57 protein-coding genes (2 of these 57 cut by a window edge) are annotated in these 55469 nt (G+C 61.2%); 18 read left to right on the forward strand and 39 right to left on the reverse strand.

What is annotated here, in order from left to right; genetic code table 11:
• Window positions 1-57, forward strand: partial view of a glycine/sarcosine/betaine reductase selenoprotein B family protein gene (locus tag HMPREF9695_RS09505; RefSeq protein ID WP_006020634.1) — the end only. 873 nt of this gene lie to the left of the window's left edge; the window shows 57 of its 930 coding nt (coding positions 874-930); its start codon lies beyond the left edge, outside the window; it ends in the stop codon at window positions 55-57.
• Here the strand turns inward: HMPREF9695_RS09505 and HMPREF9695_RS09510 are convergent, their stop codons facing one another.
• Window positions 58-303, reverse strand: a complete 246-nt coding sequence (locus HMPREF9695_RS09510; RefSeq protein WP_006020635.1) for a BrnA antitoxin family protein — start codon at window positions 301-303, stop codon at window positions 58-60.
• 1 nt (window position 304) lies between these two features.
• Window positions 305-1288 (reverse strand): cysteine synthase A, encoded by a 984-nt coding sequence (gene cysK / locus HMPREF9695_RS09515; protein ID WP_006020636.1) that lies wholly within the window; start codon window positions 1286-1288, stop codon window positions 305-307.
• A 228-nt stretch (window positions 1289-1516) separates the two neighbouring features.
• Here cysK and HMPREF9695_RS26935 point away from each other — a divergent pair, with 228 nt between their 5' ends.
• Window positions 1517-1738 carry a hypothetical protein gene (locus tag HMPREF9695_RS26935; RefSeq protein ID WP_083875187.1) on the forward strand — a complete coding sequence of 74 codons (222 nt, stop codon included), beginning with the start codon at window positions 1517-1519 and terminating at the stop codon, window positions 1736-1738.
• Between the two features lie 18 nt (window positions 1739-1756).
• Here the strand turns inward: HMPREF9695_RS26935 and tgt are convergent, their stop codons facing one another.
• The 5 genes from tgt to coaD form a co-directional block, all read right to left on the reverse strand.
• Window positions 1757-2890 carry a tRNA guanosine(34) transglycosylase Tgt gene (gene tgt, locus HMPREF9695_RS09520; RefSeq protein WP_006020637.1) on the reverse strand — a complete coding sequence of 378 codons (1134 nt, stop codon included), beginning with the start codon at window positions 2888-2890 and terminating at the stop codon, window positions 1757-1759.
• An 8-nt stretch (window positions 2891-2898) separates the two neighbouring features.
• The gene (gene queA, locus HMPREF9695_RS09525) at window positions 2899-3981 is read right to left on the reverse strand and encodes a tRNA preQ1(34) S-adenosylmethionine ribosyltransferase-isomerase QueA (protein WP_006020638.1); all 1083 of its coding nucleotides are present in this window, start codon (window positions 3979-3981) and stop codon (window positions 2899-2901) included.
• 67 nt (window positions 3982-4048) lie between these two features.
• Window positions 4049-4516, reverse strand: coding sequence for a peptidylprolyl isomerase (locus HMPREF9695_RS09530; protein WP_006020639.1), 468 nt, complete (start codon window positions 4514-4516; stop codon window positions 4049-4051).
• Between the two features lie 65 nt (window positions 4517-4581).
• Window positions 4582-5124: a peptidylprolyl isomerase gene (locus HMPREF9695_RS09535; protein WP_006020640.1), complete on the reverse strand. Its 543-nt coding sequence runs from the start codon at window positions 5122-5124 to the stop codon at window positions 4582-4584.
• Window positions 5125-5145: 21 nt separating this feature from the next.
• Window positions 5146-5646 carry a pantetheine-phosphate adenylyltransferase gene (coaD, locus tag HMPREF9695_RS09540; RefSeq protein WP_006020641.1) on the reverse strand — a complete coding sequence of 167 codons (501 nt, stop codon included), beginning with the start codon at window positions 5644-5646 and terminating at the stop codon, window positions 5146-5148.
• A 163-nt stretch (window positions 5647-5809) separates the two neighbouring features.
• On the opposite strand from coaD, the gene HMPREF9695_RS09545 reads away from it, so the two are divergent.
• Window positions 5810-6064 (forward strand): hypothetical protein, encoded by a 255-nt coding sequence (locus HMPREF9695_RS09545; RefSeq protein WP_041711597.1) that lies wholly within the window; start codon window positions 5810-5812, stop codon window positions 6062-6064.
• A 200-nt stretch (window positions 6065-6264) separates the two neighbouring features.
• Window positions 6265-8130 (forward strand): potassium transporter Kup, encoded by a 1866-nt coding sequence (locus HMPREF9695_RS09550; protein WP_006020643.1) that lies wholly within the window; start codon window positions 6265-6267, stop codon window positions 8128-8130.
• Window positions 8131-8140: 10 nt separating this feature from the next.
• Here the strand turns inward: HMPREF9695_RS09550 and gyrA are convergent, their stop codons facing one another.
• From gyrA to HMPREF9695_RS09565, 3 genes are all read right to left on the reverse strand, one after another.
• Window positions 8141-10861, reverse strand: coding sequence for a DNA gyrase subunit A (gyrA, locus tag HMPREF9695_RS09555; protein ID WP_006020644.1), 2721 nt, complete (start codon window positions 10859-10861; stop codon window positions 8141-8143).
• A gap of 182 nt (window positions 10862-11043) precedes the next feature.
• On the reverse strand, window positions 11044-11448 hold the full coding sequence (locus HMPREF9695_RS09560; protein WP_006020645.1) for a DUF2306 domain-containing protein: 405 nt from the start codon (window positions 11446-11448) through the stop codon (window positions 11044-11046).
• A gap of 257 nt (window positions 11449-11705) precedes the next feature.
• On the reverse strand, window positions 11706-12191 hold the full coding sequence (locus tag HMPREF9695_RS09565; protein ID WP_006020646.1) for a single-stranded DNA-binding protein: 486 nt from the start codon (window positions 12189-12191) through the stop codon (window positions 11706-11708).
• Between the two features lie 491 nt (window positions 12192-12682).
• Between HMPREF9695_RS09565 and HMPREF9695_RS09570 the strand changes: the two genes are divergently transcribed.
• Entirely contained in the window at window positions 12683-13402 is a 720-nt protein-coding gene (locus HMPREF9695_RS09570) for an outer membrane protein (protein ID WP_006020647.1), read from the forward strand.
• A gap of 263 nt (window positions 13403-13665) precedes the next feature.
• On the forward strand, window positions 13666-16647 hold the full coding sequence (uvrA, locus tag HMPREF9695_RS09575; RefSeq protein WP_006020648.1) for an excinuclease ABC subunit UvrA: 2982 nt from the start codon (window positions 13666-13668) through the stop codon (window positions 16645-16647).
• Between the two features lie 29 nt (window positions 16648-16676).
• Here the strand turns inward: uvrA and HMPREF9695_RS27090 are convergent, their stop codons facing one another.
• The gene (locus HMPREF9695_RS27090) at window positions 16677-16805 is read right to left on the reverse strand and encodes a hypothetical protein (RefSeq protein ID WP_006020649.1); all 129 of its coding nucleotides are present in this window, start codon (window positions 16803-16805) and stop codon (window positions 16677-16679) included.
• 214 nt (window positions 16806-17019) lie between these two features.
• Window positions 17020-17427: an SPW repeat protein gene (locus HMPREF9695_RS09580; RefSeq protein ID WP_006020650.1), complete on the reverse strand. Its 408-nt coding sequence runs from the start codon at window positions 17425-17427 to the stop codon at window positions 17020-17022.
• 252 nt (window positions 17428-17679) lie between these two features.
• On the opposite strand from HMPREF9695_RS09580, the gene HMPREF9695_RS09585 reads away from it, so the two are divergent.
• Together HMPREF9695_RS09585 and HMPREF9695_RS09590 are read left to right on the forward strand one after the other, a co-directional pair.
• Window positions 17680-17952: a GNAT family N-acetyltransferase gene (locus tag HMPREF9695_RS09585; protein WP_006020651.1), complete on the forward strand. Its 273-nt coding sequence runs from the start codon at window positions 17680-17682 to the stop codon at window positions 17950-17952.
• Between the two features lie 37 nt (window positions 17953-17989).
• Complete coding sequence (locus HMPREF9695_RS09590) at window positions 17990-18268, forward strand: GNAT family N-acetyltransferase (protein ID WP_006020652.1); 279 nt, start codon at window positions 17990-17992, stop codon at window positions 18266-18268.
• A gap of 82 nt (window positions 18269-18350) precedes the next feature.
• Here HMPREF9695_RS09590 and HMPREF9695_RS09595 read toward each other — a convergent pair whose 3' ends face one another.
• Complete coding sequence (locus HMPREF9695_RS09595; protein WP_006020653.1) at window positions 18351-19142, reverse strand: fumarylacetoacetate hydrolase family protein; 792 nt, start codon at window positions 19140-19142, stop codon at window positions 18351-18353.
• 205 nt (window positions 19143-19347) lie between these two features.
• A complete protein-coding gene (locus HMPREF9695_RS09600; protein WP_006020654.1) occupies window positions 19348-19713 on the reverse strand; it encodes a DUF3597 domain-containing protein in 366 nt (121 codons plus the stop codon).
• 400 nt (window positions 19714-20113) lie between these two features.
• Between HMPREF9695_RS09600 and HMPREF9695_RS09605 the strand changes: the two genes are divergently transcribed.
• Together HMPREF9695_RS09605 and HMPREF9695_RS09610 are read left to right on the forward strand one after the other, a co-directional pair.
• Window positions 20114-20950, forward strand: a complete 837-nt coding sequence (locus tag HMPREF9695_RS09605) for a patatin-like phospholipase family protein (protein WP_006020655.1) — start codon at window positions 20114-20116, stop codon at window positions 20948-20950.
• A gap of 85 nt (window positions 20951-21035) precedes the next feature.
• Window positions 21036-21851, forward strand: a complete 816-nt coding sequence (locus HMPREF9695_RS09610; RefSeq protein WP_006020656.1) for a lytic murein transglycosylase — start codon at window positions 21036-21038, stop codon at window positions 21849-21851.
• A 48-nt stretch (window positions 21852-21899) separates the two neighbouring features.
• On the opposite strand, the gene HMPREF9695_RS09615 is transcribed toward HMPREF9695_RS09610, so the two are convergent.
• Complete coding sequence (locus tag HMPREF9695_RS09615; RefSeq protein ID WP_006020657.1) at window positions 21900-22928, reverse strand: DUF1775 domain-containing protein; 1029 nt, start codon at window positions 22926-22928, stop codon at window positions 21900-21902.
• Between the two features lie 879 nt (window positions 22929-23807).
• Between HMPREF9695_RS09615 and HMPREF9695_RS25725 the strand changes: the two genes are divergently transcribed.
• Together HMPREF9695_RS25725 and trmFO are read left to right on the forward strand one after the other, a co-directional pair.
• On the forward strand, window positions 23808-23960 hold the full coding sequence (locus tag HMPREF9695_RS25725; protein WP_002711692.1) for a DUF1127 domain-containing protein: 153 nt from the start codon (window positions 23808-23810) through the stop codon (window positions 23958-23960).
• Window positions 23961-24090: 130 nt separating this feature from the next.
• A complete protein-coding gene (gene trmFO / locus HMPREF9695_RS09625; RefSeq protein ID WP_006020658.1) occupies window positions 24091-25527 on the forward strand; it encodes a methylenetetrahydrofolate--tRNA-(uracil(54)-C(5))-methyltransferase (FADH(2)-oxidizing) TrmFO in 1437 nt (478 codons plus the stop codon).
• A gap of 195 nt (window positions 25528-25722) precedes the next feature.
• Here the strand turns inward: trmFO and HMPREF9695_RS09630 are convergent, their stop codons facing one another.
• From HMPREF9695_RS09630 to yajC, 6 genes are all read right to left on the reverse strand, one after another.
• Window positions 25723-25902 carry a hypothetical protein gene (locus tag HMPREF9695_RS09630; protein WP_006020659.1) on the reverse strand — a complete coding sequence of 60 codons (180 nt, stop codon included), beginning with the start codon at window positions 25900-25902 and terminating at the stop codon, window positions 25723-25725.
• A gap of 143 nt (window positions 25903-26045) precedes the next feature.
• Complete coding sequence (locus HMPREF9695_RS09635; RefSeq protein WP_006020660.1) at window positions 26046-26909, reverse strand: phytoene/squalene synthase family protein; 864 nt, start codon at window positions 26907-26909, stop codon at window positions 26046-26048.
• Complete coding sequence (locus tag HMPREF9695_RS09640) at window positions 26906-27313, reverse strand: Mth938-like domain-containing protein (protein ID WP_006020661.1); 408 nt, start codon at window positions 27311-27313, stop codon at window positions 26906-26908. Before HMPREF9695_RS09640 ends, HMPREF9695_RS09635 begins: the two co-directional genes overlap by 4 nt.
• A gap of 118 nt (window positions 27314-27431) precedes the next feature.
• Window positions 27432-28433 carry a protein translocase subunit SecF gene (secF, locus tag HMPREF9695_RS09645; protein ID WP_006020662.1) on the reverse strand — a complete coding sequence of 334 codons (1002 nt, stop codon included), beginning with the start codon at window positions 28431-28433 and terminating at the stop codon, window positions 27432-27434.
• Between the two features lie 14 nt (window positions 28434-28447).
• A complete protein-coding gene (gene secD / locus HMPREF9695_RS09650; RefSeq protein ID WP_006020663.1) occupies window positions 28448-30046 on the reverse strand; it encodes a protein translocase subunit SecD in 1599 nt (532 codons plus the stop codon).
• A 44-nt stretch (window positions 30047-30090) separates the two neighbouring features.
• Window positions 30091-30444, reverse strand: coding sequence for a preprotein translocase subunit YajC (gene yajC, locus HMPREF9695_RS09655; RefSeq protein ID WP_006020664.1), 354 nt, complete (start codon window positions 30442-30444; stop codon window positions 30091-30093).
• A 196-nt stretch (window positions 30445-30640) separates the two neighbouring features.
• Between yajC and HMPREF9695_RS09660 the strand changes: the two genes are divergently transcribed.
• A complete protein-coding gene (locus tag HMPREF9695_RS09660; protein WP_006020665.1) occupies window positions 30641-31609 on the forward strand; it encodes an ATP-binding protein in 969 nt (322 codons plus the stop codon).
• A 75-nt stretch (window positions 31610-31684) separates the two neighbouring features.
• Here HMPREF9695_RS09660 and HMPREF9695_RS09665 read toward each other — a convergent pair whose 3' ends face one another.
• A complete protein-coding gene (locus tag HMPREF9695_RS09665; RefSeq protein ID WP_006020666.1) occupies window positions 31685-33058 on the reverse strand; it encodes a peptidoglycan DD-metalloendopeptidase family protein in 1374 nt (457 codons plus the stop codon).
• 105 nt (window positions 33059-33163) lie between these two features.
• Window positions 33164-33817: a protein-L-isoaspartate(D-aspartate) O-methyltransferase gene (locus HMPREF9695_RS09670; protein ID WP_006020667.1), complete on the reverse strand. Its 654-nt coding sequence runs from the start codon at window positions 33815-33817 to the stop codon at window positions 33164-33166.
• A 141-nt stretch (window positions 33818-33958) separates the two neighbouring features.
• On the opposite strand from HMPREF9695_RS09670, the gene HMPREF9695_RS09675 reads away from it, so the two are divergent.
• Both HMPREF9695_RS09675 and HMPREF9695_RS09680 read left to right on the forward strand, forming a co-directional pair.
• Window positions 33959-34429: a PaaI family thioesterase gene (locus HMPREF9695_RS09675; protein WP_006020668.1), complete on the forward strand. Its 471-nt coding sequence runs from the start codon at window positions 33959-33961 to the stop codon at window positions 34427-34429.
• A 130-nt stretch (window positions 34430-34559) separates the two neighbouring features.
• On the forward strand, window positions 34560-34943 hold the full coding sequence (locus tag HMPREF9695_RS09680) for a response regulator (RefSeq protein WP_024919338.1): 384 nt from the start codon (window positions 34560-34562) through the stop codon (window positions 34941-34943).
• A 185-nt stretch (window positions 34944-35128) separates the two neighbouring features.
• Here the strand turns inward: HMPREF9695_RS09680 and surE are convergent, their stop codons facing one another.
• The 9 genes from surE to HMPREF9695_RS09725 form a co-directional block, all read right to left on the reverse strand.
• On the reverse strand, window positions 35129-35896 hold the full coding sequence (gene surE, locus HMPREF9695_RS09685; protein WP_006020670.1) for a 5'/3'-nucleotidase SurE: 768 nt from the start codon (window positions 35894-35896) through the stop codon (window positions 35129-35131).
• Between the two features lie 147 nt (window positions 35897-36043).
• On the reverse strand, window positions 36044-37351 hold the full coding sequence (gene serS, locus HMPREF9695_RS09690) for a serine--tRNA ligase (RefSeq protein WP_006020671.1): 1308 nt from the start codon (window positions 37349-37351) through the stop codon (window positions 36044-36046).
• A 282-nt stretch (window positions 37352-37633) separates the two neighbouring features.
• On the reverse strand, window positions 37634-38461 hold the full coding sequence (gene tatC / locus HMPREF9695_RS09695; protein WP_006020672.1) for a twin-arginine translocase subunit TatC: 828 nt from the start codon (window positions 38459-38461) through the stop codon (window positions 37634-37636).
• The gene (gene tatB / locus HMPREF9695_RS09700) at window positions 38458-38868 is read right to left on the reverse strand and encodes a Sec-independent protein translocase protein TatB (RefSeq protein WP_006020673.1); all 411 of its coding nucleotides are present in this window, start codon (window positions 38866-38868) and stop codon (window positions 38458-38460) included. Before tatB ends, tatC begins: the two co-directional genes overlap by 4 nt.
• 63 nt (window positions 38869-38931) lie before the next feature.
• Entirely contained in the window at window positions 38932-39168 is a 237-nt protein-coding gene (locus HMPREF9695_RS09705) for a twin-arginine translocase TatA/TatE family subunit (RefSeq protein ID WP_006020674.1), read from the reverse strand.
• A 179-nt stretch (window positions 39169-39347) separates the two neighbouring features.
• Window positions 39348-40121, reverse strand: coding sequence for an SMC-Scp complex subunit ScpB (scpB, locus tag HMPREF9695_RS09710; protein WP_006020675.1), 774 nt, complete (start codon window positions 40119-40121; stop codon window positions 39348-39350).
• A 21-nt stretch (window positions 40122-40142) separates the two neighbouring features.
• Complete coding sequence (locus HMPREF9695_RS09715) at window positions 40143-40979, reverse strand: segregation and condensation protein A (protein WP_006020676.1); 837 nt, start codon at window positions 40977-40979, stop codon at window positions 40143-40145.
• Window positions 40976-42004, reverse strand: a complete 1029-nt coding sequence (gene nagZ / locus HMPREF9695_RS09720; protein WP_006020677.1) for a beta-N-acetylhexosaminidase — start codon at window positions 42002-42004, stop codon at window positions 40976-40978. The genes HMPREF9695_RS09715 and nagZ overlap by 4 nt, the downstream gene beginning before the upstream one ends.
• Before the next feature lie 143 nt (window positions 42005-42147).
• The gene (locus HMPREF9695_RS09725) at window positions 42148-42804 is read right to left on the reverse strand and encodes a glutathione S-transferase (RefSeq protein ID WP_041712050.1); all 657 of its coding nucleotides are present in this window, start codon (window positions 42802-42804) and stop codon (window positions 42148-42150) included.
• A 117-nt stretch (window positions 42805-42921) separates the two neighbouring features.
• Here HMPREF9695_RS09725 and HMPREF9695_RS09730 point away from each other — a divergent pair, with 117 nt between their 5' ends.
• Window positions 42922-43485, forward strand: coding sequence for a TetR/AcrR family transcriptional regulator (locus HMPREF9695_RS09730; protein WP_006020679.1), 564 nt, complete (start codon window positions 42922-42924; stop codon window positions 43483-43485).
• Between the two features lie 28 nt (window positions 43486-43513).
• Here the strand turns inward: HMPREF9695_RS09730 and HMPREF9695_RS09735 are convergent, their stop codons facing one another.
• The 3 genes from HMPREF9695_RS09735 to HMPREF9695_RS09745 all read right to left on the reverse strand — a co-directional run bounded on the left by HMPREF9695_RS09735 (window position 43514) and on the right by HMPREF9695_RS09745 (window position 48294).
• Window positions 43514-45025 (reverse strand): SPOR domain-containing protein, encoded by a 1512-nt coding sequence (locus HMPREF9695_RS09735; RefSeq protein WP_006020680.1) that lies wholly within the window; start codon window positions 45023-45025, stop codon window positions 43514-43516.
• Between the two features lie 101 nt (window positions 45026-45126).
• Window positions 45127-46920, reverse strand: coding sequence for an arginine--tRNA ligase (gene argS, locus HMPREF9695_RS09740; protein WP_006020681.1), 1794 nt, complete (start codon window positions 46918-46920; stop codon window positions 45127-45129).
• 165 nt (window positions 46921-47085) lie between these two features.
• Window positions 47086-48294 carry a deoxyguanosinetriphosphate triphosphohydrolase gene (locus tag HMPREF9695_RS09745; protein ID WP_006020682.1) on the reverse strand — a complete coding sequence of 403 codons (1209 nt, stop codon included), beginning with the start codon at window positions 48292-48294 and terminating at the stop codon, window positions 47086-47088.
• Window positions 48295-48389: 95 nt separating this feature from the next.
• On the opposite strand from HMPREF9695_RS09745, the gene erpA reads away from it, so the two are divergent.
• Window positions 48390-48740 carry an iron-sulfur cluster insertion protein ErpA gene (gene erpA / locus HMPREF9695_RS09750; protein WP_006020683.1) on the forward strand — a complete coding sequence of 117 codons (351 nt, stop codon included), beginning with the start codon at window positions 48390-48392 and terminating at the stop codon, window positions 48738-48740.
• A 218-nt stretch (window positions 48741-48958) separates the two neighbouring features.
• On the opposite strand, the gene HMPREF9695_RS09755 is transcribed toward erpA, so the two are convergent.
• Genes HMPREF9695_RS09755 through HMPREF9695_RS09765 form a run of 3 tightly spaced genes read right to left on the reverse strand, consistent with a single transcriptional unit; the run spans window position 48959 to window position 54096 of the window.
• Window positions 48959-49819 carry an amidohydrolase family protein gene (locus tag HMPREF9695_RS09755; protein WP_006020684.1) on the reverse strand — a complete coding sequence of 287 codons (861 nt, stop codon included), beginning with the start codon at window positions 49817-49819 and terminating at the stop codon, window positions 48959-48961.
• 8 nt (window positions 49820-49827) lie between these two features.
• Window positions 49828-52956 (reverse strand): efflux RND transporter permease subunit, encoded by a 3129-nt coding sequence (locus tag HMPREF9695_RS09760; RefSeq protein WP_006020685.1) that lies wholly within the window; start codon window positions 52954-52956, stop codon window positions 49828-49830.
• A gap of 3 nt (window positions 52957-52959) precedes the next feature.
• Window positions 52960-54096, reverse strand: a complete 1137-nt coding sequence (locus HMPREF9695_RS09765; RefSeq protein ID WP_006020686.1) for an efflux RND transporter periplasmic adaptor subunit — start codon at window positions 54094-54096, stop codon at window positions 52960-52962.
• 182 nt (window positions 54097-54278) lie between these two features.
• Between HMPREF9695_RS09765 and xth the strand changes: the two genes are divergently transcribed.
• Entirely contained in the window at window positions 54279-55064 is a 786-nt protein-coding gene (xth, locus tag HMPREF9695_RS09770; RefSeq protein WP_006020687.1) for an exodeoxyribonuclease III, read from the forward strand.
• Window positions 55065-55086: 22 nt separating this feature from the next.
• Here the strand turns inward: xth and HMPREF9695_RS09775 are convergent, their stop codons facing one another.
• Window positions 55087-55469, reverse strand: the 3' portion of a protein-coding gene (locus HMPREF9695_RS09775) for a tetratricopeptide repeat protein (protein WP_006020688.1). It continues 445 nt past the right edge of the window; 383 of the gene's 828 nt are visible here — the last part of the coding sequence; the start codon falls outside the window, past its right edge — the gene reads right to left on this strand; its stop codon occupies window positions 55087-55089.

A 55469-nucleotide genomic window follows, 5' to 3' on the forward strand; every position in this document is an offset into this window, starting at 1 on the left:
CGGCGACGCGATTTCGATGCGCAGAAAGAAGCCGCGCGCGTCAATCGCGTGGCGTGATCAGTCGGACATCCCTGCCGCCTTCCTCAACGCGGCATTGATGCGGTCCTGCCAGCCGGGACCGCCCTCCTGGAAATGCTCAAGGACGTCCTGATCGATCCTGATCGAGACAAGCTCCTTCACACCGGGGATGGCAGCTTTCCTTGGAACGGCTTCCGGCACCTTGGCAGTGACGGATTTGAACGCCGCCTCGGCTTCGGTTTTTGCGTCACTGAGCGTGCGGGGCCGCCGCGGAGGAGATGCCATTTCAAATTCCTTCAAACAACGCCGTGGACAAATAGCGCTCCGAGAATGACGGGATAACCGCGAGAATGGTCTTGCCGGCATTTTCCGGCCGCTTGCCGAGTTCGAGCGCTGCCGCAATAGCTGCCCCCGACGAGATGCCGCCCGGAATGCCTTCCACACGTGCGAGTGCGCGCGAAGTCGTAATCGCTGTCGCGCTATCGACCTTGACGATCTCGTCGATCACGGACCGATCGAGAATATCCGGCACAAAGCCGGCACCAATGCCCTGAATCTTGTGCGGCGAATGCTGGCCGCCGGACAGCACCGGACTTTCCACGGGCTCGACGGCAACAATGCGCAGGGATGGTTTGCGCGGCTTCAGAACCTGCCCGACGCCGGTGATCGTGCCGCCCGTGCCAACGCCGGCCACGAATACGTCAATATCTCCGTTGGTGTCGTTCCAGATTTCTTCGGCCGTGGTGCGGCGGTGAACTTCGGGATTGGCCAGGTTCTTGAATTGCTGCGGCATCACCGAGTTGGGCGTGTTGCGGACAAGATCTTCCGCAGTTGCAATCGCACCTTTCATGCCTTGTGCCGCCGGCGTCAGGACAATTTCGGCGCCCAGAAACGCCAGCATTTTGCGCCGCTCGATCGACATCGATTCCGGCATCACGAGCTTCAGCCTGTAGCCGCGCGACGCGGCGACGAACGCCAGCGCGATGCCCGTATTGCCGGATGTCGGCTCGATCAGAACGGTGTCCGGATTGATGACGCCGGCGTTTTCCATCGCGATGATCATCGCCGCACCAATGCGGTCCTTCACGCTCGCGGCGGGATTGAAATATTCAAGTTTGGCGAGAATTTTCGCCTTTACTCCGTTCTGTTCCGGCAGACGGTGAAGCCGAACGATCGGCGTATCGCCGAATGCATCAACGATGCTGTCGTAGATTCGTCCGCGCCCGGGCTGACGTGTCTGTGAAGCAGTTGGGTTTGACTTGGTATCCATGCCCGGTCCTCCTGAATCGATCCGTGCGCACCATGGGAGAAAGCTGCGCAAAACGAAAGGCTTCCGCCATTAATGGCGGTCGCGACCGCGCGTGCAAGAGCAATCGTCTGCCGGCATGCATTGCGTTGCAAAAACAGTATTTCGCAAAAAGAACGTATTTGTGTTGCGACAACTTCAAACTTGCATGAGTATATTCTGCGCGAGCTCGAACCCGGAAGGGAGGTCACGATGCCAGCACTTGCTGAACTTCTGTCGACCAAACCGTCACGCCTGCCCCCTCGGAGCACAGACCGGCCCATTTGCACGATCTGCGCGGACTCGATGGTTGCCGCAGAAGCATCCGCGTTCCTGGCTGATAACGTCATCAGCTACCTCTGGACTTGCGACAATTGCGGGTACGGCTTCGTTACGAAGCACTCAACGAACTCAACGAAAATCGTCTGCAACTAAGTCGCAGACCTGCTTGGCTTAGCGCGGCGCGATATCGCCCCGCGCCCATCCTGCACGAACCGATGCGCGATAATCGTCGAACGTCCCGGCAGCAATTGCGGCGCGGGCGCCGCTCATCAGGCTTTGATAGTAGGCGACGTTGATCTCGGACAACAGCATCGCGCCCAGCGCCTCCTCGGACTTCACGAGATGGTGCAAGTAAGCCCGTGAATAACCACTCGTCGAACGCCAGCCGCTTTCCTCGTCCAGCGGCCTAGGATCGTCGGCGTGGCGGGCATTTCGCAGATTGATAACGCCATGGCGCGTGAAGACATGGCCGTGACGGCCGTTCCGCGTCGGCATCACGCAGTCGAACATGTCGATGCCGCGGGCGACAGCCTCCAGCATATCGTCCGGTGTCCCGACGCCCATCAGGTAGCGCGGACGCTCCTGCGGCAGGAGCGGCGCGACCTCCTCGATCATCGCCAGCATGACCTCCTGCGGCTCTCCCACGGCGAGACCGCCGACGGCGTAGCCATGGAAGCCGATGTCGATCAGTGAGAGGGTGCTTTCACGGCGCAATTCCGGAACGTCTCCGCCTTGCGCGATACCGAACAACATGTAGCCGGGAGGTGCAGTTTCGAACGCCCGCTTGCTGCGCTCAGCCCAGCGGATCGACAATTGCATCGCACGTTCGATTTCGGTGCGTTCTGCCGGAAGCCTGACGCATTCATCGAGTTGCATCGCAATGTCGGACCCCAGCAGCCGCTGCACTTCGATCGCGCGCTCTGGCGACAATTCCACCTTGGTACCGTCGATGTGCGAACTGAACGTCACGGCATGCTCGGTAACTTTGCGAATCTTGGCGAGCGACATGACCTGGAAGCCACCGGAGTCGGTGAGCATCGGGCCATTCCATGTGGTGAATGCCTGCAACCCGCCAAGCGCGGCGATGCGCTCCGCACCCGGCCGCAGCATCAGATGATAGGTGTTGCCAAGGACGATATCGGCCCCAGTTTCGCGAATGTCACGCCAGTGGATGCCCTTCATGGCACCGGCCGTGCCGACAGGCATGAATGCAGGCGTGCGCACAACCCCATGCGGGGTGGTGAGTTCGCCGGTCCGCGCCTCGCCGTCGCGGCCGAGAAGCTTGAAATAATTGGGAACGCTCATGAGCGAGTTTATCGGTCAGGTTGATTGCGGAACAACAGGGACGCATCGCCATATGAATAGAAGCGATAGCCGGTCTCTATGGCATGAGCATAGGCTTTCTGCATGGTCTCCAGCCCGCTGAAGGCCGAAACAAGCATGAATAGCGTCGACCGCGGCAGGTGAAAGTTGGTCATCAGAATGTCCACGGCCTTGAAGCGATAGCCGGGCGTGATGAAAATCGCGGTGTCATCGGAGAACGGCTGGATAGTGCCGTCATCCGCAGCAGCGCTTTCCAGCAGCCGCAACGATGTCGTCCCGACGGCGACGATACGGCCCCCCCTGGTGCGGGCCTGGTTAAGTGCGGCGGCGGTCTCACTGGACACCGTGCCCCATTCGGAATGCATCTTGTGGCCAGCCGTGTCGTCAGCCTTCACCGGAAGGAACGTCCCTGCCCCGACATGCAGTGTCACACGATTCAGTCCGATGCCGCGATCCCGCAAAGCCGCCTCAAGCGCCGGTGTAAAGTGCAGTCCAGCCGTGGGCGCGGCAACCGCGCCCTCGCTGACGGCAAACATGGTCTGATAGTCCGCTGCATCGCGTTCGTCCGGCGTCCGGCGCGAGGCGATATAGGGCGGCAACGGCGGCGCGCCGACGTCGGCAATGGCCTGATCCAGGATCGGCCCGTGAAACGAGAATGCCAGCGTCACCTCGCCGTTCTCGCCCTTGCTCTCAACTTCGGCATCGAGATTTCCGAGCAGACAAACACGGCCCTCGTTGCCGAAGCGGATAGCGTCACCAGCGGTAAGTTTCTTTGCCGGTTTCACCAGTGCCTGCCAGCGTGATCCGTCGAGCCGCTTGATGAGCGTCGCTTCGATCTTCGGCTCAGTTTCACGACCGATGCGGCGGCCGGTCAGTTGCGCCGGGATGACCTTGGTGTCGTTGACCACGAGTTGATCGCCGGGCTGAAGAAACAACGGCAAATCGGAAACAGTGGAATCCGTCAGCGGCTGACCCGGCTTCACCACGAGCATGCGCGCCGCATCGCGCGGGCTGACAGGCCGCAGCGCGATATTGCCTTCCGGGAGTTCGAAGTCGAAAAGATCAGTACGCATGATGCTCAAATGTCGATGGCCGGGACATGCCCGGCCATCCATTCGCAAAGCCAGACTATAGCGTCAATCAGGCGGCGTCAGCCGCGATGTGAGCCTTGACGATCTTGTCAGGATTTTGCACCGGCTCGCCGCGCTTGATCTTGTCGACGTTTTCCATGCCTGACGTCACCTTGCCCCACACTGTGTACTGCTTGTCGAGGAAACGTGCATCGTCGAAGCAGATGAAAAACTGCGAGTTAGCCGAATCGGGATTGGCCGCGCGTGCCATGGATGCCGTGCCACGCACATGCGGCTCCGCATTGAATTCGGCCTTGAGGTTCGGATACTTCGATCCACCGGTGCCGGTGCCCTGCGGACAGCCGGTTTGCGCCATGAAGCCCTCGATCACCCGGTGAAAGACGATGCCATCGTAGAAGCCTTCGCGGACGAGCTTCTTGATATGCTCGACATGACCCGGCGCGAGATCTGGACGCATCTCGATCGTGACCGGTCCCTGCGTCGTTTCCAGGATCAATGTGTTTTCTTTGTCTGCCATGATGTTTCCTTTGCAGATTGGGAAACCCGCTGTGGCCAGGACGGCCGCGGATCGCCTGAGGTTGGTTACTTGATGTCTGAAGCGACCTGCACCTTCACCATCTTGTCAGGGTCCTGAACCGGCTCGCCGCGCTTGATCTTGTCCACGACGTCCATGCCGGACACCACTTCTCCGACAACGGTGTACTTGCCGTTCAGGAACGAAGCGTCGGCATAGGTGATGAAAAACTGCGAGTTCGCCGAATTTGGTTCGCTGGAACGCGCCATACCCACAATGCCGCGCTTGAACGGCACATTGGAGAATTCCGCCGGAAGGTTCGGATACTTCGACCCACCGGTGCCATTGAAGCGCTGGCCGTCGCCGGTCTGCGCCATGAAGCCCTCGATGACGCGGTGGAACGGCACGTTGTTGTAGTAGCCGTCGCGGGCGAGCTGCTTGATGCGCTCGGCATGTTGTGGAGCCAGATCGGTGCGCAGCTTAACGATGACGCGCCCCTTCGTGGTGTCGATGACAATCGCGTTGGCCTTGTCGAGCCCGGCCGGAAGCGCCTGGGAAAAGGCAGGCGTTGCAAAAACGATGGCCGCGAGAACGGCAAATATGCGGATCATGAGAACTCCGGAGCGAGGAAGTTATTTGCCGGCAAACTTTGTCTTCAGGCGCGCGGCGACCGCCTTGGGCACGAAATGCGAAACGTCTCCACCCATACCAGCGATCTGACGCACCAGTGTGGCGGTGATCGGGCGGACGGTAGCTGAGGCTGGCAGGAACACGGTGCGAATTTCAGGCATGAGCGTCTGATTCATGCCGGCAATCTGCATCTCGTAGTCGAGATCGGTGCCGTCACGCAGGCCGCGGATCAGGATCGTCGCGCCCGCCCGGTGAGCGGCGGTCACGGTCAAATCGCTGAACGTCACACAATCGATCTCGCATTTGGCACTCGCCGCGATCGGAGCGAACACCTCACGGATCATGTCTTGCCGTTCCTCGACCGGAAACAGGGGAGCCTTGCCGGGATGAATGCCGATCGCCACGACCAGCCGGTCGACCAGGCTGCAAGCCTGCCGAACCACATCCAAATGACCATTGGTGACGGGGTCAAACGACCCGGGGTAAAGCGCAATACGGGACATGTCCCCTCCTAACCCGGCCCGGCGAGCGCCGCAAGCTGGCCCGGTTCCACTCAGGTATGAGGGTCGGGCGGCTAAAAATTTTAAGATCTCGTGAACCTTTACGTGCCGCTGAGAGTCATCCCTCCAAGCGGCCCGCAAAGGCTGGCATCACAGGGGACGGACCATGATCAAGGCACTCTCGGCAGTGACGATCGCGGCTTTCGTTGCAGCAGCGATGACAATTTTGCCCAGTTTTGCGCCTCCGGTAGAGGCAAGCGTGCCGCACGCACTTGCGAAAGCCGACCGGTTGCCCATCCGGACGGTTAGCGTGCCCTGCTCGGCCCAGCACTGGCCGACCATGGATGCGGCCTGTCTGCACCGCAGCAACTGGAAGACCGGAATTCAGCCGGTTCGGGTCGTGACCACAGACCGCAAGTAAACCCATCCCAGTGCACCGCCGTTCGCATCGCCGGCGGAGCGTCACCTCGCGCCATCAATAAAATCAATCCCGCGGCCATGGCAATTTCTCGCTACCGGTAGCAGACTACGGCAAGCTGTCTGCGACGTTTCCCAGGGCGATGGGGGTAGCAAGTGACTGCCATACATACTGAGGCTTCCGGCCGATCCCCCACACTTCCGATGACGGCAACGATAGGAGCGCTTGGTGTCGTCTATGGCGATATCGGGACCAGTCCACTCTATGCCTTGAAAGAAGCTGCCAAGGCGGCAACCCATCACGGCAGCGGCGCCCTTACCAACGAAGCCATTCTTGGCGTGGTTTCCCTGATCTTCTGGGCGCTGATCCTCATTATCTCCTTCAAGTACGCCATGTTAATCATGAGGGCTGACAACCGCGGCGAAGGCGGAATCGTTTCGCTCCTGGCGCTTCTCCATGCCCGCAATGCGCAACCCGGAACATGGCGCGCGAAATTGCTGATCATCGGACTGATCGGTGCCGCGCTCTTATACGGTGACGGCGCCATCACACCCGCGATCTCGGTTCTGAGCGCGGTGGAAGGATTGAAGGTAGACGCGCCTTCGCTGGCGCCTGCCGTAGTGCCCGTCACAGTCGTCATCCTGATTGGTGTCTTCCTGATGCAACGCAAGGGCACGGGTTTCATCGGCGGGATATTCGGTCCCTGTATGCTGATCTGGTTCCTCGTTCTCGCGCTGCTCGGCATTCACGGCATCGCGAAAAATCCGGATGTTCTCTGGGCCCTCAGTCCTACCCATGCGGTGACGTTTCTCCTCAGCCAGAATTTCCACATCTCGTTTGCGATCCTGGGTGCGGCTTTTCTCGCTGTGACAGGCGGCGAAGCCATGTATGCGGATATGGGTCACTTCGGCCGCACGCCGATCCGGCTCGCGTGGTTTACCATTGCGTTGCCGGCGCTGGTTCTCAACTACTTCGGCCAGGCGGCATTGCTACTCACCGATCGCGGAGCTCTGGAAAACCCGTTCTACCAGCTCGCCCCCGATTGGGCGCACTATCCGCTTGTTGCCTTTGCCACCCTCGCCACGGTGATTGCATCTCAGGCAATCATTACCGGTGTCTTTTCCCTCACACAGCAGGCCATTCAACTGGGGTTTCTGCCCCGCATGCATATCCAGCACACGGCAAGTGACGAGAAGGGCCAGATCTACGTCCCGCTGATCAACTGGATGCTGGCCGCAGCAACGCTTGGAGCCGTCATCGGCTTCGGCACGTCAGACGCTCTTGCCGGGGCTTATGGCATCGCCGTATCGCTGCTGATGGCGATTACAACGCTGCTGGCTGCGCTCGTCGCTCTCCAATGGGGTTATCCGCCGGTCGTTGTCATTGCGGTCAACGGGTTCTTCTTCGTGATCGATTGTATTTTCTTCGCAGCAAATTTCGCCAAACTGTTCGAGGGCGGCTGGTTTCCGCTGCTGATCGCAGCAGTCATCGCATTCCTGATGCTGACATGGCGCAGCGGAGTGAAACTCGTCGAAGCCGCGCGAGGTGCACTACGTCAGCCGGAAGAAGACCTGATCGAAACCGCAGTGAGCAGGTGCCATGCGCGGCTTCCGGGGACCGCAGTGTTTCTCGCTTCCGCAGCCAACGGGGTCCCTCTCGCCCTCACGCAGTTCGTCAAACACAACCATGTGCTGCATCAACGCGTTCTTCTCGTGACCGTCCTGATTGCGGAAGCGCCGCGCATTGCCGACGAGGACCGGGCTGAAGTGATCGAGGTTATCGAGGGCATCACGCGGGTGATCCTGCACTTCGGTTTCATGCAGTACCCGGTCATCCTGGAAGGACTCCAGCTTGCCTGCGCGCAGGGCAAGCTGCCGGGCATCGACCTCAACAACATCACCTATTACATCGGCCGCGAGACGATCATCCCCAGCGAGAAAATCGCGGGCATGTGGGTATGGCGCGAGACGGTATTCGCCTTCCTGCAACGGAATGCGGAACGGACAGCCGCCTTCTTCGGCGTGCCGACCAAGCAGGTCGTCGAGTTCGGAACCGAAATCGAGATTTAGCGCGGCGCTCTTAACCGCCGTTGCCGTTCTCCGACTCGTCTTCCGAGATGTGCTCGACCGACACCACGTGCTCGTCTTCGGCCGTATCGAACACGATGACGCCCTGGGTTGAGCGGCCTGCGACGCGAATTCCTTCCACAGGGCAGCGAATGAGCTGCCCCTTGTCGGTGACCAGCATGATCTGATCGCTGTCCTCGACCGGGAACGACGCCACAAGCTTGCCGTTGCGATTGTTGACGGACATTGCGACGATGCCCTTTCCGCCGCGGCCCGTGGTGCGATACTCGAACGACGAACTGCGCTTGCCGTAGCCGTTCTCGCTGATGGTCAGCACGAACTGTTCGGCAGCGGACATTTGCGCATAGCGCTCCTGACTGAGTTGCACTGTCGCCGATGTCTCTTCGGTATCCGAATCGCCGCTCTCCTCGGCAGCCGCCTCACCGGCAACCGCACGGCGCATTTTCAGGTACGCAGCGCGCTCGTCTGATGACGCCTCAAGATGGCGGAGGATCGTGAGAGAGATTAGCTTGTCGCCATCGCCAAGCGCGATGCCGCGCACGCCCATCGAGGTGCGGCCGCTGAACACGCGCACATCTGTTACGGGGAAGCGGATGCACTGCCCGCCGGCGGCGGTCAGCAGCACGTCGTCGTTTTCAGTGGCGATCTGTACGTCGACGATGGCCTCACCCTCGTCGAGCTTCATCGCGATGATTCCCGAGCGGCGAACATCGACGAAATCCGAGAGCTTGTTGCGCCGGACGTTGCCGCCTGTGGTGGCGAACATCACGTCGAGATTGCTCCACGACGATTCATCTTCCGGCAGCGGCATAATGGTGGTGATGCGCTCACCCTGCTCCAGCGGCAGAATGTTGATCAGCGCCTTGCCACGTGAATTCGGAGCGGCCATCGGCAGACGCCAGACCTTCTCCTTATAGACCTGGCCGCGAGACGAGAAGAACAGCACCGGCGTATGGGTCGAGGCGATGAACAGCCGGCTGACGAAATCCTCGTCGCGCGTCTGCATGCCCGAGCGGCCTTTGCCGCCGCGCTTCTGTGCGCGATAGGTCGAGAGCGGCACGCGCTTGACGTAGCCCGCGTGCGAAACGGTCACGACCATATCTTCGCGCTGGATCAGGTCCTCGTCTTCGACCTCGCCTTCCTGATCGATGATCTGGGTCCGGCGCGGCGTGGCGAACTCGTCCTTCACGGCCGTGAGTTCGTCCTTGATGATGGATTGAATCCGGGCGCGCGAACGCAGGATGTCGAGATAATCCGCGATCTCCGTGGCGAGCTTGTTCAACTCTTCGGAGATTTCCTCGCGGCCGAGCGCGGTCAGGCGCTGCAGGCGCAAATCGAGGATCGCTTTCGCCTGCTCCAGCGACAGGCGCGCGGTTCCGTCCTCGGCGATACGATGGCGCGGATCGTCGATCAGCGTGATCATCGTCGCCATGTCCTTGGCGGGCCAGTCGCGCGCCATCAGGGTTTCGCGTGCGGTGTTCGGATCAGGCGACGTCCGGATTACACGAATGACTTCATCGATATTGGCAACGGCGATGGCCAAGCCGACCAGGATGTGAGCACGGTCGCGTGCCTTGCCAAGCAGAAATTTGGTGCGCCGTGAAACCACGCTCTCGCGGAACGCGATGAACACGGTCAACAGATCCTTCAGGTTCATCACCTGCGGGCGGCCGCCATCGAGCGCCACCATGTTGGCCCCGAAATTGGTCTGTAGCGGTGTGAATTTATAGAGCTGGTTCAGGACCACCTCCGGCACCGCGTCACGCTTCAGCTCGACGACCACGCGATAACCGTCGCGGTCGGATTCGTCGCGCAGATCCGCGATGCCTTCGATCTTCTTCTCGCGCACCAGTTCGGCGATGCGCTCCACCATGCCCGCCTTGTTCACCTGATACGGGATTTCCGAGACCACGATCGCCTGACGGTCCTTGCGGATGTCTTCGATCTCGACCTTGCCGCGCATCACGATCGAACCGCGTCCGAGGTGGTAAGCCGCGCGAATGCCCTGACGGCCGAGAATGATGCCGCCGGTCGGAAAATCCGGTCCGGGAATGATGTTGATGATGTCGTCGATGCCGAGCGCCGGATCGTTGATCAGCGCGATACATGCGTCGATCACTTCGCCGAGATTGTGCGGCGGAATGTTGGTCGCCATGCCGACTGCGATGCCGCCGGCGCCGTTGACGAGAAGATTGGGAAACTTCGCGGGCAGAACCTTCGGCTCGCGCTCCGAGCTGTCGTAGTTCGGCTGGTAGTCGACCGTGTCCTTGTCGATGTCGTCGAGCAGCGAATGCGCGACCTTTTGCAGGCGCGCTTCGGTGTAACGCATCGCAGCCGCCATATCGCCGTCGACCGAGCCGAAGTTGCCCTGCCCGTCGATCAGCGGCACGCGCATGGAAAAATCCTGCGCCATGCGCACCATCGCGTCGTAGACCGACTGATCGCCGTGCGGATGGTATTTACCGATCACGTCACCGACGGTGCGTGCCGATTTGCGGTACGGTTTGTTCCACTCAAAGCCGTTTTCATACATCGCATAGAGAATGCGCCGATGAACCGGCTTCAAACCGTCGCGCGCATCCGGCAGTGCACGTGCCACGATCACGCTCATCGCGTAATCGAGGTAAGAGCGCTTCATCTCATCCGTAATCGAGACGGGACGGATATCAGCCGCCTCGGGTGGGCCGGACGGCGGATTTTCTTGGTCGGACAACGTGCGAATCCTGGGTGCGAAATGCTCGTTTTATATAGGCGAATTCACACCGCAACGCCAACCGCATTTAGCGTCAAAATCGACGCAAATTCACCCGCCATTACAATGGCTTACGTTGAGAGAAAAATCGATTTCGACCAGCGATTCCGGGAGGCGGAAAACTCTGATTCCAGAACCGCCAATCACTGTCCAAAAGCGACCGCATGCATGATCCGGCCAGGGACGAAAGTGAACAGGCCAGCGATGACCAAACCGCCTGTGAAAATCGAGATCATCGTGATCCGGTGACCTCTCACACGATGGCTGTGCGCGTACCAAATGCCGAGCGGAAGCATGATGAGGCTGAAGATCGACAACAGATGAATGGGGCTCCATGGCTCGCCAAGCTTGATCTGGCGGCCATGTATCCAGAACGAACTGACCGCGACAGTCGCCATCAGCGCGACCCAGATCCAGCCCATGGTGCGGTGAGGAAGAGTGCCTTTTGGCAGCGAGAACTGAACGAGGCCTAGTGCAAGCGCGCCCATCGCGGCGAACGCATGCAGTTGAATGATCGACGGTGCATTGAGCAGCGGCGCGAAGCTCATTCGTATTCCCACGGTACAGGCTTAAGACGCGATCAAAGCTGCGACCATCCGAATGCATGTTAATATCATTAACATGTGGCCAAGGCAATGTCGTACCCGGTCATTCGCGCAAAAAGCGCAGACTGTTCGCTCTCCTGTTGATTGATGACGCGGTCGTGTCCCGCGCGTTGTCTGTGCGCAATCCGGGTCAGATCAGCGCGGCAATCACGGAGACGGTGAATTCAACACCGCCTCCGCAAGCCTGACAGCATTCCGGCTTAGAAGGGAATGTCGTCGTTCATGTCGTCGTTGCGGCCACCGCCGGCGGCCACCCGGCGCGGAGGTGCAGAGCGCGAAGGTCCGGACGATCCGAAATCACCGCCCTCATCCGCTCCAAACGAGCCGCCACTGCTCTTGCCGTCGAGCATCGTCAGCGTCGAATTGAAGTTCTGCAGAACGACTTCGGTCGAATAGCGATCCTTGCCGTCCTTGTCCTGCCATTTGCGAGTCTGGAGCTGGCCCTCGATGTAAACCTTGGAGCCCTTCTTCAGATACTGCTCGGCAATCTTGCAAAGACCTTCGCTGAAGATCACGACACGATGCCATTCCGTCTTTTCTTTCCGCTCGCCGGAATTCTTGTCGCGCCAGGTATCCGAGGTCGCGATGCTCAGATTCGCGATCGGGCGGCCGTCCTGCGTGCGCTTGATTTCAGGGTCGGCGCCGAGGTTTCCAACCAGAATGACTTTATTGACGCTTCCCGCCATTACCGTTCTCCACTTTGGCGCACCGATACGGCGCGCCGAATCTGTCAGGATTTATGTACGCGGAACGACAATCCCACCCTGGGAGACGTCCGCCCTGCAAATGACCCTATACTTTCCGGCTCCCGGGATGAGGCCGCCGCGCCGGTTATCCACACGCAACCGGCATTGTCGCACAGACATAATACGTACTCTTTTTGTTCCCGCGCAAGTGTTCCCGCAAAAGCAACCCTTTGTAGGACAAAACATTATCTGCGCGTGTTCCACTGAATGTGACGAAAACGTGATCAAATCGTGGAACCGGCAGGCCGAATATCCCAAACAATTCCTTACGTTAGGAGCATTCACTTCCCATCCGAGTGTTGCATTTCGGAGACGGCTTTTTCGGCGGAAGCCGGTATATTCCCGGCCATGAGATCGAGAATCCCACTGCGTTCGCGCCTTGGATAACTGCTTCGAAAAATCGGGGCGGACTTAAAACTGGAGAAGATGAAATGAAGAAGTTCTTGCTCGGCACCGTGGCACTCGTTGCCCTCGGTACTGCTTCGGCGGTCGCCGCTGATCTGCCGGCCCGCACCTACACCAAGGCGCCGGTTTATGCCGCTCCGATCTACAACTGGACCGGCTTCTACGTCGGCGGGCACATCGGCGCCGCTTTCGGTGGTGATGATGGGTTCGCAACCAACATCGTCGGCCTGACCGGCTCGAACCGCGACGCAGCGTTCCTCGGCGGTGGCCAGGTCGGCGCTGACTACCAGTTCGCTCCGAACTGGCTGGTTGGTATCGAAGGCCAGATCTCCGGCCTCTCGAACAGCGACCGCACCTTCACCACGGGCGTGAACTCGATCCGTGACCGTTCCGACTGGCTCGCTTCGGTCACCGGTCGCCTCGGCTACACCTGGGGTCCGGGCCTGATCTACGCCAAGGGCGGTGTCGCGTTCCGTGACGACAACGGCCTCGCAGCGACCGCTGGCTTCCTGCCGGCTGTGACCAATCGCAACTCGACCGGCTACACCGTCGGTGGCGGTCTGGAATACATGTTCGCTCCGGCCTGGTCGGCGAAGGTTGAGTACCAGTACTACAACTTCGACACGACCAACATTTCGACCAACGCTGGCGCTGGCGCTCTGTCCTACAAGGACGACCTCCACACTGTGAAGGTTGGCGTGAACTACCGCTTCAACTGGGGTGGCCCGGTCGTCGCGAAGTACTAAGCTTCGCTTCACCTGAGTCTCTCGGGAACACGGAAAGGCCGGCTCTTGAGCCGGCCTTTTTGTTTGGTGGTCACGACCCTATATCTCTCAAGTCCCACGAGACACCAAGCAGTTGATGGATCGCGAACAGGGCTGGAAATTCAGCCGCGTTCTCACTATGTTCTGCGGACAAGAATCTGATCGAGAATGAGAGCCGGCGAACGGTCATCGCGTTTTCCGGAACAGCGCTCTAGCTGCGCACCACGCGCTACCGGAACTCCCTTATGGATGAAGTGATCAAGGCAAACCGCAAACCGTCAGCCGGATCGAACTCGCGGGCCATTACGATTCGCGGCGCGCGCGAGCACAATCTCAAGAATATCGACCTCGCCATTCCGCGCGACAAACTGGTCGTCTTCACCGGCCTGTCAGGTTCCGGGAAATCCTCCCTCGCCTTCGACACCATCTACGCGGAAGGCCAGCGCCGCTACGTCGAATCGCTATCGGCTTACGCCCGTCAGTTTCTGGAAATGATGCAGAAGCCGGACGTCGATCAGATCGACGGCCTGTCGCCAGCCATTTCCATCGAACAGAAAACGACCTCCAAGAATCCGCGATCGACCGTGGGTACGGTCACTGAGATCTACGACTACATGCGCCTGCTCTGGGCGCGCGTCGGCATTCCCTATTCACCGGCGACGGGGCTCCCCATCGAAAGCCAGACCGTGTCGCAAATGGTGGATCGCGTGCTCGCGCTGCCCGAAGGCACCCGCCTCTACCTGCTTGCGCCGGTCGTTCAGGGCCGTAAGGGCGAGTACCGCAAGGAATTTGCCGAATATCTCAAGAAGGGATTCCAGCGGATCAAGGTCGACGGCAAGTTCTACGAACTGGCGGACGCGCCGACACTGGATAAGAAATTCCCCCACGACATCGACGTCGTGGTCGATCGTATCGTCGTGCGTCCCGATATGGCGCAGCGGCTTGCCGAATCGTTCGAGACCGCTTTGAAACTCGCCGAAGGCCTGGCCGTCGTCGAATTCGCCGATGCACCCGCAAGCGACGCTGCGTCGGAGAAGAAAGCGGAAAAGAAGACCGCAAAGATCCACGACAAGAGCGGACCGGAGCGGATTCTGTTCTCGGAGAAATTCGCCTGTCCGGTCTCCGGATTCACGATCCCGGAAATCGAGCCGCGCCTGTTTTCGTTCAACAACCCTTACGGTGCCTGCCCGAAATGCGGCGGCCTCGGCGTCGAACAGCATATCGATGCCGAACTGGTGATCCCGGACAAGGAACTAACCTTGCGCAAGGGCGCGATCGCGCCGTGGGCAAAATCGTCATCGCCTTACTACGTGCAGACCCTGCAAGCGCTGGGGAAGTTCTACAAGTTCACACTCGACACCAAGTGGAAGGATCTGCCGAAGAAGACGAAGGACGCAATTCTGTTCGGCTCCGGCGATGACGAAATAAAGTTTTCCTACGAGGATGGCGTTCGGTCCTACGACACCAAGAAGCCGTTCGAGGGCGTGGTCACCAATATCGAGCGCCGCTTCCGCGAAACCGAAAGCGAGTGGGCGCGTGAAGAACTCGGCAAATACTTCAGCGACGTTCCGTGCGAAGCGTGCCACGGTTATCGCCTGAAGCCGGAAGCGCTTTCCGTCAAGATCGGCGGCAAGCATATTGGCGAAGTCGCCGAGCTCTCGGTTCTGCGCGCCGGGGAATGGTTCGAGAACGTTCCCAAGCAGTTGAACAAGCAGCAGAACGAGATCGCGACGCGCGTGCTCAAGGAAATTCGCGAGCGGCTGTCGTTCCTGCTGGACGTCGGCCTGAACTACCTCACGCTGTCGCGATCATCCGGGACCTTGTCGGGCGGCGAAAGCCAGCGTATCCGCCTCGCCTCGCAGATCGGCTCCGGCCTGACCGGCGTCCTCTACGTGCTGGACGAACCTTCAATCGGGCTGCACCAGCGCGATAACGCACGCTTGCTCGACACGTTGCGGCGGCTGCGCGATCTCGGCAACACGGTCATTGTCGTTGAGCACGACGAGGATGCCATCGAAACCGCGGACTATGTGGTAGACGTCGGCCCCGGTGCCGGCATGCATGGCGGCAACATCGTCGCCCAGGGCACACCGCAACAGGTGAAGAGCAATCCGAAATCGATGACCGGAAAGTATCTCACCGGTGAAATGTACGTGCCGATTCCCGAGCGCCGGCCGCCCAATCACCGCCGGACCATCAAGGTCGTCAACGCGCGCGGCAACAACCTCAAGAACGTGTCGGCGGAGATCCCGCTCGGGCTTTTCACCTGCGTCACCGGCGTCTCGGGCGGCGGCAAATCCACGCTGCTGATCGATACGCTGTACAAATCCATTGCGCGCAAGCTCAACAATGCCTCGGAGGGTCCCGCTCCGCACGACCGCATCGAGGGGCTCGAGCATATCGACAAGATCATCGACATCGACCAGTCGCCGATCGGGCGGACGCCGCGCTCAAATCCCGCGACCTACACCGGCGCCTTCACGCCGATCCGCGAATGGTTCGCCGGTTTGCCGGAATCCAAGGCGCGCGGTTATGAGCCGGGCCGTTTCTCGTTCAACGTGAAGGGCGGCCGCTGCGAGGCCTGTCAGGGCGACGGCGTCATCAAGATCGAGATGCACTTTCTGCCCGACGTCTACGTCACCTGCGACACCTGCAAGGGCAAGCGCTACAACCGCGAAACCCTCGAGGTGCTGTTCAAGGGCAAGTCGATCGCCGACGTGCTGGACATGACGGTGGAAGAAGCCGCCGAGTTCTTCAAGGCGGTGCCGCGTGTGCGCGAGACCTTCAAGACGCTCCATCGTGTCGGGCTCGACTACATTCATGTCGGCCAGCAAGCGACCACGCTCTCCGGCGGCGAAGCGCAACGCGTCAAGCTCGCCAAGGAACTCAGCAAGCGTGCAACCGGGCGGACGCTCTACATTCTCGACGAGCCCACAACCGGCTTGCATTTCCATGACGTCGCGAAACTGCTGGAAGTGCTGCATGAGCTGGTCGCTCAAGGCAACACCGTGGTCGTCATCGAGCACAATCTCGAGGTTATCAAGACCGCGGACTGGGTGATCGATCTTGGCCCGGAAGGTGGTGACGGCGGCGGAGAAATCGTCGCTTGGGGACCGCCGGAGGACATCGTCAAAGCGCCGCGCAGTTACACCGGGAAATTCCTCGCGCCGGTTCTGAAGAAGGGCCGCGCCGGAAAAATTCACGACACCGGCGAGGCCGCGGAGTAAAGCGGTCTCTCGCTGCCCGGAAGGAGCCGTTACCTTACCCCGGTGCCCTTGCATCGCTGACAGGTAACGACCTTGTCGCCTTTCTTCAGCAGCCCCTTGCCTTCGCAGTTTTTGCACTTCTGCTTCTTCTTGATGTTCGGGCCCTTCTCATTCGCCATGACGTTTTCCAATATGATGCGTTTCGATGAGCGAAGAAAATGGCTCGCCTGATTACAATCGTCAGGCCACCTTCGCGTTGGGGCGCGATCATAGCATGGTCCCGCAGGGATCCGATTAAGTAAAAACGGCGCACGGATCACACCGCGCGCCGTTCGTTCTGCGGGTTGACCACATCATCCTGACGCGAAAGCGAGAAGCGTCAGGCGAAAGACATCATCGCCCGTGGTTGGCAAGCTCTTGGTCTGTCAGATTCCAGTCCTGCCACAACTTCAGAACCGCCAGCAGGAATACAACGCCACCGATGCCGGTGTGCCAGAACCTGAGGATGCCGCTGCCCGAATAGCCCAGCAGGTACGGCGCCGCGATCAGCCAGAGACCGAGCGCCATCTCACCTGCCTCCTCCCAGCGCTGGAGCGCGATGTACTCCATCTGGGCAAGGCCAAATACGAAAACGCCCGCAAGAACCGTGCACAGGATCGCGAATCCCGGCTCCGACAGCGTACCAAACCCGTAATTTGGCTGTCCCGTAAGCCAGGGCGACAGCACGATCAGCAGGCCCAACAGCATGCCGAACCAATCTTCCCATTTGCGATGAGTGTCGAAAAACCGAAAACCAGACATGTAAGACCTCCATTGAAAGAGGCATACGTCGGCGGGCCTGGTGTCGTCACATTCCGACTTGAAGACGACCATTCGGCCGCATCGGAGTATGTCCATCTCTAAACGTATGAAACCCCGGGGTTCCTGCAAGGTCCCAAGGACGGAATTTGTTGCTTCACCGGCGTATGAGGTGCGGTGCGGCGGACGGCTCGCCTTGCCCCATGGAATGTTGATAGACTCGCCGAATCTGACACCCCGAAGCGGACGCCGACAATGACCGATGTACGGAACAACCCTGCCAAGAAGCGCTACGAACTCGACGTCGAAGGTCATATCGCGGCGACCTATTACGAACTGTCTGATGGCGTAATCACGTTTGTCCACACCGAAGTACCGGAGGCGCTCGGAGGCCGAGGCATCGGTTCGAAACTCATCAAGGAAACGCTCGATCAGGTGCGCGCCTCCGGGCTGAAAGTCATCGCGCAATGCCCTTTCGTGAAGGCGTACATCGGCAAGCATCAGGAATACGCCGATCTCCTGAAGTAAGTTCGCACCACACGGTCAACAGCAGAACGCAGGCGCCATGGATCAAGGCATCGTCCGCAACAACAAATCCCTCAACCGCTACGAACTCGATGCAGACGGCGCGACCGCATTTGCCGACTATCGGCTGGCGCCGGGAAAGGTGATCATCACCCACACCGAAACGCCTCGCCCGTTGCGCGGCCGCGGCATCGCCTCAAAGCTGGTGCAAGGCACGCTGGAGCAAATCCGCGCCGACGGCCTGAAGGTTGTGGCGGGATGCGGTTTCGTCGTGGACTATCTGGAGAAGCATCCAGAGTTCGCGGACGTTGTGGCTTAGTCCACTCGTCGATCGAAAAAAAAGCCCACCGGACGGCGGGCTTTTTATTTGCTCGACAGCGAACCGTGCCGCTCGAACAGCGTCAGACGATCTTGATCGACATATCCGGCAGGCCCTCCAGTTTGCAAAGGATGACGTCACCTTTCACAACCGGTCCGACATTCTCCGGCGTGCCGGAATAGATGATGTCGCCGGCCTTCAGCTCGCAGGCCTCGGACAACTTCGAGATTTGTTCGGCCACACTCCAGATCATGTTGCTGAGGTCGGAGCTCTGCTTCACCGTTCCGTTCACGGCGAGCGAGATCGCGCCTTTGGCAAAATGGCCGGTCTTGGTCACGGGGTGAATCGGGCCAATCACGGCGGAATTATCGAAGCTCTTGCCGATCTCCCACGGCTTCTTCTGGTCACCCATCGCGCGCTGAAGATCGCGGCGCGTCATATCGAGACCGAGCGCGTAACCGTAAACGCACTCGAGTGCCTTCTCCGGCGAAATATCGGAGCCGCCTGATTTCAGCGCGGCGACCAGTTCGACTTCATAGTGATAGTTCTTGGTCAGCGGCGGATACGGATGGTCTGCAACCGTTCCGATCGCGACGTTCTGGATCGCGTCGGTCGGCTTCTGAAAAAAGAACGGCGGCTCACGAGTCGGATCGGATCCCATCTCGCGCGCATGCGCCGCGTAGTTGCGGCCGATGCAATAGATGCGCCGAACGGGGAAAACCTCTTTCAGACCGACAATAGGGATTGTCGCCTGTGCGACCGGAAAAACTGCCTTCAGGCCGATTTCGGCGCTTGCCGTCTCGCTAAGTGCTGCCGTGCCGGCAAGGGCTGCCGCTCCGCCAGCCAGGATGTGTCTGCGGTTGAGTTTGGTCATGGTCGTTTCCCGTTTGCTTTGTTGGCTTTGGCGCACTTGCCGCTCGTAAACTCGCGGCAGCGAACAACGGTTCGGAAGCGCTGGTATTTTGTATGCCGACGACGATGATTTGAACAGAGGCCTCGTGCGCAAACGCAAGTGTGCGGCGCAACGAAAAAGGCCCGCCAATGACGGGCCTTTCCAAATCCGGCACAAGGTCGCTGGATTAGTGCTTGAGATCGTCCGGCAGCTTGCCGCCGTTCGCAGCAAGCTTGGTCATGACCTGCTTGTGCAGCCAGATGTTCATCTTGGCCGAGTCGTTGGTGTCGCCATCATACTTCAGTTCCTTCGCAAGCTCCTTGCGAGCGGACAGGCTTGAATCGATGTCGAGGGCCTTCATCAAATCCACGATCGACGTGCGCCATTCGAGCTTTTCACCCTTGGCAGCAACGGCCTTGTCGAGAATTGGCGCGACATCCACCATGGGGACGCTGCCGCCACCGCCTGCAGCCGATCCAGCACCGCCAGCGGGCTCAGCAGCTTCGGCCTTTGTGCCGAAAATCGCGCCCATGATCTTTCCAAAAATGCTCATATGTAAAACTCCCGATAGCCCGTCGATTGACTGGTGGATCTGATTGGCGCTTCCCCGCTCCGGCAGCACCGCACCGGTATCACGCAAGAGTGTAGACGGCTGGTCAGGGCTTGCCAATGCAGCAGCTCAACATTGCGCCGCGGCGATTTGAATTAAAGCTGTCAAAAAGACGCCACAATGACTCGGATGTGACGACACTGATTGTTTGCAAAACGAGAATCCGTCTCGTTCCCTTGCAGAACCTTGCTCCATCTGCTCGCTTATACATTGCAGGCGATCGTGATGTTTCCGCAGATGAACTTTGACCAGCACTGCATGCTCAGTCCGTCAGGCATGGTTGCCTGCCGCGCCGCGGTTTGGCATGGATGCACGCCTCAAGGCGTGCATCAGAAGACGGTTCATGTTCGACGCAGTGGTTTTTGCAGGCGGTGGCAACCGCTGTTACTGGCAAGGCGGCTTCTATGAGGCTGCGGCTGCACGTCTTGGCCTGTCACCGAAACTCGTGGTCGGGGCAAGCGCTGGTGCATTTGCGGCAGCCTATTCGTTGCTCGAAGCCGGACCGGCTACCCGCGCGCGCGTGATACGTGCCTGCGACCCGAAACTGAAAAATTTCGATTTCGCGGCGTGGCGCGCGGGCAAACCACTTTGCCCTGTCGGTCCGATGTTCCGCGAACTCCTCGAACAGACCATTGACGCGAAAGCCTTCAGTCGGCTTCAGAACATGACCGACTTTCGGATCGCAGTCTCGCGGTTACCGCGCGGGCTGTCCCCACCGATCGGCGCGGCCATTGGTATCGGCGTGTATCAGTTGGAGAAGCAGCTTTTTCATCCGGTGCACCCGCGGTTCGGGCGCGCGCTTGGTTTCAGGCCAGAGTTCGTCGCGGCAGGCTCCCTGAACGACCCGCAACAGCTTCACGAGGCACTAATGGCCAGCAGCGGCGTTCCGCCATTCATGCCGGTCACCAATGTCGCGGGGCGGCCGGCCTTCGATGGCGGGCTCGTCGATAACGTTCCGGTTGAGCCGCTGGCGCCGATTGAGGCCGCCGGAGGCCGCTCGCTGGTGCTGCTGTCCCGTGTCTACCAGACAATCCCACAGGTGAACGGACGCATCTACGTGCAGCCCTCGCAAAAGATCGGCGTCGGGCAATTCGACATCCGAAACCCGGACGGCATCCGGGATGCCTACGAACTCGGCCTTAAGGACGGCGACGCTTTTGCCTCCTCGCTCAATCGATGAATCCGGTCTGACCCGGAAAGCGACACGTTTTAGCCGCGGTTGCGCGCGAGATTCGCGGTAGGCCATGTTCGCAGCAGGCGTTCAGATGACCGTTGGCTTTCTCCCACGCGCGGCCTTCGCCGCCTTTATCGTCCTTGTGCCGGCTTCATGGGCATCCGCTGCGACATGCGGCACCGGCAGTTTCGAGAGCTGGCTCGATAACTTTAAAAAGGAAGCCGCGGCGGAAGGAATCTCCCAGCAGGCAATCTCCCAGGGGTTGAACGGCGTCACCCTCGACAACACCGTCCTCTCGCGCGATCGGTCGCAGCATGTCTTCCGCCAAAGCTTCGAGGAATTTTCCGGCCGGATGATCCCTCCGCGATTGGCCGTGGGCGCCAACAAGATGAAGCAGTTCGGGTCGGTGTTGTCCCGCATCGAGCAGCGCTATGGCGTTCCCGGCTCCGTTCTTGTCGCGATCTGGGGGCTCGAGACAGATTACGGCGTCAATATCGGAAAATTTCCGACCATTCGCTCCGTCGCAACGCTTGCTTACGATTGCCGGCGCTCCGAAATGTTTCGCGCGGAGTTGAAGGATGCCCTGCGCATTGTCGATCAGGGCGATCTGTCACCCACAGACATGCGCGGTGCCTGGGCCGGCGAAATCGGGCAAACGCAGTTTATGCCCTCGTCCTACATCAAATTTGCCGTCGACTTCGACGGCAACGGACGGCGCGATCTGCTGCGAAGCGCACCCGATGTGCTGGCCTCAACCGCAAACTTCCTTGCCAGTCACGGCTGGAAGCGCGGTCAGCCCTGGGATCCGGGCAGCGAGAATTTTGCGGTGATCCAGCAGTGGAACAAAAGCGAAGTCTACTCGAAGACAATCGCCTATTTCGCGAACCAGCTTGATCGCGCTCCCTGACCGATGATGCGGCAGCAAAGTTACTGCCGCATCACCACGCCCTGGTTGTCAGTGCTTATGAGCAGGCTCGCTGGTTGCTCCCATCGCATTGACGTCGAAACTGACGTCGAGCTTGCCCGCCTTTTCGAAGGTCAACGTGGCCTTCAGCTTGTCGCCCTGCTTCAGCGGCTGCTTGATGTCCATGAACATCATGTGGAAGCCGCCGGGCTTAAGTTCGACGGTCTCGCCGGGCTTGATGGTCAAGCCGTCAGTCAGCGGCCGCATCTTCATCACCCCGTCGGTCATCGACATCTCGTGAATCTCCACGCGGTCGGCACCAGCCGAGATCGCGCTGACAAGACGGTCGGCAGACTTGCCGTTGTTGGTGATCTTGAGATAGCCGCCGGCAATCTTGGCGCCGCCCGGCGTCGCGCGAGTCCATGGCGCGGTGACAATCAAATCACCGGCCTTAAAGGTGTCACTGCCTGACTTGGGCGCTGCCATCTTCCCATGGTCCATCTGACTGTGATCCATTTGCGCCTGCGCAACTGTCGCCATATCGGCAACGATCCGCAGCACGGGAGCCGGTGATTTCAGGGTGTGTGGATTCTGCCCTTCTGACGCGATCTGATCCCAGCGAACCTCACCCTTGGCGCATTGCTGGACCGTGGGGAATGCAATCGCCTGCCCCGATGGAAAATCCGTGATGAAGCTGGTGAACACGAACTCGTCGTAGTTGTCGTCCGCCAGCGATCCGCCCGACCAGACGATCTCCTTTGGACCTTCGGCAACGGTCTTGCCATGGCTCTGGTAAGACTTGGCGTAGGCGCCACGGGTAATGCTGAGGGTCCATCCGGCCTTCGGCATCGGCTTTACGCCGATGACACCTTCCGGGATCTGGACACGGACGGTCTGCGTGGCCGCGCCATCGCAGCCGTGAGGTACCTGGAACACTGCCTTGTAGTATGTGTTGGCGCGCGCCTCTCCGGTCGCGAGCGTCACATGGGCGGATGCAGATTGTTGCGAAGCGATGACGGCGGCTGCCGTCAGGCCAGCGCCGGTCAGCAGCCGCTGAAGGCCGCGGAAGTTGATAATCATGTTGTCCTCGAATGATGCTGAAAGAGAGTTCTGAACGAAGGTCTCAAGTCAGCTTCGGCGGAGCCCTTGCCGAAAAAGCCAGTTGCCGTTCAATTTCCGGCAGCGCCAACTGCCGGGAAGCTGACATTCGCTCATAGGCTGTGGCGTGCGTCCGGAGCACCATGCGATCGGGTGGTGCAGCGATCTGACCCGCCAGGCAGGCGCTAAAGCAATCGTGAGGCGCGCTCGGCTGGCCTGGCTCAGTCCTGCCCGGAGTTATCTTGCCAGAGCAAATGGCGCTGACGCCGCCCGCTACCCCGGCCGCGGCCTGAGCGCCGCTCCAGACCACCAGGAGAGCCTGAATCACCATCGCCTGCGACAGCGCAAGGGTCAGGAGCAACCTGCAAACTGAATAGCGATCTCGCATCCAGCGGCTATGCCACGCCGTCGGTTGGACGTCCACAATTCGGCGTACCGCACCTTGGGTCCCGGGATACATCGGCCAGGATCGGCACAATAAAATGAATTATTGTTCGCTATTAGTAGATACTCGGAACTATACGTGAGTAGCCGTGAGAAGCTTTCGGTGCCATTTATCCAGCACATGGCTTAGCGTAGCTACTTATTCCAATACCGTCGTGCCGGGCGGACCAGAATTTATGTCTCCTTTGCGTCAACTCAATGAAATACAGAGCTAAAATTGGCTTCTGCATGAAGACAGGCCGATTAAGTGTGAACAATCTTAGCTGAAAGATTAATCACTCCTTACTCTAGATATGCGCTGTACGATTAGCTGCATCGCAACATTTGCGGTGTTGCAGCGCAGAATCGTCCCCTATATTCAGTTTCAACGATGACGCTACTCCAAGAGCTGAATCGGGATTACGAAGGAGACTAACTATGCTGCTCTCATTTATCCGCGCTATCCAGGCGTTCCGTGACTATCAGCGCAATGTCGCTGAGCTGTCCCAGTTGAGCGATCGGGAACTGGCCGATATCGGACTCGATCGGTCCGACATCCAGCGGGTCGCAGCGGGCGCCTACAACGGCTAAACGCCGCGAACTGCATCACGAACGGATTACGCCCGCATCTTGCGGGCGTTGTCGTATCTGGCGCACGACACAGACGGCCGCCCCGGCATCAAGCGTTGCGTCGGGGTCTTGTGAGCTTTAGTTGTGAGCCATGACAGCTCACACCAATCATGAAAAAGACGCCGTCCATGTGATCGGCGGCGGACTGGCCGGCTCGGAAGCCGCGTGGCAGATCGCCAATGCCGGCGTCAACGTCGTGCTGCACGAGATGCGCCCGGTCCGCACGACCGATGCCCATCGCACCGACAGCCTTGCCGAACTCGTCTGCTCCAATTCGTTCCGCTCCGATGACGCGGCCAATAACGCCGTGGGCCTGCTGCACGCGGAACTGCGCAAGCTGAACTCCCTCATCATGCGCAGCGCCGACGCCAATCAGGTGCCCGCAGGCGGTGCGCTTGCGGTGGACCGCGACGGCTTTTCGGCAGCCGTCAGCGCAGCGCTTGTCGCACATCCGAAAATCGAAATTCGCCGCGAGGAAATCGCCGGATTGCCACCCGCCGAATGGCAGAACGTGATCGTCGCGACCGGCCCGCTGACATCCCCCGCGCTCGCCGACGCGATCCGGGGATTGTCCGGCGAAGATGCCCTCGCCTTCTTCGATGCGATTGCGCCCATTGTTCATCGCGACAGCATCAACATGGACGTCGCGTGGTTTCAGTCGCGCTACGACAAGGTGGGCCCCGGCGGCACCGGCGCTGACTATCTCAACTGTCCGATGACACGCGAGCAATATGACGCTTTTGTCGACGCGCTCATCGCGGGTGAGAAAACCGACTTCAAGGAATGGGAAACCAACACGCCCTACTTCGACGGTTGTCTGCCGATCGAAGTGATGGCCGCGCGCGGCCGGGAAACGCTTCGCCATGGGCCGATGAAGCCGGTCGGACTGACCAACCCGCGCGATCCCACGGTCAAGCCATATGCGATCGTCCAGCTTCGACAGGACAACAAGCTCGGCACGCTCTACAATATTGTCGGCTTCCAGACCAAGCTGAAACACGGCGCGCAGACCCACGTACTCCGCGCCATTCCAGGCCTTGAGAACGCGGAATTCGCGCGGCTCGGCGGCCTGCATCGCAACACTTTCCTGAACTCGCCGAAACTGCTCGATCCGCAATTGCGACTGCACGCCCAGCCACGTCTGCGGTTCGCGGGACAGATGACGGGCTGCGAAGGCTACGTCGAATCTGCAGGTATCGGTCTGCTCGCAGGGCTGTTCGCAGCGGCGGACATCAAGCGCAGCAGCATCGCGCCGCCCCCGCCAACAACCGCTCTCGGCGCGCTGCTCGGCCACATCACCGGCGGCCATATTGAAACCATCGACGCCGGGCCGCGCTCATTCCAGCCGATGAACATCAACTTCGGATTGTTTCCGCCGCTGGCGTCGCCGCCGACCAAGAAGCCGGACGGCACGCGGCTGCGCGGCAATGAAAAGACAATCGCGAAGAAGCAGGCGATCAGCGCGCGCGCGCTGTCGGATCTTGATCGCTGGATCGCAGATACGCTCCATGTGGCTGACGCAGCGTAACGGCAAAACAGCGGCAAACTTCTCCGCAAAAGGCGAAGTGGTGACTGAATGATGTCGCTCAGACGGATCGGGATTCAGTGGGCGCAAAGGCGCGGAATTAACTTGACTGACCCCGCCTGAACGCAGCTTCACGCCTTGAATGAGGTCGCGCTTACTGGGCGCGGCCCTGTAGGCGTTGCACAGCTCCGGAACGGCTTAGTCAATCGACTTCAAATTCTCGAATATCCGGTTTCTATCGGGTTTCGATGGTGCGGCATTTTCAACGCGAGCAGCCAGCGCAAGCATTCCGAGAGTCATGACTATGATCAGCGCTATCGCCGTCCAATGAAGTTTGCCAATCGGCTCGACGTGCCTGTCCTTGTCCGATACGGCCATGTCATCACCTCGAAAATCGACACCTCGAATTCGCGTGATTCCTGACAGACTCCCCAATCCTTCACCATTTGGAAGTTACGTGGGCAGCCTTCTGCTTAACCGAAGGCAGAAAGCAACGAGACCAAGCTACGTCGGCTTGATGCTTAAGCCTTGAACGGCTTCGCACTGGCCGCGCGCCAGGTCGTCCAGAGGATGCCCAGCCGCGATAGCAACGGCGGCGCGAACGGCTCGGATGACTCAAGTCGCGTCAGATTTTTTCCGATGACCGCAAGCGGAAGAAATGCAGAACGCGCGGAAAGCGGCGCGCTGGCAAGCATCGCTATCGCCTGCTGCAGTTGCGAGGCGGCCTCGCGGCGCAGATGCGCCAGCGCCTCCTTGAGCGGCTGGCTTGCCTGCCGCAGAAAGAACTCTTCGGCGATCACGCCGTGAAGGTTCATCAGATCGCCCGGCAGATAAAGCTGACGGCGCGCGGCGTGGCGCGGCATCGCCAGCATGACATCGACCAATCCTTCCGCAATGCCGGCATGTTCGGCGATGCGCACGGCCTCCGGTGAATTCACGCCCAGCACCTTTGCACGCAAGCCGTAGAGCGCCGCCGATGTATCCCGGCAATGTGCCTCCAGCGCAGCCATGTCAGGCATCGGATCGTCGTAGACATCGAACACATGGGCATCGACCAGGCGTACGAAGGTCTCGATCGACAGATTGTGGTGCGTAATGGCGCGCAGCAATTCCGCCGCGACCGGATTGGCCTCGGCTTCGCCGCGAGACCCCTGCCCCTCACCAGTCAGAACATCGCGCCACCATTGCAGCCGGATTTCACCGGGCAATGGCTGGCTGACGTGATCGCGGACATGAGCGACTTCGGCATTGAACGCCGCCAGCGCAAGCCAGGCCCGCCGCGCTTCCGGCGAGACGAAAAGGCTTGCGGCATAGGTTCTGAAATCCCGCGCGCGCACCAGATCGGCGCAAAACGCTGCGGCGTCATTGCTGGGCGCGTTGCTCATGGCACGGCAATCAGCGCCGCCGCGACGCGCCGCCGTTCGCCCATCATGACGTTGTAGGTGCGGATCGCGGGCCCCGTCTGCATGGTGTCCAGTACGATATGGACCTGCCGCAGCGCATTGCGCAGCGGCGCGGGGGCGATCCAGACACCGCTTCCCGTCCCGATCAGCAGCGTATCGATGTCATTGGCATGCTCGAACACGCGTTCCAGCGAATACCGGTCGATGTCCTTGGGGTCCGTGACCGGCCACGCCCAGATCGCATCCGGCAGGCACAGCAGCGAGCCGCGATGCGACATGTCGGCGAACCGAAAACCGCCGTTGCCGTAGGCTTCGATCGGCGCCGACCGCGGAAGGTGCAGTCCTTCGGGCGCGTGATTACCCGATTTCTGAAGTTCGTGATCCATCTCACCACCGCCTGCAATAAGGTGGCCCTACCTTCGTCATTGCGAGCGAAGCGAAGCAATCCATCTTGACCATAACAAGAGTGGATTGCTTCGTCGCAAGGGCTCCTCGCAATGACGATTACGGCTTCGACGGCTTGTCCTCGCCGCCCCGGTTTTCGCCGACGCCGAGATAGATCAGGATCGGCGCTGCGATGAAGATCGACGTATAGGTGCCGACCAGAACCACGCCGAACGTCATTGTCGCCGCGAAGCTGTGGATCGCCTTGCCGCCGAACAGCAGCAGCGCAAGCAATGCCAGCGTGACCGTGACGTGGGTAATGATCGAGCGCGACAGCGTCGAGTTGATCGACGTGTTGAGCAGTTCCGGCATCGGCATTTTCTTGTACCGCCGCAGCATTTCGCGAATGCGGTCATAGATGACGACCGTGTCGTTCAGCGAATAGCCGAGAATGGTAAGCAGCGCCGCGATGCTGGTCAGGTCGAATTCGATCTGGGTGATCGACATGAAGCCGAGCGTCAGCACGATGTCGTGGACGTTGGCGATCATCGCGCCCAGCGAGAACTGCCACTCGAACCGGAACCAGAGATAGATGAAGATGCCCGCGATCGCGAGCATCAGGCCGACCGTGCCGTAGGCGAGCAGTTCGCTCGACACGCGCGGACCAACGACTTCGACACGGCGATACTCGACGCTGTCACCGAACAGCTGACGAACCTTCTGCACCGCAGCCTGCTGCGCCTGATCGCCGCCCGGCTGCTCGGCAATACGGATCAGAACGTCGGAGGGACCGCCAAACTGCTGAAGCTGGACGTCGCCGAAATTCAGCGTCGTGAGCTGCGCGCGCAGCGCCGCGATGTCGGCGGGGCCGGACTTGGTCTGGATTTCAAGCAGCGTGCCGCCCTTGAAGTCGATGCCGAAATTCAGTCCGTGAACGAAATACAGGCCGATGGCGAGAAGCGACAGCAGCGCCGAGATCGGAAAGCTGATGCGGCGGAAGCGCATGAAGTCGAACTTCGTATCGTCCGGGACGATGCGAAGCGCGGGGATCACGCCATAGATGCTGAGGCCTGTCAGAACGACAATGAAGATGGCGAGTGCGACGATGATGGTATGAGTCACGGCTTATACAATCCTCAAATCGGCACGGTCTTGGGCCGCTTCCACGCCACCCACATCGCAACAATCAGCCGGGTCACGGTGAAAGCCGTGAACACGGTGGTCAGAATGCCGATGCCGAGGGTCACGGCGAAGCCGCGCACAGGTCCGGTGCCGATGTAAAACAGCACTGCCGCCGCGATGAACGTGGTGATGTTGGAGTCCAGAATGGTCGCGAGCGCCCGCGTGAAGCCCGCATCGATGGCGGAGATCGCGGTTCGCCCGGCGCGCAATTCCTCGCGGATGCGCTCATAGATCAGCACGTTCGAGTCGACCGCAATGCCGACCGTCAGCACGATGCCGGCGATGCCGGGCAGCGTCAGCGTGGCGTTGAGCAGCGACAGGATGCCGAAGATCATGGCGACGTTGATCGCGACCGCGACGTTGGCGAAGAAGCCGAACAGCCGGTAGGTCAGCAGCATGAATACGATGACCAGCACCGAGCCGACATAGGACGCGAGTTCGCCGGCGGCGATCGAGTCCTGTCCGAGTCCCGGCCCGACCGTGCGCTCTTCAATGATGGTCAGCGGCGCAGGCAGTGCACCCGCGCGCAGCAGGATCGCCAGATCGTTGGCGCCCTGCACCGTGAAGCTGCCGGAAATCTGGCCGGAGCCGCCGGTGATCGGCTCACGGATGACGGGCGCGGAAATCACTTCGTTGTCGAGAACGATCGCGAACGGCTGTCCGACGTTCTCAAGCGTGGCCTGCGCGAACTTGCGCGCACCCGATGTATTGAAGCGGAAGCTGACGATCGGCTCGCCGGAGCGCTGGTCGAAGCCGGGCTGCGCGTCGGTCAGGTCGCCGCCCGAGACCAGCACCTGCTTCTTGATGACATAAGGCACCTTCGGAGACGACGCGCTCATCAGGACTTCAGAGTCCGGAGGCACCCGCCCCTGCTGCGCCTGATCCGCCGGCACCGTCGTATCGACCATGCGGAAGTCGAGCTTCGCGGTCTTGCCGAGCAGTTCCTTGAGGCGGGTCGGGTCCTGCAGGCCAGGCACCTGCACCAGAATGCGGTCGACGCCCTGACGCTGGATCAGAGGCTCGACGGTACCCAGTTCATTGATGCGGCGTTCGACGATCTGGATCGACTGCTCGACCGACTGGCGGATGCGTTCCGTGATCGCGGCCGGAGGAACGGTCAGGCGGATCAATCCCCCGCCGGCATCGCTGACTTCGACGCTGCGCTGGCCGCTCGAGCCGAGCAATCCGCCGAGCGGCTGCGAGAGTTCGCGCAGCTTGGCGAGCGCAGCGGTCAGATCGGTATCCTTGACGCGGACCTCGACGCTTTCGCCGCGAACCGCAAGCCCCGTGTAGCCGATCTTGGCGTCGCGCAGCGTGCGCCGCACGTCATCGCGAACCTGATCCAGCTTGTCCTTCTTGACCGAGTTAGAATCGACTTCGAGCAGGATGTGCGAACCACCCTGCAAGTCGAGACCGAGCACGACATGACGCTGGGCCCACTTCGGCCAGCTCTTGACGGTCGCTTCGGGAAAGAAGTTCGGAACCGCGCAAAGGCAAACGATCAAGGCGGTCAGGATGACCGCCAGTGCCTTCCACCGCGTGAAATACAACATCGATGTAAGTCCGTCAGATTGATGAAACCGCGGCGATCAGCGCGTTAGCTCGCGGCTGTCTCTTCCTTGGAATCCTTGGCGGGCTCGCCTTTGGTGCGAACGCCCGAGATCATCCCACGCATCTGACGAATGCGCACGCCGTCGGCGATTTCGACCTCGATCTGGTCGTCATCGACCACCTTGGTCACCTTGCCGACAAGGCCGCCATTGGTGACGACGGTATCGCCGCGACGGATGTTCTTCACCAGTTCCTGATGGTCCTTCAGCTTCTTCTGCTGCGGCTTGAGGATCAGGAAGTACATGATGACGAAGATCAGCGCGAACGGCAGCAACGACATCAGCATGCTGTTGGTGTCAGCGGCACCGGCAGCCTGAGCAAAGGCAGGAGTAATGAACATACGAAAAGTCCTCGGGAAGGCGCCCGCCATCGGGCGAAACGCGTCGTGTTGTGGCCGTTTTGGCCGAATTTGCGCGGACTATAGCGGCCAGCGTCCCAATTGCAACGGGACCGGAGGTGACGATTTTGCCATGCATTTGTGGCGCTTGCGGGTATTGGCGCGCCTCGCTAAGGGTGCCTCCCAAGGGGGCTGAATCATGTCCAAAAAACCCAGTAAAAAGGCCTCTCGGGCCGCCGCGATGGCACGTCCCGGGAAGGCGATCAAAACCGCGACAAAACGCCCTGCCGCAGCAGCCGAAACCGAGACCGGGCGCATCGCGCGGGCGCTCGAGAGCATCGCCGCAAGCCTGAACGCATCCGCGGCCAAGCCGTCGAGCGCTGATTCCCTCAAAAGCGCCGCTGCGTTCGTCTGGCAGCCCAACGGCCGACTGGTACCGGTTCCGAAAGTGAACCGCGTCGATCTCGGCCTGCTCCGGGGAATCGACCGGATGCGCGACATCCTGATCGAGAACACCGAGCGCTTCGCCAAGGGCCTGCCTGCCAACAACGCCCTGCTCTGGGGCGCGCGCGGCATGGGCAAGTCGTCACTAGTCAAGGCGGCACATGCCAGCGTGAACGCCATGCCCGAAGTGAACGGCCGGCTGAAGCTGATCGAAATTCACCGCGAGGACATCGAGAGCCTGCCGCTCCTGATGTCGCTGCTGCGCGAGTCGGATTTCCATTTCATCGTGTTCTGCGACGACCTGTCGTTCGACGGCAACGACGCGTCCTACAAGTCGCTCAAGGCGGTGTTAGAGGGCGGCATCGAAGGCCGGCCCGAGAACGTCATCCTCTATGCGACCTCGAACCGCCGCCATCTGCTCTCGCGCGACATGATCGAGAACGAGCGCTCGACCGCTATCAATCCGAGCGAGGCCGTCGAGGAAAAGGTCTCGCTATCGGACCGTTTCGGCCTGTGGCTCGGCTTCCACAAGTGCAGCCAGGACGAATATCTCGAGATGGTCCGCGGCTACTGCAAGCACTTCGGCGTCAGGATGGCTGACGATCAGCTCACGCGCGAAGCCCTGGAATGGTCGACCACACGCGGATCGCGCTCGGGCCGCGTCGCCTGGCAGTTCACGCAGGAAATCGCCGGACGGATGGGCGTGAAGCTGGCGGCGAAATAGCGTCTCGCAACATCCCCGCAAAGAAAAACCCCGGCCTCGCAGCCGGGGTTTCGTTTTGGATTCTGACGGCGGCGATCACGCGCCGTTCAGGAATTGAAGCGGGTCGACGGCTGAAGATCCCTTGCGGATCTCGAAGTGAAGCTGCGGCGACCCCACCTCTCCCGTCTGACCCGATTTGGCAATGATCTGGCCGCGCTTGATCGTATCTCCGCGCTTCACCATCAGTTCACTCGCGTGGGCATACGCGGTGACATAACCGTTGGAGTGCCGCACCAGGATCAGATTGCCATAACCCTTGAGTTCGTTGCCCGAGTAAGCAACCACGCCGTCTTCCGCGGCCTTGACGGGCGTGCCTTCGGGAACGGCGACATTGATGCCGTCGTTCTGTTTACCGTTGTTCTTCGCGCCGTAAGCAGCGATGACGCGTCCACGCACCGGCCAGCGGAATGTCGGCAAGGCATTGGTCGCATCAGCGGCCTTTACAGGCGACGCTTCAGGCAGGTCGGCCGCAGGGGCTTCAGCGGCGACACGCGCCTTCTGCTGAGGCTCGGCGGATGCAACAGTCACCGGCTTTGCAGCAGGCGCAGGCGCGGCAACCGCAGGTTTCGGTGCTTCCGCGATAACCTGCGGCGCCGGTGCTGCCGCGACGGCCTTGCCGCCGGGAATGTTGATCTTGGAGCCGATCTTGAGCTGGGTCGTAACCGGAATGTTGTTGGCCGCGGCAAGCTGCGCGGGTGCGATGTTGTGACGGCGCGAGAGGTTCATCAGCGTGTCGCCGGACTTGACGACATGAACGCTTGCGGGAAGCGCAGCAGCAACCTTCGTGCCCGGCGCGGTCGACAGCGCCGGCGGAGCGGCCTGCGCCATGCGGCGTGGAATGACGAGCTGCTGCCCCGGCTGAAGGACGCGAGGTCCGCCGTAGCCGTTCGCTTTCAGGATTTCGGATGACGGAACATTGTAGCGCTTCGAGATGACATCGAGCGTGTCGGCGGTGCCTACGATGATCGTGGCGCCGCCTTCGCGGCTCCATCCTGAGGTCGCGGCAACGGAGCGTGGCGCAACCGATGCGGTGGTTTCGATCGGCGAAGACGACGGAGGCGCGTAGGACGCCATGCCCCTGCCACCGCCTGACGTACCGACAGCGGCCGGTGCAGACAACGGCGCGGAGATGACCGGAGCAGAATGCGGGCGCGCGTATTGCGGAAGCTCGCGGGGCTGCTGCTGATAGGATTCCTGCTGCGGGTGAGCCTGATAAGGCGCGCCGCGATAATTGCTCGGGACCGAGCCGGTCGCGTCCGCACTGCGCGACGCAAACGGGTTGGAGAACGATGTATCGGAGAACCGTGTCGAGGTATCGGCGCTACATCCGCCAAATCCGACAGAGACGAGCGCCAGAACCACGAAATGCGGCGCGTGACGCGAGTTGATCAACTCGACAAAGCGGGACATGGTTACTCACTCGTACGCAACTAACACAAATTTGAGTAAACACAGTCCGAGTAAATAACTCTTTAAGGCTCGAATTCCGCCTTACTTCCTAACGCGTAACGCCGCTCACAACTCGCGCGCAATGCCGGGCAGCGCCGGCACGAAACGCACCGCGACAAGCTCCTCCTGATCGAAGCTGTCGCCGTTCCGGACCATGCGGATCAGCACCTGCCGGTCGTCCACTGGCCCAACGGGAGCGATCAGAATGCCGCCTGGCTCCAGCCGCCCGAGCAGCGCGTCGGGAATTTCCTCCATCGCCGCGGTCACGATGATCCGGTCGAACGTGCCGAGCGTTTCCGGCAGGTCGAATCCGTCGCCGAGTTTCACGTCGACGTTGCGGCAACCGAGTTCGGTCAGGACCAGCTTCGCGCGATCCGCCAGCGTGCGAAACCGCTCCAGCGACACCACGTCACGGCACAACTTCGAGAGGATCGCGGCCTGATAGCCCGAGCCCGTCCCGATCTCCAGGACGCGGTTTTCCGGCCTCACATCGAGCTGTTCGGTCATGTAGGCCACGACGAACGGCTGGCTGATGGTCTGCCCGCAGGCGATGCCGAGAGCGGTGTCGCGGTACGCGTAGGCGCGGTCCATCGCCGTCACGAACAGTTCGCGCGGGACATCCTCCATCGCTTTCAGCACGGCCTGATTGCTGATACCGCGCTGCCGCAAGTTCAACTGAAACATCATCTTGTCGTGCGGCGTGGGCTGGGACGGCGGCATGCGTGATCAACGTTGAAAACGGGAACGGGCTGTATACGACGCATGCTCTGACAGGAGTCGCGGCATGCGCCACCTTCGTGTTAGCAATCCAGATACGTTTTGCGCAATAACCGCCTACAGCCCAAGCGTGCCGAGACCCTCATGACGCTCCCCCTTCCCGAACCATTTCACGCCTCCTTTGCCGGATTGGAGGAGCAGATCCTCTCCGGCGGGTCGGACAACAGCTTTCATCAATGTTTCGGCTGCGGGCCATCGCATCCCACGGGCCTGCATGTGCGCACTTTCAGGACGGACGAAGGCGTTGCCTCGCCGATTCTCATTTCGCGGCAATACGAAGGGCCTCCGGGGGCCGCTCACGGCGGCATTGTCGCCGCCTATCTCGACGAGGTGCTGGCGGCAACGGTTCTCCGGTTCGCGGGGCGGCTGGGCGTGACCGGCGAATTGACCATTCGTTACATGAAGCCGGTGCCGACCGAGACGCCGATCGTCGGGCGCGGGTCGCTGGTTGCCGACCACGGCCGCTATGTGGATGTCGAAGGCCGGTTGGAAAACCTCAGCACCGGGGTCGTGCTGGCGACCGGACGGGGCCGGTTTTTCCCGTTGCCCGCATGAAAACGGCTCTTTTGCCGGCCGGATCAAGTTCCTCCCGGTGGAACTTTGCCCCCTTGGCTGTGAACTTGTGCGCTCAATAGTTATATGGTTCCACTAGCAAAGCAGTCCAGATTTGTCGTTTGGGGAACGAATGCCGGGCAATTTCAAACCAGGATCGCGCACGTCGGTTTTGCTCGTCGAGGACGAAGTCATGATCCGCATGATGGTTGCCGACATGCTGGAGGAGCTTGGCTATACGATTGCCGCTGAAGCGGGCGACATCGACGAAGGCGTCAGACTCGTTCAAGCCACCGATTTCGACATCGCTATTCTCGATGTGAACGTCAACGGCAAGGTGATTACGCCTGTTGCCGAAGCCGTTCAGATGAGCGGCAAGCCGTTCGTGTTCGCAACCGGCTATGGCGCACAGGGGCTGCCGGAAAAATTCCGCGATCGCCCGACCCTGCAAAAGCCTTTCCAGATCGAAACGCTCGCGCGCACCATCGAGACCGTGCTGAAAGGCATCGCGGCTTAGAGCGCGGTCGCCCCGACAACCTCAACGTGAGGAGCGAGGAGCAATCTCCTCGGTCGTCCCGGCGAAGGCCGGGACCCACAATCGCTGAGTCAAACCAATTAGGAAAAAACCCGACAGCTTCTTCCTTCGCTCTATCTGCATAGAGGGGTGATGGGTCCCGGCCTTCGCCGGGACGACTCAGAGAATTACTTCAGAACGCCTTTCAGCTTTTCCGAAAACGCCTCATCGGTGCGATCGAGCCGCAGCGGCGTGACCGATACGAGTTTAGCAGCGAGGGCCGCGAGATCGGTCCCCTCCGCCGGCACTTCCAGCATCGCCGAGCGCTCGAAGCCGATCCAGTAATACGGATTGCCGCGCCCATCCTGGCGGCTGTCGATCTTGAGAAAGCCCAGATTGCGCTTGCCCTGCCGGGTGACCGCGATGCCCTTGACCTCGTCGGGCATGCAGGACGGAAAGTTGACGTTGATGACGGTGTTGCGCGGCACGCCGAGCTTCATCACGTTGCGGATCACATCGGGGCCGAACTTCAGCGCGGTGTCCCAGAGCGGCTTGGTGCGCGTCTCCATGGAGAATTCCTGAGACAGAGCGAACGAGGGCAAACCAAGGATGGTGCCTTCGAGTGCGCCGGCGATGGTGCCCGAATAGACAACGTCTTCGGCGACGTTGCGGCCCTTGTTGACGCCGGACAGCACGATGTCCGGCTGCTTGTCCTTGAGGATGTGCCGCGCGCCCATGATGATGCAGTCGGTCGGCGTGCCGCGCACAGCGAAGTGGCGCGGCCCGACTTCGCGCAGACGCAATGGATCGTTCAGCGACAGCGAATGCGAGACGCCGGACTGGTCGAGTTCGGGCGCAACCACCCAGACGTCATCGGAAATCTGCCTTGCGATTTCCTCGATGACTTTCAGTCCCGGCGCGTGAATGCCGTCGTCGTTGGTGCAGAGAATTCGCATATCGTATCCTTATCTTCCAAAGTCATGGATCAACGTCACCCTGAGGTGGCAGCGCGAAGCGCGGCCCTCGAAGGGCGACGTTGTTTGCCCGCATCCTTCGAGGCTCGCCGCAAGCACGGCTCGCACCTCAGGATGACGGGCTGGGAGTCAACTATCCTTCGCGATCACTTTGAGGCCGCCCATATACGGCTGCAGCACATCCGGCACGGCAATCGAGCCGTCCTCCTGCTGATAGGTTTCCATCACGGCGATCAGAGCGCGGCCGACCGCGGTGCCCGAGCCGTTCAGCGTGTGCACGAAGCGCGGCTTGCCGTCCGGCCCGCGCGAGCGCGCATCCATGCGCCGTGCCTGGAAGTCGCCGCACACCGAGCACGACGAAATCTCGCGGTACATGCCGCCCTCTCCCTGCCCAGGCATCCAGACTTCGATGTCGTAGGTCTTCTGCGAGGCGAAGCCCATGTCGCCGGTGCACAGCGTCATGACGCGGTAGTGCAGATCGAGCTTTTTCAGAACTTCCTCGGCACACGACAGCATGCGCTCGTGTTCGTTCCTCGACTCTTCCGGCGTCGTGATCGAGACCAGTTCGACCTTCGTGAATTGATGCTGGCGGATCATGCCGCGCGTGTCGCGTCCCGCCGCGCCCGCTTCCGCGCGGAAACACGGCGTCAATGCGGTCAGGCGCATCGGCAGTTCTCTTTCATCAAGGATGGATTCGCGAACGAGATTGGTCAGCGGCACTTCTGCGGTGGGGATGAGCCAGTAGCCCTCGCCTCCGCTTCCCATTGCGCCAGCCGCGAACTGATCGTCACGAAACTTTGGAAGCTGCGCGGTGCCGAACATCGCATCGTCGCGCACCAGCAGCGGCGGATTCACTTCCGCGTAGCCATGCTCGTTCGTATGCAGATCGAGCATGAACTGGCCGATGGCGCGCTCCAGCCGCGCGAGGCCTTTCTTTAAAACGACGAAACGAGCGCCGGATAGCTTCGCCGCCGTCTCGAAGTCCATGAACTTGAGACCTTCGCCAAGCTCGACATGCTCCTTCGGCTTGAACGCGTAAGTGCGCTTCGCGCCGTAGTGATGATGCTCGACATTGCCGTGCTCGTCGGCGCCGTCCGGCACTTCATCAAGCGGCAGGTTGGGAATCTGCGCGAGTTCCTTGCGCAACTCCTCCTCGACCTGCTTCACCGTCGCTTCAAGCTCGGGAAGTCTGGTCTTGAGTTCGCCGACCTCGGCCATCAGCGCGTCGGCACGCGCGTTGTCCTTGGCCTTCTTCGCCTCGCCAATCTCCTTGGATGCTGCATTACGGCGCGCCTGCGCCTGCTCCGACGCGAGGATCGCAGTACGGCGCTTCTCGTCCAGCGCGATCAACGACGACGACAATGGCTCGAGCCCGCGCCGCTTCAGGGCTGCGTCAAACGCTTCGGGGTTATCGCGTATCCACTTGATGTCGTGCATGGGCAGCTTCCGGTCATGGCCGCTTTTCCGGCCATCTGCGTCAAAATCTGGGTGGGTTAGAACAAGCCACGCAGTGCCGGGTCAAGCCCGGAAACCGCGAATCGAAGGGCATTGCAGCAATGATAGCTGAACAACTGGCACAGGCGGTCATCCCGCGTACCAGACCGAAACGACCGAAAGACCGTCATTCCGAGCAAAGCGAAGCAACCCACTCTTAAGAAAGCTGGATTGCTTCGTCGCTTCGCTCCTCGCAATGACGAGGGAAGCCTGGCTGTCTCTGTCCTACTCCGCAGGCGTCGTGGCAGGCGGTGTCGGCGGCACATCCGCGGGCGGGGTCGTGCCGGTGGCCTGTTTGGCGGCCTTTTTCTCTACCATCGCAACGGCAATGATCGAGCCCTCGTAGAGGATCAGCAGCGGGACCGCGAGCGACATCTGGCTGATGACATCCGGCGGGGTCAGCACTGCGGCGATGATGAATGCCACCACGATGAAATAGCGCCGCTTTTCCTTGAGCTGCTTCGAGGTCAGGATTCCGATCCGCCCCAGCAGCGTCAGGATCACCGGCAACTGGAACGCGATGCCGAACGCGAAGATCAGCGACATCATCAGCGAGAGATATTCGCCGACCTTGGGGAGCAGCGCGATCTGCGCGGTTTCCGCGCCGCCCACCTGCTGCATGCCGAGCGAAAAGCGGATCAGCATCGGCAGCACGAGGAAATAAACCAGCAGCGAGCCGAGCGCGAAGAAGATCGGCGTCGCGATCAGATATGGCAGGAACGCGCCGCGCTCGTGCTTGTAGAGACCGGGCGCGACGAACATGTAGATCTGCGCCGCGATCACCGGAAACGAAATGAATCCCGCGCCGAACATCGCGAGCTTCAACTGCGTCAGGAAATATTCCAGCAGCGCGGTGTAGATGAACTTGGAATTTTCCGGCCCCGCGACCCAGACGAACGGCCACACCAGCACGTTGTAGATCTGCTTGGCGAAGAAGAAGCAGAAGATGAAGGCCAGCGCGAACGCGAGCAGCGCCTTGATCAGCCGCGAGCGCAGCTCGATCAGGTGATCCATCAACGGCGCCTTGGTGGCTTCGATGTCCTCTTGACTCATGACGCTTTGGCGTCCGGTACGGCAGGCTTCGGGGTCTCAACCGCCGGCGCATGTGCCTCGGCTTCGGCGAACGTCGCCGGTGTCGGCGGCTCGGGTGTGGTCGGCGTCATCACCGGCTGGTCGATCTTCATGGCATCCTCGACGTCCTTGTTGAGGGACGTCAGCAGATTGGTCGGCGACAGATCCTTGGCAGCGGATGAGGCGTCATCGAACGTCTTCTTGATGTCCGCCATCTCGGCTTCGCGCATCGCTTCGTTGAACTGGCCCTGGAATTCGGCGGCCATGCGGCGCGCCTTGCCCATCCACTGCCCGACCATGCGCAGCACGCCGGGCAATTCTTTCGGGCCGATGGCGATCAGCGCCACGACGCCGATGACGACCAGTTCACTCCACCCGATGTCGAACATGGAAGATTCCGTTTGCGGGGCCTCAATTGCCCCGCACCTCAATCAAGAAAGCGCGGCCTGAAATCAGACCGCCTTGCTGCCGACGTCGGTCCGCTGCGATGTGGATGCAGAAGGCGCGTTGTCGATGGTCTTGACCGGCTCGGGCTTCTCGGCCGGCTTGTCATCATCGGCCATGCCCTTCTTGAAGGCCTTGATGCCCTGCGCGACGTCGCCCATCAGGTCCGAAATCTTGCCGCGGCCGAACAGCAGCAGAACAACGGCGATCACGACGATCCAGTGCCAGATACTCAACGAACCCATACTGCCATCCTCCAAAACACGGGGCCGGGATTTCCGGCCAAATCTGACCGGAAAGTAGGCCCCGGAGGTGTCAAAAACAAGGATTAACCCCGCGCCAGGATTGCGCAAAGCGGCGCATTGACATGAGAGTTAATGTTCACTCGGACCCGGGCGCGGCTGTCCGCGCCGCACGCGAAAAATCAACTTTCGCCGCTCTTTTCCGGCTCCACGGCAGGCGCCAACGCCAGTTCGAGATCGCCGGGCTCCAGCGGATCTTCGTCCTCGCGCAACGCCGGATCGTCCGACGGCGATGGAACAGCGAACCCGCCAGGCAGCCGCGTGTCCAGAAGGCCTGCACCTTTCAGCTCGTCGAGTCCGGGCAGATCGCCCAGCGCTTCCAGGCTGAACTGCGACAGGAAGGCCTCGGTGGTTCCGAAAGTCAGCGGACGGCCCGGTGTCTTCCGGCGGCCGCGCGGGCGGATCCAGCCGGTTTCCAGCAGCACGTCGAGGGTGCCCTTCGAGGTGACCACGCCGCGGATTTCCTCGATCTCGGCGCGTGTCACCGGCTGGTGATAGGCGATAATCGCCAGCATCTCGATCGCGGCCCGCGACAGGCGGCGCGTCTCGACGCTTTCACGCGTCATCAGCCAGGCAAGATCGCCCGCGGTGCGGAAGGTCCATTTGTTGGCGACGCGAACGAGATTCACGCCGCGCATCGCGTAGTCGGCCTGCAACTGTGCGAGTGCGACTTTCACATCCACGCCTTCGGGCATGCGTTTGGCGAGCGCGGATTCCTCAAGCGGTTCGGTGGAGGCAAACAACAAGGCTTCGAGAAGACGGAGTTCCTCGGGACGCGCAGCCGCCTCGCTGGACGATTCCTGCTCGGAATCCACAACAGAGGTCTCCACAACAGACTCCTCCACGGAATCCTCTACCGGAGCGATGTGGGCAGTCGTTCTCGCCGGACTTGCCATGGCCCTGTCTCCTTCTTCCACTTACTCTACCGGCACTTCCGGCGCTGCCTGAGCGTCGGGCGGCAAATGCGCCACGTGCTTACGAAAATACAAAGGTGCGAAAGCTTCTTTCTGGTGCAGGTCGAGCGTGCCTTCGCGCACCAGTTCCAACGCTGCAGCAAAGCTCGATGCGAACACGGTCGCGCGCTGCGTCGGATCGACCACATAGCGCATCAGATGCTCATCGAGGCTCGCCCAGTCCTCGGTTTCCGCCGCGCCCACCAGCCGTTCGAGCGAAGCGCGCGCCTCCGACAGCGACCACACAGTGCGCTTGGCCAGATGCACGGTCGCGAGCACGCGCGACTGACGCTGGGTCGCGTAAGCGGTCAGCAGGTCGTACAGCGTCGCGGTCCAGCGGGAGTGCTTGACCTGCGCAATCTGTTCCGGCTGGCCGCGGGGGAAAATGTCGCGCCGCAGTTGCGGCCGCGTCATCAGCCGGTTCGACGCCTCACGGATCTGCTCGAGCCGGCGCAGCCTGTTGGCCAGCGCGGTCGCAAGATCCTCTGCGCTGGGTCCTTCTGCTTCGGGAGGCTCCGGCAGAAGCAGGCGCGACTTGAGATAGGCCAGCCAGGCCGCCATCACGAGATAGTCCGCCGCCAGTTCGAGCCGCAGCTTGCGCGCCGCCTCGATGAACACGAGGTACTGATCCGCCAGCGCCAGAATGGAAATCTTGGCGAGGTCGACCTTTTGCTGACGCGCCAGCGCGAGCAGCAGATCCAGCGGGCCTTCATACCCCTCGACATCGACAACGAGTGCCGGTTCGTCCTCGGCGTGCTCCGCGGGCAAACCTGTCTCGAAGGAAAGGATTTCCGCGCTCATGAGGTGAGACTCCCTGTCTCGCCGATCAGGCGTTCGAGTTCGGCCCGCGCCGCTCCGCGATCGAAGGGCTGCGGTGTTCTGCGCGACGCCAAGGCCCGCTCCGCACGGGCAAGCGCCACGCCGGCCAGTTCAGGGGCTTCACCCGCAACCTGGCTCATTTCGTCGAGCTTGCCATTGCAATGCAGGACGACATCGCAGCCGGCTTTGAGGCTGGCGCGTGTCCGCTCCGCAATCGATCCCTGCAAGGCATTCATGGACACGTCATCACTCATTAACAGACCCTGGAATCCGATCGTTCCGCGAATCACCTGTTCGATGATTGTCGCAGATGTCGTCGCCGGTTGGGCGGGGTCGAGGGCGCTAAACACAACATGTGCCGTCATGGCCATGGGCAGATCGGCAAGCGGTTTGAACGCCGCAAAGTCGGTTTTGGCGAGTTCCGCCGCCGGGGTATCGACCGTCGGCAGCCGAAAGTGGCTGTCCGCTGTGGCCCTTCCATGGCCGGGAATATGCTTGAGGACCGGCAAGACGCCGCCCTGCGCCAGTCCATCGGTCACGGCCCGGGCGATCTCGGCCACCTTCGCCGCGGTCGTGCCATAGGCACGATCGCCGATCACCGAGTCCGCGCCGGGAACCGGGACGTCAGCCAGCGGCAGGCAGTCCACGGTGATCCCGAGATCGGCCAGATCGGCCGCAATCAGCCGGGACGACAGGCGCGCAGCCTCAAGTCCGGTCGCCCGGTCAACCTCGTACAGCGCGCTGAAGACCGCTCCGGGCGGATAGGCCGGCCACTGCGGGGGCTGCAGCCGCTGAACCCGCCCGCCTTCCTGGTCGATCAGGACAGGTGCATCGGGCTGGCTCACAGCGGACCGCATTTCCTCAACCAGTCGAATGACTTGGTCAGGGGTTTCGATATTGCGCTTGAAAAGGATAAAGCCCCACGGCCGCTGGTCGCGCAAAAACGCGCGCTCATCGTCGGTCAGAGTGGTTCCGGAAACGCCGGTAATGAATGCGCGCGGGGCCATACTTGCGCGATTAGCCCGCGCTTGGCTCCAGGGTCAAGGAAACCGGGTAAAATCACACGTGATTGTGGGCGTCATCCACAATCGCAAACGCAATCGTTCCAATGATTTGGCGAAAGCTCCGAACAGCTTTCGCGATGCCGGTGTCACGCGGACACCGGCACGGGCTCCGACATGGTGATCCGGTTCCTGACGCTGGAACGCTCCTGCATCCGCGCGTACCAGGCTTGGAGAGCCGTGCACTCTGCCGGTATCTCCACTTCGACGAGCTCCGCAAAGATCAGACCGCCGATCACCGTGATATCGGCCATCGAGAAGACCTCGCCCGCCACGAACGGCTGCCTTTTCAGAACGGCGTCGAAATAGTGCATCCCTCTCACCGCCTTGTCGCGCTGACGAAATCCCCATTCGGCGTTCTGGTAAATCTCGACATCCGGGCCGAGCCCCAGCGTGGCGTGATGGAAATAAACGCTGATGGCGTCGAGCAATTCCAGCTCGGCTCGCTTGCTCATCATGTGGATCACACCCTTTTCGCGAGCAGTCCTGCCGGTGAGCGTCGGAGCGCCGTCAAGGTTGTCGAGGTATTCGGTGATGGCCGTGCACTCGGCAATGAGAGTTCCGTCTTCGAGTTCGAGCACCGGCAGCGTGCCCGAGTAGTTCTTGGCAAGAAACTCGGGCTTCTTATGCTCGCCTTTCCACAGATTGACCGACACGAACTGGACCTGCGATTGCAGGTTCTTTTCCGCCAACGCGATACGGACGCGTGCCGGGTACGGGCCGGTATGCCAATCGTAAATCTTCATCGCGACTTCCTTTACCATGAACCTACCTATCACTTGGTAGGTGAAAACTACCATTTATATCCGCACCGTCAATGTCTATCTACCACTTGGTAGATATTTTGAGGGTAAGGGCGTCAGATGAGTTCAAATTCCAGGGAAGCCATTCTGGCAGCGGCCAAACAGACCGCACAGGCGCATGGATATGGCGGCCTGAATTTCCGCGAGCTTGCGGATGAGGTCGGCATCAAGGCGGCCAGCATCTACCATCACTTCCCGAGCAAGGCTGATCTCGCTGCGGCGGTCGCGAAGCGTTACTGGCAGGACTCGGCGGCGGCTCTCGACGCACTGCTGGCGGCGTCACCAGATCCTCTCAGTTGCCTGCGGCAGTATCCCGACACATTTCGCAAAGCGCTCGAGAACGGTAACCGCATGTGCCTCTGCAGCTTCATGGCTGCCGAGCATGACGACCTGCCGGAGGCAGTGCGGAACGAAGTTCAAGCCTTCGCCGATGTCAACGTGGCGTGGCTGAGCAAAGTTCTGTCCGCTGCGGGCGTGGTTGGCGCCCTCGACTGCGAACAGCGAGCGCGCGCCATCTTCGCTGCGATAGCCGGAGCTCAACTGGTTGCGCGAAGCCGTTCTGATATCTCGGTCTATGATGCATTGATCGAAAGCTACCGCGCGGCAGGTCTGCTGCCGGCGTAGTCGCCTCGACGATCACAAGGGCCGAGGCCTAGCGGCGCTGCACCACGCACTGCCCGCCGGCCGTTTTCAGGTTGCCGCAGAACGCCGCGGCTTCCTCATTGGTCCCGAACGGCCCGACCATGGCACGGTAGAACGTGCCCTTGCCGGCGATCTCGGCCTTGTGGATCGTCGCCGTGCGTGAGCCCAGGATCGAGGCATATTTGCCCTGAATCGATTTGAACGACGCCTTCGCATCGGCTTCCGACTTCTGCGACGATACCTGCACATAGGCGCCGCCGCCCGTGACAGCCGCAGGACTGATTGCTGCAACCTTCTGCCGATCGGCAGGAGCCGCCGGAGGCTGTGCCTGCGGCGAGAGTGAAACGGGTGCGTTGGCGGACGGTGCCCCTGTCGAAGCGGTGCTCGCCGGTGCCGTCGTCGACGTCCGCTGTGCCGGAGACTGCGCACGCGCTGGCGCTGCCGGCGCGGCAGCCGCCGAATCCGGCTGATCCGGCCGGATGCTCAGGGTGCGGATTTTTCGCGGCTCCTCGCCGCCGGTCAATGTGCCGTTGCCGACGCCCGCGCCGGTCGGGCGGGCGCTAGTGGACGCGCTGGCGACCGATGGCGGGTTGGCATTCTGGGTCAAGGGCGGAAACACCACGCGTGGACCGGTCCTGGCATTGACGTCGACGGGTTGTTCCTCGCGGGACACCACGCGCTCGGGTGACTTGTCGCCGACGCGATCGGTGATCTGCTTGCTTGAACCATCGCCCGCGCCGGGAGGAATAATCTTGTTCGGGCCTGCGTCCGCCCGGATGACCGGTGGCTCGCCGCTGCGCGGAGAACCGACGAACGTCCTGTAGGCGAAGGCTGCGCCGGTGCCGACAACCGCGAGCAGCAGAACGACGACAACTGTCATCATACCGCCGCGCCGGGCCTTCGGGGCTTCCTGCTCGAAATCTTCGCCATAGGGCGGCCGGTCGTAGCCGCCCTCGTCGTAGTGTCCGCCCTGAGCGGTGAAGTCATCGCGGCCGGGATCGTGATCGGGCCGCCCGTACAGGACGTCATCGTAACGGTCGCTGGCAACCTGCTGACCTCGGCCCTGCCCGGTCAGCACGGGATCGTAACCGCTATGATCGAACCGCGGGGCATGCTGGCCGTAAATATGATCCTGGCTCTGATGATGCCGTTCGTCCGCATAAGGCGGATCGTAACGCTCTGGCTCGCGATAAGGCTCTTCACGATAAGAGTCCTCGCGATAAGCCGGCTCCTGCGGCGCCTGACGCGCGGCAGCCAAATTCTGCAACCAGGACGGCCGAACGGCGGGCACGTCTTCTTCCTCGGCGGCGGGCTCATGGGCGGCGTACTGATCGCGCGGCTCATGCCGTGCCGGCTGCGCCTGCTGCTCGCGTCCAAAATTCGAGAATGGATCGGCCTGCCCGATCAGTCGCGCCAGTTCCGCCAGCGGATCGCTCTCGCCTTGCGGCTGGGCCATGCGGGATTGATCCCGGCCGTAGTCATCGTCTGCCGGAAACGGTCTGTCGCGATACTGGTTCGCCATTGCGATATTGCATCCCCTTCGGGAAAGCGCCTCGCCCGTCATTCAAACGAACGCCGCTTCTCACACACCGCCACCCGTCCCCGTGGCGGTCAAATCCCCAATTATCGCATCTCGTCCGGAGCATGGACGCCGAGCACGGCGAGACCGGAAGCCAGAACCGAGACAACGCCCTGAACCAGGGCAAGTCGCGCGATTGTTACTTCTGCATCATTCTGGATAATGAAGCGTAAATGAGGCATATCGCGCCCCTTGGTCCAAAGCGCGTGAAATTCACTCGCGAGATCATACAGGTAAAACGCGATTCGGTGCGGTTCATGTGCGACCGCCGCCGCCTCGACGATCCGCGGATAAATCGCGATCTGCCGGATCAGGCTCAGTTCGACCGGGTCGCTGAGCCGCTCGATCTTTGCGCCGCGCAGGAACGCGACACGCTCCGTTGCATCCTCGGGCAGCGACGGAACCGTCTCGCGTGCATTCTTGAAAATCGAATGCCCGCGCGCGTGTCCGTACTGCACATAGAATACCGCATTGTCCTTGGACTGCTCGATCACCTTGGCGAGGTCGAAGTCCAACACCGCATCGTTCTTGCGGAACAGCATCATGAACCGCACGGCGTCGGAGCCGACTTCATCGACGACTTCGCGCAGCGTGACGAAATCGCCGGAGCGCTTCGACATCTTCACCGGCTCGCCGTTGCGCAGCAGTTTCACAAGCTGGACGATCTTCACATCCAGCGTCGCCTTGTCATCGGTGACGGCCTTGATCGCCGCCTGCACCCGCTTGATGTAGCCGCCGTGATCCGCGCCCCACACGTCGACCATGTTAAGGAAGCCGCGATCGAACTTGGTCTTGTGATAGGCGATGTCGGACGCGAAGTAAGTGTACGAGCCGTCCGATTTCTTCAGCGGACGGTCGACGTCATCGCCGAACGCGGTCGCGCGAAACAGCGTCTGCTCGCGATCCTCGTAATCTTCAACCGGCGCGCCCTTCGGCGGCGGAAGGCGGCCTTCATACACATCGCCCTTGGCGCGCAGTTCAGCGATGGTCGCGCCGACGCGATCGTTGCCGTTTTCGTTGAGCGAGCGTTCCGAGAAAAATACGTCGTGACGGATGTTGAGCGCGGCGAGATCACCCTTGATCATCTCCATCATCATGGAAATGGCTTTTGCTCGTACCACCGGCAGCCACTCTGCTTCGGATTGCTTGGTCAGCTTGTCGCCGTATTCGCTGGCAAGCGCCTTCCCGACCGGCACAAGATAGTCACCCGGATAAAGCCCTTCGGGAATCTCGCCGATGGTTTCGCCAAGCGCTTCGCGATAACGCAGGAAAGCGGAACGCGCGAGCACGTCGACCTGCGCGCCGGCGTCGTTGATGTAATACTCCTTGGTGACGTCGTAGCCCGCGAACGACAACAGGCTCGCAAGCGCATCGCCGAACACGGCGCCACGGCAATGACCGACATGCATCGGTCCGGTCGGATTGGCGGAGACGTACTCGACGTTGACTTTCTCGGCCGCGCCGACGCTGCTGCGGCCATAACTGTTGCCCTGCTCCAGCACGGACCGCAATGCGCCGAACCAGGCGGATGTCTTCAACGTCAGATTGATAAAGCCAGGTCCGGCGACGTCAACGCGCTCGACAATCGGATCGGCGCGCAATTTGTCCGCGATCTTGTCGGCAAGCTCGCGCGGCTTTGCCTTCGCGTCCTTGGCCAGAACCATTGCCGCGTTGGTCGCCATGTCGCCATGAGTAGCGTCGCGCGGCGGCTCGACCACAACGCGCGACAGATCAAGACCTGCGGGAAGAACACCCTCGCCGCCGAGCGCCGCGCAGACGGCATGCACGCGCGAAAGCACGTCGGCGAACAAATGCTGGGACTGGGCGGGCGAAGTCATTAGGAAGTCCTGTGTCGTGTACAAAATAGACAGTTCAGATCGTCATTGCGAGCGGAGCGAAGCAATCCATCTTTGAGACCAAAGGAATGGATTGCTTCGTCGCAAGCGCTCCTCGCAATGACGGAGTAAGCCCTTGGGCTTGCTGCCAAGGCCGGATGCCGCCGCCTAACGTAAATCCGGGGTCGAGTCAAAAAGCCGCTGATGCTCGACAATGGCGTACCGGTCGGTCATTCCCGCAATGAAATCGCCGATCCGGCGGGCCCGGCCAGCCTCGTCATGCTCGCCCTCGTCGGGCAGCCATTCGGCGGGCAGATCGCCCGGTTCGGCCTGATAGCGCGCGAACAGATCGCGGACCACCGCCTCCGCGTCCCGCATCACGCTCATGACCCGCTCGTGGCGATACATCCGCGTCCTGAGAAAGCGCTTGATCGCCGCTTCCGTTTTCTCGGCTTCGGCCGAGAAGCCGACCAGCGTTGCGTCATGGTTGCGCACGTCGATCACGCTGCCGGGGTGCACACCGGTGAGCCGCCTGCGCGTTTCCGAGAACACATCCTCGATCAGATAGGAGATGAGTTCGCGCACCAGTTCCGCGCCGCGCCGCGTCTCGTCGAGGACGGGATAGCGCGCGGTGATGACCGCGTTGATGTCGGCGATCAGCGGGATGGCGCCGAGATCGTCCACGGTGAACAGCCCTGCCCGCAATCCGTCGTCGATGTCGTGCGCGTCATAGGCGATGTCATCGGCCACCGCAGCGACCTGCGCTTCCAGCGAGGCGTAGCTCCACAACTCGAGATCGTGATACGCGACATATTCCGAGATGCCGACCGGCACGCCGTGCTCGCGGTAGCGGCCGACAGGCTCGCCATTGCCGTCGATCAACGGGCCGTTGTGCTTGACGATTCCCTCGAGGGACTCCCATGTGAGATTGAGGCCGTCGAACTGCGGATAGCGCCGCTCCAGCAGCGTGACCACGCGCAGGCTCTGCGCGTTGTGATCGAAACCGCCGTGCGCCTTGAGGCACTCGTCGAGCGCCCGCTCCCCGGCATGGCCGAACGGCGGATGGCCGAGATCGTGGGCGAGCGCCAGCGTCTCGGTGAGGTCCTCGTCGAGGCCGAGTTGCCGCGCCAGCGCGCGGGCGATCTGGGCGACCTCCAGCGTATGGGTCAGGCGGGTGCGATAGTGATCGCCTTCGTGGAACACGAATACCTGTGTTTTATGCTTCAGGCGGCGGAAGGCATTGGAATGAATGACGCGGTCACAGTCGCGGCGGAACGCACTGCGCCGCAGGCTCGGCGGCTCATTGAAGCGCCTGCCGCGGCTCTGGCTGGGGTCGCAGCCATAGGCTACGCGGGTTGCTGCCATTCCGACCGACATCGAATTATTCTACTTTCGGTGTTTGATTCTGGCGTTCAGCGCACTTAACTATGCCATACGGGGACATTCAAATACCCCGGTTTCGGAGACCTATTATGACTGCCACCGAACTCGCCTCAGCCGCCGGTGTGACCATTTCCGAACGGGCAGCGAAGCGAATCGGCGCCATCCTCAAGTCGGAAGGCGACGGCGCGATGCTGCGCATCAGCGTCGAAGGCGGCGGCTGCTCCGGCTTCCAGTACAAATTCGATGTCGAGCGCGCCAAGGCAGACGACGATCTTGTGATCGAACGCGACAGCGCCGTGGTGCTGGTGGACCCCTCATCCGTGCCGTTCCTGGCCGGCTCGGAAGTCGACTTTGTCGATGATCTGATCGGCGCGTCGTTCCGCGTGGTCAATCCGAACGCGACCGCGTCCTGCGGCTGCGGTACGAGTTTTTCGATTTAGTTTCTTTGAATTAGACACCTGCTCCGACACGAGCGCAGTCCAACTCCCTCTCCCGTGGGGAGAGGGTTGGGGTGAGGGCGTAGAATCTATCGAGGGAGCGTACCCCCTCACCCGGCGCTACGCGCCGACCTCTCCCCATGGGAGAGGTAAAGCAAACTCTCATGCTTTGAGTCTCGCCGGAAACGGCTCGCACCTCAGGATGACGCCAGAAAGCGCCGCTACTTATTCCCTGCGTTCTCCGCGAACAGCCGCTTCGCGTTGCCATGCGCGATCTGTTTCGCGATCCCCGGCGGCAACTGCTTCAACCAACCGCGATACTCGGCCATGATCGAACCGTAGCTCGCCCAGCGCTCGCTGATCCAGGTATCCGATCCCAGCAGGAAGCGGTCCGGATATTTCTCGAACATCGCGCGCCATTCCGGCGTGAGCGCCCCGCCCGCGCCGGTAATGCCGCTGCGGTAAGACAGTTCGCCCCACAACTGCGGATAAGTTGCCAGCATCGCCGCGACCCGGCTCGGCGCGAGGCTGAAGCCGGTGTGTGCCCAGATGATCTTTGCGCGCGCGTTGTGACGCATCAGGATCTCGACGGCTTCATCGTCGGCGTGGGCATGAAGGTAGAGATCGTTGGCGACTGCGAAGTCCACGGCCTTCTTGACCCATTCGGTCGCGGCGGCCTTCCCCGACAGATGAAACTCTCCGATACCGCGGTAATAGCCGCGCTTGTACTCGTCCTGCACCAGATCGAAGATCGTCGGGTCGTTGAACCAGGTCTGGATGTCAGGACGAACGCGATACGGCCTGATGAACGGGACGACCCACAGGCCTTCGGCTTTTGCATCCATCAGGGCATGGGTGCCTGTGTTGGGCCGGCTGGTGGCGAGAATGCCGGTGACGCGGTGCTTCCTGAACAGCGCGAGCACCTCATCGACCTGAAAATACGGCGTCGGCTCCCAGTTGTAATGCAGGTGCGCGTCGAAAATCTCGATCGGCTCTTCAATGGCCCGTGCAGGCACAGCGGAAAGCAGCACGGCGGCGGCGATGAGGAAACGCCAGCCTGTTCGTGCGGATATGATCGACATTCGAAACTCTACTCGGCCGCCGCGACGCGTGGCGGCTCGACATCCGGCGTGTCCTGCAGCGTCGGGTCAAGGCGCCGCTTGAGACGGCGGTCGATGCGGTCAAGATAGATGTAGATCACCGGCGTGATGTAGAGCGTGAGCAACTGCGATACCAGAAGACCGCCGACCACAGACACGCCGAGTGGCTGACGCAGTTCGGCGCCCGCGCCCGCGCCGAGCGCAATCGGCAGCGTGCCGAAGATCGCCGCGAACGTCGTCATCATGATCGGACGGAACCGCATCAGCGCCGCCTCACGAATGGCATGCTCCGCACTCAGACCCGCGGAGCGGCGTTCGATGGCGAAGTCGACCATCATGATCGCGTTCTTCTTGACGATGCCGACCAGCATGACGATGCCGATCATGGCGATCACCGACAACTCCATCTTGAACAGCATCAGCGTCAGGATCGCGCCGATACCTGCGGACGGCAGACCCGAGATGATCGTGATCGGATGGATGAAGCTCTCGTAGAGAATGCCGAGAATGACGAAGGCCGCGAACACGGCGGCGAGAATAAGAACGCCCTGCCCGCGCAGCGAATCCTGGAACACCTGCGCGGTGCCTGAGAAGCCGGTCGCAATGGTCGCCGGCAGATTCGAATCCTGCTCGATCTTCGTGATCTGATCGACCGCATAGCCGAGCGAGGTGCCGGGCCGCAGGTTGAACGAGATCGTCACCGCCGGCTGCTGGCCCTGGTGATTGATCTGCAAAGGCCCGACCGTCGGCACCATCTTCGCCACCGCATCGAGCGGAATGGTCTGGTTGTTCGTCGTCTTCACATACAGCTTGGACAGATCGGTCGGATCGACGCGAAACTTCGGCTGCACTTCCAGAATGATCTGGTAGTCGTTCGAGGGCATGTAGATCGTGCCCACCTGCCGCGCGCCATAAGCGTTGAAAAGCTGGTTGCGGATCTGGTCGGCCGTCACGCCATAGACCGCGGCCTTCTCGCGGTCGATCTCGACCGTGAGCTGCGGATTCTTGATGTAGAGATCGGTGGTGACATCCTGCAATCCATCGACCTTGGCGATGCGGTCGCGCATCACCGGCGCTGCGTTGTAGAGCGAGTCCGTATCGCCGCTCTGCAATGTGTACTGATACTGGCTCTTCGACGGACGTCCGCCGATGTTCAGGTTCTGGATGCCCTGGAAAAAGGCCTGAAGACCCGGCACCTGCAACGCCTTCTGCCGGAGCCGCGCCATCACCACGGGCGCGGGCTGACGCTCCTCCTTCGGCTTCAGGCCAATGAACAAGCGGCCGTAGTTCGCCGTCGGATTGGGCCCGCCGGACCCGACCGTGCTGTTGACGAATTCAACGGCGGGATCGGCCCGCAGAATATCGGCAAGAAGTTTCTGCCGTGCGCTCATCGCCTCGAACGACGTGTCGGTCGCGGCCTCCGTCGTACCGCTGAGGAAGCCGGTGTCCTCCTGCGGGAAGAACCCTTTCGGCACGATCATGTACAGCCAGATCGTGAGGCCGAGCGTCGCCAGCGTCACCACCAGCATCACCGACTTGTAGGCGAGCACGCGGTCGAGCGTCCATTCATAGGCGCGCAGCCAGGCCTCGAACATGGCCTCGAACCAGCGCAGCACGAAGTTGGGCCGGTGATGCGGATCGTGCGCCTTGAGCACGCGCGCGCAGAGCATGGGCGTCAGGGTCAGCGACACGAAGCCGGACACAAGGATGGCTACAGAGATGGTCACCGCGAACTCGCGGAACACGCGGCCAACGATGCCGCCCATCAGCAGCACGGGAATGAAGACCGCGATCAGCGAGAACGTAATCGACAGAATGGTGAAGCCGATTTCCCGCGCGCCTTTCAGCGCCGCCTCATAGGGCTTCATGCCCTCCTCGATGTGACGCATGATGTTTTCGAGCATGACGATGGCGTCGTCCACCACGAAGCCCACCGACAGCGTCAGCGCCAGCAGCGTCATGTTGTTGATCGAATAGTCGAGCGCGTACATCACCGCGCAGGTGCCCAGCACCGAGATCGGAACCGCGAGCGCCGGAATGAAGGTGGCGGACGCCGACCGCAGGAACAGGAAGATCACGACGATCACAAGACCGACCGCGATCAGCAGCGTCTCTTCAACGTCGGTGACGGACTCGCGGATGGAGACCGAGCGGTCGAGGGTCACGTCCATGGTGATAGAGGGCGGGACCTGAGCCCGCAGCGACGGCAGCTTGGCCCGCACCGCATCGACCACGGCCACGGTGTTGGCGTCTGGCTGCTTCTGGATCGCCAGCACGATCGAGCGCGTGCCGTTGAACCAGGTCGCAGCCTTGTCGTTTTCGACGCTATCGTAGATCCGGGCGACTTCGTCCAGCTTGACCGGCGAGCCGTTACGCCATGCCACAACCACCTGCCGGTAATCGGCAGCCTTGTTGAGCTGCCCGGACGCCTGAATTGCGATGTCCTGCTTCGGACCGTTCAGGGTGCCGACCGGCGTCGAGGAATTGGCGCGCGAAACTGCCGCGCGGATGTCCTCGAGCGACAATCCGCGCGCGGCTGCCGCCTCAGGATCGGCCTGCACCCGGATCGCAAACTTCTGCGGACCGTAGATCAGAACCTGCGCGACGCCGGGAATCTGCGAGAGCGTCTGGCCGATGGTGATGTCGCCGTATTCATTGACGGTCGACAGCGGCAGAGTCTCCGAACTCAACGACACGAACAGCACGGGGAAGTCGGCCGGGTTCACCTTCCGGAAGCTCGGCGGGACGAGCATCTCGACCGGCAGGCGGCGCTGCGCAATCGTCAGCGCGGTCTGCACGTCCAGTGCTGCGCCATCGATGTTGCGGTTGAGGTCGAACTGGATGGTGATCGAGGTCGTGCCCTGCGAGGAGCTCGACGACATCGACGAAATGCCGGCAACCGTCGAGAGCTGGCGCTCGATCGGACCTGCAACCGAGGCCGCCATTGTGTCGGCGCTCGCGCCGGGCAAGGTCGCCGTGACCTGAATGGTCGGGAAATCAACCTTGGGCAGCGCGGAGACCGGCAGCAGCCGGAATCCGAACACGCCAAATGCAATAATCGACGCCGTCATCAGCGTCGTCATCACCGGTCTGCGGATGCAGAGTTCCGACAGGTTCATCTATTAAGCCCCGGCCTTGCGGCTGCGAGGCGCGACGGGCGTGCCGTTGGACAGCAGCAATTGACCATCAACAACGATATCCTCTCCGCCTTCCAGACCACTGTCGACCACGGAAAAACCCTGGAAAGTGCGGCTGATGGTAACGGGCTGAACCTGCGCCTTGCCGTCCCGGACCACGAACACGAAGTTCCCTGTCTGGCTGCGCTGGACGCCGACCGATGGCACAATGACCGCCTCTTCGGTCCGCACGGTGAGCGTGGTGTTGACCAGAATACCCGGCCACAGCAGTTCGCTCTCGTTGCCCATCATGCCGCGCACCGTCACCATGCCGGTGGTCGGATCGACGGTGTTCTCCACCATGGCGATGGTGCCGGTCTCCGACTTGCCGTTGCCGGGGATCGTCGCCGTGACCGACGACTTGCCGTCCTTCATGGCATCACGCAGATCGCTCAGCACGCGCTGGGGAATTGCGAAGGTGACGTAAACCGGCGCCATCTGGTTGATGGTCGCAAGGGGCGACGTATCCGCCGGCCGGACGAAGTTTCCAACCTTGACGGTCGCGGCACTGATCCGGCCGCTGATGGGGGCCGTAATCTTCGTGTAACTTTTCTGAACCTTCAGATTATCCAGAATGGCCTGATCGGCCTGAATGGTCGCGGTCGCGGTGTCGGCCGCGGTCTTCGCATTGTCGACATTGACCTGCGTAGTCGCGCCCTTGCCGATCAGTTCGTTGAAACGCCTCATGTCGCGCTCGGCGGCGACGAGCTGCGATTGCGACCGTGCAAGATTGCCTTCCGCCTGCGCGATCTGCGCATCGATCTGGCGCGAATCCAGCGTGAACAGCAAATCGCCTTCCTTGACGCGAGCGCCGTCCTCGAAATGAACCCCGACGATGGTGGTCTCGACGCGGGATTTCAGCGCAACGCTCGAAATCGGGGTGACTGCGCCGATGGAATCCACATCGAGCGGCACCGGCTTCTTTTCAGCCTTCGCAACTTCGACGGAGACTGCTTGCCGCGGCGGAGCTTGCGCGGTGGTCGCGCCGCTCGTCCACATCGACCGGGTCGCATAGAGCGCGACGGCCGCAATAAGGATGCCCGCAATGAGCAAAGTACGCCGTTTGAAAAAATTTCCGTTCATGCCGTCTCTCAGGTTCAGGATTCAGGCTGCGCGAGCACGCCAGACAGCCGCCGTTTCCCAACCCCATAGTGCTGGTTTTCCAGCGTTAATTTGTATTCGGCTTATCACAGCCACACCGCCCGTGGTACGGGATACCGGGGGATTCTTTGGAATAATGCCCCACGTAACTAACGGGATCGGACATGCGGATCGCCACCTGGAACGTTAACTCTATCCGTCAGCGGCTCGATCACCTGCTGACGTGGCTCAAGGAACGGTCCCCGGACATCGTCTGCCTTCAGGAGATCAAGTGCGTGGACGAGGCGTTTCCGCGCGAGCCGATCGAGGCGCTCGGCTACAACGTGGTGACCCACGGCCAGAAGACATTCAACGGCGTGGCGCTGCTCTCGAAGTACCGGTTCGACGAAACCACGCCGCGTCTGGGCGGCGACGCGGACGATCTGCACGCCCGTTTCCTTGAAGGCGTGGTCTCGCATGCAAACGGCTCGCTGCGGATCGCTTGTCTGTACCTGCCGAACGGCAACCCGCCGGAAACCGAGAAATACCCATACAAAATCAAATGGATGGAGCGGCTTCTTGAGTACTCGAAGGAGCGCATGAAGGGCGAGCAGCCGCTGGTGCTGGCGGGCGATTTCAACGTCATTCCCGCCAATGGCGACGTCTACAATCCTGCCGCCTGGGCGAACGACGCCCTGTTCCTGCCGAAGACGCGCGAGCGCTTCCGCGCCCTGCTGAACCTCGGCCTGACCGACGCGATCCGTGCGGTTTCGGACCAGCCCGGTCAGTACACGTTCTGGGATTATCAGGCCGGCGCATGGCCGAAGAACAACGGCATCCGGATCGACCACCTGTTGCTGTCGCCGCAAGCCAGCGACCGGCTGCTCGATGCCGGCATCGATCGCTACGTCAGGGGATGGGAAAAGGCGTCAGATCACGTTCCGGTGTGGATCGATCTGGATCTCAACTAAACACGTTCGCGACGCGAACAGATCAGTCCCGGCGACCCTGCACCCAGCGCTCGAGCATCTGCAACGCCATCGCCCGGTCGTCCTCGGACGCCTTGGAGAGCGCGGTCTTGTAGCTGTCCTTGATCCAGATCTCGTCCGGCCCCGCACTGTCCTGCGCCAAGGTCAGCCACATCAGGCCGCGGGCCGCCTGACGCTGGGAGCCGGTACCGTTGAACAGCATCTGACCGAGCAGCGCCTGCGCCTGATGCTGGCCCTTGCGCGCCGCCAGCCCGAGCCAGCGAATGCCGTACCTGGTGTCGCGCGGCATGCCGACGCCGTCGAGATACATCCGGGCCAGATTGTACTGCGCCTCGGCGTTGCCGAAATACGACGCGGCGTAGGAGAACATTTCCCGCGCCCGCTCCG

Source organism: Afipia broomeae ATCC 49717, from assembly GCF_000314675.2.
Classification (GTDB): Bacteria; Pseudomonadota; Alphaproteobacteria; order Rhizobiales; family Xanthobacteraceae; genus Afipia; species Afipia broomeae.

Bases quoted from the DNA above. Each gene is read 5' to 3' on its own strand.
- trmFO (WP_006020658.1), top strand. From the start codon at position 24,091: ATGACAGCTCACACCAATCATGAAAAAGACGCCGTCCATGTGATCGGC.
- uvrA (WP_006020648.1), top strand. From the start codon at position 13,666: ATGGATGAAGTGATCAAGGCAAACCGCAAACCGTCAGCCGGATCGAAC.
- HMPREF9695_RS09630 (WP_006020659.1), bottom strand. From the start codon at position 25,902: ATGGCCGTATCGGACAAGGACAGGCACGTCGAGCCGATTGGCAAACTT.
- HMPREF9695_RS09705 (WP_006020674.1), bottom strand. From the start codon at position 39,168: ATGGGTTCGTTGAGTATCTGGCACTGGATCGTCGTGATCGCCGTTGTT.
- argS (WP_006020681.1), bottom strand. From the start codon at position 46,920: ATGACTTCGCCCGCCCAGTCCCAGCATTTGTTCGCCGACGTGCTTTCG.
- HMPREF9695_RS09715 (WP_006020676.1), bottom strand. From the start codon at position 40,979: ATGAGCGCGGAAATCCTTTCCTTCGAGACAGGTTTGCCCGCGGAGCAC.
- HMPREF9695_RS26935 (WP_083875187.1), top strand. From the start codon at position 1,517: ATGCCAGCACTTGCTGAACTTCTGTCGACCAAACCGTCACGCCTGCCC.
- HMPREF9695_RS09755 (WP_006020684.1), bottom strand. From the start codon at position 49,819: ATGTCGATCATATCCGCACGAACAGGCTGGCGTTTCCTCATCGCCGCC.
- HMPREF9695_RS09665 (WP_006020666.1), bottom strand. From the start codon at position 33,058: ATGTCCCGCTTTGTCGAGTTGATCAACTCGCGTCACGCGCCGCATTTC.
- HMPREF9695_RS09545 (WP_041711597.1), top strand. From the start codon at position 5,810: ATGATCAAGGCACTCTCGGCAGTGACGATCGCGGCTTTCGTTGCAGCA.
- HMPREF9695_RS09640 (WP_006020661.1), bottom strand. From the start codon at position 27,313: ATGGATCACGAACTTCAGAAATCGGGTAATCACGCGCCCGAAGGACTG.
- HMPREF9695_RS25725 (WP_002711692.1), top strand. From the start codon at position 23,808: ATGCTGCTCTCATTTATCCGCGCTATCCAGGCGTTCCGTGACTATCAG.
- HMPREF9695_RS09595 (WP_006020653.1), bottom strand. From the start codon at position 19,142: ATGACCAAACTCAACCGCAGACACATCCTGGCTGGCGGAGCGGCAGCC.
- erpA (WP_006020683.1), top strand. From the start codon at position 48,390: ATGACTGCCACCGAACTCGCCTCAGCCGCCGGTGTGACCATTTCCGAA.
- queA (WP_006020638.1), bottom strand. From the start codon at position 3,981: ATGCGTACTGATCTTTTCGACTTCGAACTCCCGGAAGGCAATATCGCG.
- nagZ (WP_006020677.1), bottom strand. From the start codon at position 42,004: ATGGCCCCGCGCGCATTCATTACCGGCGTTTCCGGAACCACTCTGACC.
- tgt (WP_006020637.1), bottom strand. From the start codon at position 2,890: ATGAGCGTTCCCAATTATTTCAAGCTTCTCGGCCGCGACGGCGAGGCG.
- tatC (WP_006020672.1), bottom strand. From the start codon at position 38,461: ATGAGTCAAGAGGACATCGAAGCCACCAAGGCGCCGTTGATGGATCAC.
- HMPREF9695_RS09605 (WP_006020655.1), top strand. From the start codon at position 20,114: ATGTTCGACGCAGTGGTTTTTGCAGGCGGTGGCAACCGCTGTTACTGG.
- HMPREF9695_RS27090 (WP_006020649.1), bottom strand. From the start codon at position 16,805: ATGGCGAATGAGAAGGGCCCGAACATCAAGAAGAAGCAGAAGTGCAAA.
- HMPREF9695_RS09745 (WP_006020682.1), bottom strand. From the start codon at position 48,294: ATGTCGGTCGGAATGGCAGCAACCCGCGTAGCCTATGGCTGCGACCCC.
- HMPREF9695_RS09530 (WP_006020639.1), bottom strand. From the start codon at position 4,516: ATGGCAGACAAAGAAAACACATTGATCCTGGAAACGACGCAGGGACCG.
- yajC (WP_006020664.1), bottom strand. From the start codon at position 30,444: ATGTTCATTACTCCTGCCTTTGCTCAGGCTGCCGGTGCCGCTGACACC.
- HMPREF9695_RS09635 (WP_006020660.1), bottom strand. From the start codon at position 26,909: ATGAGCAACGCGCCCAGCAATGACGCCGCAGCGTTTTGCGCCGATCTG.
- HMPREF9695_RS09570 (WP_006020647.1), top strand. From the start codon at position 12,683: ATGAAGAAGTTCTTGCTCGGCACCGTGGCACTCGTTGCCCTCGGTACT.
- HMPREF9695_RS09610 (WP_006020656.1), top strand. From the start codon at position 21,036: ATGACCGTTGGCTTTCTCCCACGCGCGGCCTTCGCCGCCTTTATCGTC.
- HMPREF9695_RS09765 (WP_006020686.1), bottom strand. From the start codon at position 54,096: ATGAACGGAAATTTTTTCAAACGGCGTACTTTGCTCATTGCGGGCATC.
- HMPREF9695_RS09580 (WP_006020650.1), bottom strand. From the start codon at position 17,427: ATGTCTGGTTTTCGGTTTTTCGACACTCATCGCAAATGGGAAGATTGG.
- HMPREF9695_RS09730 (WP_006020679.1), top strand. From the start codon at position 42,922: ATGAGTTCAAATTCCAGGGAAGCCATTCTGGCAGCGGCCAAACAGACC.
- xth (WP_006020687.1), top strand. From the start codon at position 54,279: ATGCGGATCGCCACCTGGAACGTTAACTCTATCCGTCAGCGGCTCGAT.
- serS (WP_006020671.1), bottom strand. From the start codon at position 37,351: ATGCACGACATCAAGTGGATACGCGATAACCCCGAAGCGTTTGACGCA.
- tatB (WP_006020673.1), bottom strand. From the start codon at position 38,868: ATGTTCGACATCGGGTGGAGTGAACTGGTCGTCATCGGCGTCGTGGCG.
- HMPREF9695_RS09725 (WP_041712050.1), bottom strand. From the start codon at position 42,804: ATGAAGATTTACGATTGGCATACCGGCCCGTACCCGGCACGCGTCCGT.
- HMPREF9695_RS09600 (WP_006020654.1), bottom strand. From the start codon at position 19,713: ATGAGCATTTTTGGAAAGATCATGGGCGCGATTTTCGGCACAAAGGCC.
- HMPREF9695_RS09670 (WP_006020667.1), bottom strand. From the start codon at position 33,817: ATGCCGCCGTCCCAGCCCACGCCGCACGACAAGATGATGTTTCAGTTG.
- surE (WP_006020670.1), bottom strand. From the start codon at position 35,896: ATGCGAATTCTCTGCACCAACGACGACGGCATTCACGCGCCGGGACTG.
- HMPREF9695_RS09675 (WP_006020668.1), top strand. From the start codon at position 33,959: ATGACGCTCCCCCTTCCCGAACCATTTCACGCCTCCTTTGCCGGATTG.
- HMPREF9695_RS09615 (WP_006020657.1), bottom strand. From the start codon at position 22,928: ATGATTATCAACTTCCGCGGCCTTCAGCGGCTGCTGACCGGCGCTGGC.
- HMPREF9695_RS09735 (WP_006020680.1), bottom strand. From the start codon at position 45,025: ATGGCGAACCAGTATCGCGACAGACCGTTTCCGGCAGACGATGACTAC.
- HMPREF9695_RS09510 (WP_006020635.1), bottom strand. From the start codon at position 303: ATGGCATCTCCTCCGCGGCGGCCCCGCACGCTCAGTGACGCAAAAACC.
- secD (WP_006020663.1), bottom strand. From the start codon at position 30,046: ATGTTGTATTTCACGCGGTGGAAGGCACTGGCGGTCATCCTGACCGCC.
- HMPREF9695_RS09660 (WP_006020665.1), top strand. From the start codon at position 30,641: ATGTCCAAAAAACCCAGTAAAAAGGCCTCTCGGGCCGCCGCGATGGCA.
- HMPREF9695_RS09760 (WP_006020685.1), bottom strand. From the start codon at position 52,956: ATGAACCTGTCGGAACTCTGCATCCGCAGACCGGTGATGACGACGCTG.
- cysK (WP_006020636.1), bottom strand. From the start codon at position 1,288: ATGGATACCAAGTCAAACCCAACTGCTTCACAGACACGTCAGCCCGGG.
- HMPREF9695_RS09560 (WP_006020645.1), bottom strand. From the start codon at position 11,448: ATGAGCTTCGCGCCGCTGCTCAATGCACCGTCGATCATTCAACTGCAT.
- HMPREF9695_RS09535 (WP_006020640.1), bottom strand. From the start codon at position 5,124: ATGATCCGCATATTTGCCGTTCTCGCGGCCATCGTTTTTGCAACGCCT.
- coaD (WP_006020641.1), bottom strand. From the start codon at position 5,646: ATGTCCCGTATTGCGCTTTACCCCGGGTCGTTTGACCCCGTCACCAAT.
- HMPREF9695_RS09585 (WP_006020651.1), top strand. From the start codon at position 17,680: ATGACCGATGTACGGAACAACCCTGCCAAGAAGCGCTACGAACTCGAC.
- HMPREF9695_RS09680 (WP_024919338.1), top strand. From the start codon at position 34,560: ATGCCGGGCAATTTCAAACCAGGATCGCGCACGTCGGTTTTGCTCGTC.
- scpB (WP_006020675.1), bottom strand. From the start codon at position 40,121: ATGGCAAGTCCGGCGAGAACGACTGCCCACATCGCTCCGGTAGAGGAT.
- HMPREF9695_RS09590 (WP_006020652.1), top strand. From the start codon at position 17,990: ATGGATCAAGGCATCGTCCGCAACAACAAATCCCTCAACCGCTACGAA.
- HMPREF9695_RS09565 (WP_006020646.1), bottom strand. From the start codon at position 12,191: ATGGCGGGAAGCGTCAATAAAGTCATTCTGGTTGGAAACCTCGGCGCC.
- HMPREF9695_RS09550 (WP_006020643.1), top strand. From the start codon at position 6,265: ATGACGGCAACGATAGGAGCGCTTGGTGTCGTCTATGGCGATATCGGG.